This window comes from Rhodoferax ferrireducens (assembly GCF_003347515.1).
Lineage (GTDB): Bacteria > Pseudomonadota > Gammaproteobacteria > Burkholderiales > Burkholderiaceae_C > Rhodoferax.
In genome coordinates this window covers 1-52,957 of record NZ_QEII01000283.1, presented here as the reverse complement: position 1 = coordinate 52,957, position 52,957 = coordinate 1, and the positions used below count along the sequence as shown (strand labels likewise).

At 60.6% G+C, this 52,957-nt stretch carries 56 protein-coding genes and 1 pseudogene; 29 read left to right on the top strand and 28 right to left on the bottom strand.

Annotated features, from left to right (window positions below; translation table 11 throughout):
* Positions 1-572: 572 nt before the first annotated feature.
* The 6 genes from C5P05_RS16655 to C5P05_RS34040 all read right to left on the bottom strand — a co-directional run bounded on the left by C5P05_RS16655 (position 573) and on the right by C5P05_RS34040 (position 4,925).
* Positions 573-908 carry a DUF3223 domain-containing protein gene (locus C5P05_RS16655; RefSeq protein ID WP_198674754.1) on the bottom strand — a complete coding sequence of 112 codons (336 nt, stop codon included), beginning with the start codon at positions 906-908 and terminating at the stop codon, positions 573-575.
* A 13-nt stretch (positions 909-921) separates the two neighbouring features.
* A complete protein-coding gene (locus tag C5P05_RS16650) occupies positions 922-2,073 on the bottom strand; it encodes a beta family protein (RefSeq protein WP_157979359.1) in 1,152 nt (383 codons plus the stop codon).
* Position 2,074: 1 nt separating this feature from the next.
* On the bottom strand, positions 2,075-3,298 hold the full coding sequence (locus C5P05_RS16645; RefSeq protein WP_232834537.1) for an ImmA/IrrE family metallo-endopeptidase: 1,224 nt from the start codon (positions 3,296-3,298) through the stop codon (positions 2,075-2,077).
* Complete coding sequence (locus C5P05_RS16640) at positions 3,295-3,552, bottom strand: type II toxin-antitoxin system HigB family toxin (RefSeq protein ID WP_114970969.1); 258 nt, start codon at positions 3,550-3,552, stop codon at positions 3,295-3,297. The genes C5P05_RS16645 and C5P05_RS16640 overlap by 4 nt, the downstream gene beginning before the upstream one ends.
* A 642-nt stretch (positions 3,553-4,194) precedes the next feature.
* On the bottom strand, positions 4,195-4,671 hold the full coding sequence (locus tag C5P05_RS16635; protein WP_114970968.1) for a DUF2628 domain-containing protein: 477 nt from the start codon (positions 4,669-4,671) through the stop codon (positions 4,195-4,197).
* Positions 4,672-4,703: 32 nt separating this feature from the next.
* A complete protein-coding gene (locus C5P05_RS34040) occupies positions 4,704-4,925 on the bottom strand; it encodes a hypothetical protein (RefSeq protein WP_198674753.1) in 222 nt (73 codons plus the stop codon).
* A 471-nt stretch (positions 4,926-5,396) separates the two neighbouring features.
* On the opposite strand from C5P05_RS34040, the gene C5P05_RS16625 reads away from it, so the two are divergent.
* Positions 5,397-5,726: a helix-turn-helix domain-containing protein gene (locus C5P05_RS16625; protein WP_114970966.1), complete on the top strand. Its 330-nt coding sequence runs from the start codon at positions 5,397-5,399 to the stop codon at positions 5,724-5,726.
* Positions 5,727-5,876: 150 nt separating this feature from the next.
* Here the strand turns inward: C5P05_RS16625 and C5P05_RS16620 are convergent, their stop codons facing one another.
* The 7 genes from C5P05_RS16620 to C5P05_RS16590 form a co-directional block, all read right to left on the bottom strand.
* Positions 5,877-6,404, bottom strand: coding sequence for a hypothetical protein (locus C5P05_RS16620; RefSeq protein ID WP_114970965.1), 528 nt, complete (start codon positions 6,402-6,404; stop codon positions 5,877-5,879).
* A gap of 6 nt (positions 6,405-6,410) precedes the next feature.
* Positions 6,411-6,674: a hypothetical protein gene (locus C5P05_RS16615; RefSeq protein WP_114970964.1), complete on the bottom strand. Its 264-nt coding sequence runs from the start codon at positions 6,672-6,674 to the stop codon at positions 6,411-6,413.
* Positions 6,675-6,850: 176 nt separating this feature from the next.
* The gene (locus C5P05_RS33730; protein WP_157979358.1) at positions 6,851-7,024 is read right to left on the bottom strand and encodes a hypothetical protein; all 174 of its coding nucleotides are present in this window, start codon (positions 7,022-7,024) and stop codon (positions 6,851-6,853) included.
* 18 nt (positions 7,025-7,042) lie between these two features.
* Positions 7,043-8,026 (bottom strand): hydrolase or metal-binding protein, encoded by a 984-nt coding sequence (locus C5P05_RS16605; protein ID WP_232834536.1) that lies wholly within the window; start codon positions 8,024-8,026, stop codon positions 7,043-7,045.
* Positions 8,027-8,133: 107 nt separating this feature from the next.
* Entirely contained in the window at positions 8,134-9,144 is a 1,011-nt protein-coding gene (locus C5P05_RS16600) for a YqaJ viral recombinase family protein (RefSeq protein WP_114970962.1), read from the bottom strand.
* Between the two features lie 122 nt (positions 9,145-9,266).
* Positions 9,267-10,235, bottom strand: coding sequence for a DUF932 domain-containing protein (locus C5P05_RS16595; RefSeq protein ID WP_114970961.1), 969 nt, complete (start codon positions 10,233-10,235; stop codon positions 9,267-9,269).
* Positions 10,236-10,472: 237 nt separating this feature from the next.
* A complete protein-coding gene (locus C5P05_RS16590) occupies positions 10,473-10,754 on the bottom strand; it encodes a hypothetical protein (RefSeq protein ID WP_232834535.1) in 282 nt (93 codons plus the stop codon).
* 415 nt (positions 10,755-11,169) lie between these two features.
* Here C5P05_RS16590 and C5P05_RS16585 point away from each other — a divergent pair, with 415 nt between their 5' ends.
* Complete coding sequence (locus C5P05_RS16585; protein WP_114970959.1) at positions 11,170-11,988, top strand: hypothetical protein; 819 nt, start codon at positions 11,170-11,172, stop codon at positions 11,986-11,988.
* Positions 11,989-12,415: 427 nt separating this feature from the next.
* Here the strand turns inward: C5P05_RS16585 and rsmI are convergent, their stop codons facing one another.
* Positions 12,416-13,327 (bottom strand): 16S rRNA (cytidine(1402)-2'-O)-methyltransferase, encoded by a 912-nt coding sequence (gene rsmI / locus C5P05_RS16575; RefSeq protein WP_114970957.1) that lies wholly within the window; start codon positions 13,325-13,327, stop codon positions 12,416-12,418.
* On the opposite strand from rsmI, the gene C5P05_RS16570 reads away from it, so the two are divergent.
* From C5P05_RS16570 to C5P05_RS16560, 3 genes are all read left to right on the top strand, one after another.
* The gene (locus C5P05_RS16570) at positions 13,327-13,713 is read left to right on the top strand and encodes a YraN family protein (RefSeq protein ID WP_114970956.1); all 387 of its coding nucleotides are present in this window, start codon (positions 13,327-13,329) and stop codon (positions 13,711-13,713) included. The two genes, rsmI and C5P05_RS16570, sit on opposite strands and share 1 nt — an antisense overlap.
* 94 nt (positions 13,714-13,807) lie before the next feature.
* Entirely contained in the window at positions 13,808-14,401 is a 594-nt protein-coding gene (locus C5P05_RS16565) for a phosphoheptose isomerase (protein ID WP_114970973.1), read from the top strand.
* Positions 14,402-15,037, top strand: a complete 636-nt coding sequence (locus C5P05_RS16560; protein ID WP_114970955.1) for a BON domain-containing protein — start codon at positions 14,402-14,404, stop codon at positions 15,035-15,037.
* 99 nt (positions 15,038-15,136) lie between these two features.
* Here the strand turns inward: C5P05_RS16560 and C5P05_RS16555 are convergent, their stop codons facing one another.
* The 4 genes from C5P05_RS16555 to C5P05_RS16540 are packed head-to-tail and all read right to left on the bottom strand — an operon-like array spanning position 15,137 to position 18,980.
* Entirely contained in the window at positions 15,137-16,081 is a 945-nt protein-coding gene (locus C5P05_RS16555; protein WP_232834534.1) for an NAD(P)-dependent oxidoreductase, read from the bottom strand.
* A gap of 26 nt (positions 16,082-16,107) precedes the next feature.
* A complete protein-coding gene (locus tag C5P05_RS16550; protein ID WP_114970953.1) occupies positions 16,108-17,244 on the bottom strand; it encodes a PilT/PilU family type 4a pilus ATPase in 1,137 nt (378 codons plus the stop codon).
* A 21-nt stretch (positions 17,245-17,265) separates the two neighbouring features.
* Positions 17,266-17,895 carry a Crp/Fnr family transcriptional regulator gene (locus tag C5P05_RS16545; protein ID WP_114970952.1) on the bottom strand — a complete coding sequence of 210 codons (630 nt, stop codon included), beginning with the start codon at positions 17,893-17,895 and terminating at the stop codon, positions 17,266-17,268.
* A gap of 41 nt (positions 17,896-17,936) precedes the next feature.
* On the bottom strand, positions 17,937-18,980 hold the full coding sequence (locus tag C5P05_RS16540; protein WP_114970951.1) for a type IV pilus twitching motility protein PilT: 1,044 nt from the start codon (positions 18,978-18,980) through the stop codon (positions 17,937-17,939).
* 35 nt (positions 18,981-19,015) lie between these two features.
* Here C5P05_RS16540 and C5P05_RS16535 point away from each other — a divergent pair, with 35 nt between their 5' ends.
* Positions 19,016-19,708: a YggS family pyridoxal phosphate-dependent enzyme gene (locus C5P05_RS16535; protein ID WP_114970950.1), complete on the top strand. Its 693-nt coding sequence runs from the start codon at positions 19,016-19,018 to the stop codon at positions 19,706-19,708.
* A 10-nt stretch (positions 19,709-19,718) separates the two neighbouring features.
* Here the strand turns inward: C5P05_RS16535 and C5P05_RS16530 are convergent, their stop codons facing one another.
* On the bottom strand, positions 19,719-20,708 hold the full coding sequence (locus tag C5P05_RS16530; protein ID WP_114970972.1) for a LacI family DNA-binding transcriptional regulator: 990 nt from the start codon (positions 20,706-20,708) through the stop codon (positions 19,719-19,721).
* 209 nt (positions 20,709-20,917) lie between these two features.
* On the opposite strand from C5P05_RS16530, the gene C5P05_RS16525 reads away from it, so the two are divergent.
* The 8 genes from C5P05_RS16525 (at position 20,918) to C5P05_RS16490 (ending at position 29,245) form a co-directional block, all read left to right on the top strand.
* Complete coding sequence (locus tag C5P05_RS16525) at positions 20,918-22,186, top strand: ABC transporter substrate-binding protein (RefSeq protein ID WP_114970949.1); 1,269 nt, start codon at positions 20,918-20,920, stop codon at positions 22,184-22,186.
* Between the two features lie 16 nt (positions 22,187-22,202).
* Positions 22,203-23,093: a carbohydrate ABC transporter permease gene (locus C5P05_RS16520; RefSeq protein WP_232834533.1), complete on the top strand. Its 891-nt coding sequence runs from the start codon at positions 22,203-22,205 to the stop codon at positions 23,091-23,093.
* Positions 23,086-23,949, top strand: a complete 864-nt coding sequence (locus C5P05_RS16515; RefSeq protein ID WP_114970948.1) for a carbohydrate ABC transporter permease — start codon at positions 23,086-23,088, stop codon at positions 23,947-23,949. Before C5P05_RS16520 ends, C5P05_RS16515 begins: the two co-directional genes overlap by 8 nt.
* 5 nt (positions 23,950-23,954) lie before the next feature.
* Entirely contained in the window at positions 23,955-25,049 is a 1,095-nt protein-coding gene (locus tag C5P05_RS16510) for an ABC transporter ATP-binding protein (RefSeq protein ID WP_114970947.1), read from the top strand.
* Positions 25,050-25,115: 66 nt separating this feature from the next.
* A complete protein-coding gene (locus C5P05_RS16505) occupies positions 25,116-25,883 on the top strand; it encodes a sugar phosphate isomerase/epimerase family protein (RefSeq protein ID WP_114970946.1) in 768 nt (255 codons plus the stop codon).
* A 12-nt stretch (positions 25,884-25,895) separates the two neighbouring features.
* The gene (locus C5P05_RS16500; protein WP_114970945.1) at positions 25,896-27,029 is read left to right on the top strand and encodes a Gfo/Idh/MocA family protein; all 1,134 of its coding nucleotides are present in this window, start codon (positions 25,896-25,898) and stop codon (positions 27,027-27,029) included.
* Positions 27,026-28,084, top strand: a complete 1,059-nt coding sequence (locus C5P05_RS16495) for a sugar phosphate isomerase/epimerase family protein (RefSeq protein ID WP_114970944.1) — start codon at positions 27,026-27,028, stop codon at positions 28,082-28,084. Before C5P05_RS16500 ends, C5P05_RS16495 begins: the two co-directional genes overlap by 4 nt.
* Positions 28,085-28,105: 21 nt before the next feature.
* On the top strand, positions 28,106-29,245 hold the full coding sequence (locus C5P05_RS16490; protein WP_114970943.1) for a Gfo/Idh/MocA family protein: 1,140 nt from the start codon (positions 28,106-28,108) through the stop codon (positions 29,243-29,245).
* A gap of 11 nt (positions 29,246-29,256) precedes the next feature.
* On the opposite strand, the gene C5P05_RS16485 is transcribed toward C5P05_RS16490, so the two are convergent.
* The 3 genes from C5P05_RS16485 to C5P05_RS16475 are packed head-to-tail and all read right to left on the bottom strand — an operon-like array spanning position 29,257 to position 30,769.
* Complete coding sequence (locus tag C5P05_RS16485; protein WP_114970942.1) at positions 29,257-29,811, bottom strand: DUF3617 domain-containing protein; 555 nt, start codon at positions 29,809-29,811, stop codon at positions 29,257-29,259.
* Between the two features lie 59 nt (positions 29,812-29,870).
* Positions 29,871-30,347 (bottom strand): Lrp/AsnC ligand binding domain-containing protein, encoded by a 477-nt coding sequence (locus C5P05_RS16480; protein ID WP_114970941.1) that lies wholly within the window; start codon positions 30,345-30,347, stop codon positions 29,871-29,873.
* A complete protein-coding gene (locus C5P05_RS16475; RefSeq protein WP_114970940.1) occupies positions 30,344-30,769 on the bottom strand; it encodes an Lrp/AsnC family transcriptional regulator in 426 nt (141 codons plus the stop codon). The genes C5P05_RS16480 and C5P05_RS16475 overlap by 4 nt, the downstream gene beginning before the upstream one ends.
* Before the next feature lie 133 nt (positions 30,770-30,902).
* Between C5P05_RS16475 and C5P05_RS16470 the strand changes: the two genes are divergently transcribed.
* The 5 genes from C5P05_RS16470 (at position 30,903) to C5P05_RS16450 (ending at position 35,367) form a co-directional block, all read left to right on the top strand.
* Entirely contained in the window at positions 30,903-32,009 is a 1,107-nt protein-coding gene (locus tag C5P05_RS16470; RefSeq protein WP_114970939.1) for an ornithine cyclodeaminase, read from the top strand.
* Positions 32,006-32,956 carry an arginase gene (gene rocF, locus C5P05_RS16465; protein ID WP_114970938.1) on the top strand — a complete coding sequence of 317 codons (951 nt, stop codon included), beginning with the start codon at positions 32,006-32,008 and terminating at the stop codon, positions 32,954-32,956. Before C5P05_RS16470 ends, rocF begins: the two co-directional genes overlap by 4 nt.
* A gap of 84 nt (positions 32,957-33,040) precedes the next feature.
* Complete coding sequence (locus C5P05_RS16460; protein WP_114970937.1) at positions 33,041-33,805, top strand: ABC transporter substrate-binding protein; 765 nt, start codon at positions 33,041-33,043, stop codon at positions 33,803-33,805.
* Positions 33,806-33,841: 36 nt separating this feature from the next.
* Positions 33,842-34,630: an amino acid ABC transporter permease gene (locus C5P05_RS16455; RefSeq protein ID WP_114970936.1), complete on the top strand. Its 789-nt coding sequence runs from the start codon at positions 33,842-33,844 to the stop codon at positions 34,628-34,630.
* A complete protein-coding gene (locus C5P05_RS16450) occupies positions 34,627-35,367 on the top strand; it encodes an amino acid ABC transporter ATP-binding protein (RefSeq protein WP_114970935.1) in 741 nt (246 codons plus the stop codon). The genes C5P05_RS16455 and C5P05_RS16450 overlap by 4 nt, the downstream gene beginning before the upstream one ends.
* On the opposite strand, the gene C5P05_RS16445 is transcribed toward C5P05_RS16450, so the two are convergent.
* A complete protein-coding gene (locus C5P05_RS16445; protein ID WP_114970934.1) occupies positions 35,354-37,894 on the bottom strand; it encodes an EAL domain-containing protein in 2,541 nt (846 codons plus the stop codon). The genes C5P05_RS16450 and C5P05_RS16445 overlap by 14 nt on opposite strands.
* Before the next feature lie 274 nt (positions 37,895-38,168).
* Between C5P05_RS16445 and C5P05_RS16440 the strand changes: the two genes are divergently transcribed.
* Positions 38,169-41,156, top strand: a complete 2,988-nt coding sequence (locus C5P05_RS16440; RefSeq protein ID WP_114970933.1) for an L-glutamate gamma-semialdehyde dehydrogenase — start codon at positions 38,169-38,171, stop codon at positions 41,154-41,156.
* Between the two features lie 97 nt (positions 41,157-41,253).
* Here C5P05_RS16440 and C5P05_RS16435 read toward each other — a convergent pair whose 3' ends face one another.
* On the bottom strand, positions 41,254-41,562 hold the full coding sequence (locus C5P05_RS16435; RefSeq protein WP_114970932.1) for a DUF4148 domain-containing protein: 309 nt from the start codon (positions 41,560-41,562) through the stop codon (positions 41,254-41,256).
* 200 nt (positions 41,563-41,762) lie between these two features.
* Between C5P05_RS16435 and C5P05_RS16430 the strand changes: the two genes are divergently transcribed.
* The 3 genes and pseudogenes from C5P05_RS16430 to C5P05_RS16420 all read left to right on the top strand — a co-directional run bounded on the left by C5P05_RS16430 (position 41,763) and on the right by C5P05_RS16420 (position 43,361).
* Positions 41,763-42,650 carry a LysR family transcriptional regulator gene (locus C5P05_RS16430; RefSeq protein WP_114970931.1) on the top strand — a complete coding sequence of 296 codons (888 nt, stop codon included), beginning with the start codon at positions 41,763-41,765 and terminating at the stop codon, positions 42,648-42,650.
* A gap of 10 nt (positions 42,651-42,660) precedes the next feature.
* A pseudogene (locus C5P05_RS16425) lies at positions 42,661-42,870 on the top strand (aldehyde dehydrogenase family protein); the annotation flags it as partial.
* A 107-nt stretch (positions 42,871-42,977) separates the two neighbouring features.
* Positions 42,978-43,361, top strand: coding sequence for a hypothetical protein (locus tag C5P05_RS16420; RefSeq protein ID WP_114970930.1), 384 nt, complete (start codon positions 42,978-42,980; stop codon positions 43,359-43,361).
* 106 nt (positions 43,362-43,467) lie between these two features.
* On the opposite strand, the gene C5P05_RS16415 is transcribed toward C5P05_RS16420, so the two are convergent.
* A complete protein-coding gene (locus C5P05_RS16415) occupies positions 43,468-44,295 on the bottom strand; it encodes a class I SAM-dependent methyltransferase (RefSeq protein ID WP_114970929.1) in 828 nt (275 codons plus the stop codon).
* Positions 44,296-44,348: 53 nt separating this feature from the next.
* The gene (locus tag C5P05_RS16410) at positions 44,349-44,711 is read right to left on the bottom strand and encodes a group I truncated hemoglobin (RefSeq protein WP_114970928.1); all 363 of its coding nucleotides are present in this window, start codon (positions 44,709-44,711) and stop codon (positions 44,349-44,351) included.
* 155 nt (positions 44,712-44,866) lie between these two features.
* On the opposite strand from C5P05_RS16410, the gene C5P05_RS16405 reads away from it, so the two are divergent.
* The 6 genes from C5P05_RS16405 to C5P05_RS16380 all read left to right on the top strand — a co-directional run bounded on the left by C5P05_RS16405 (position 44,867) and on the right by C5P05_RS16380 (position 51,025).
* Positions 44,867-47,914 (top strand): AAA family ATPase, encoded by a 3,048-nt coding sequence (locus C5P05_RS16405; RefSeq protein ID WP_114970927.1) that lies wholly within the window; start codon positions 44,867-44,869, stop codon positions 47,912-47,914.
* Positions 47,915-48,142: 228 nt separating this feature from the next.
* The gene (locus tag C5P05_RS16400) at positions 48,143-48,694 is read left to right on the top strand and encodes an acyloxyacyl hydrolase (protein WP_114970926.1); all 552 of its coding nucleotides are present in this window, start codon (positions 48,143-48,145) and stop codon (positions 48,692-48,694) included.
* A 117-nt stretch (positions 48,695-48,811) separates the two neighbouring features.
* Positions 48,812-49,384 (top strand): DUF2242 domain-containing protein, encoded by a 573-nt coding sequence (locus tag C5P05_RS16395; RefSeq protein WP_114970925.1) that lies wholly within the window; start codon positions 48,812-48,814, stop codon positions 49,382-49,384.
* Entirely contained in the window at positions 49,317-49,568 is a 252-nt protein-coding gene (locus tag C5P05_RS16390) for an outer membrane protein (protein WP_114970924.1), read from the top strand. The genes C5P05_RS16395 and C5P05_RS16390 overlap by 68 nt, the downstream gene beginning before the upstream one ends.
* 165 nt (positions 49,569-49,733) lie before the next feature.
* Positions 49,734-50,345, top strand: coding sequence for an outer membrane beta-barrel protein (locus C5P05_RS16385; RefSeq protein WP_114970923.1), 612 nt, complete (start codon positions 49,734-49,736; stop codon positions 50,343-50,345).
* A 134-nt stretch (positions 50,346-50,479) separates the two neighbouring features.
* Positions 50,480-51,025, top strand: coding sequence for a bactofilin family protein (locus tag C5P05_RS16380; RefSeq protein WP_114970922.1), 546 nt, complete (start codon positions 50,480-50,482; stop codon positions 51,023-51,025).
* Between the two features lie 15 nt (positions 51,026-51,040).
* Here C5P05_RS16380 and C5P05_RS16375 read toward each other — a convergent pair whose 3' ends face one another.
* The gene (locus tag C5P05_RS16375; RefSeq protein ID WP_114970921.1) at positions 51,041-52,210 is read right to left on the bottom strand and encodes a sensor domain-containing diguanylate cyclase; all 1,170 of its coding nucleotides are present in this window, start codon (positions 52,208-52,210) and stop codon (positions 51,041-51,043) included.
* A 37-nt stretch (positions 52,211-52,247) separates the two neighbouring features.
* The coding region (locus tag C5P05_RS16370) for a putative bifunctional diguanylate cyclase/phosphodiesterase (RefSeq protein ID WP_157979357.1) at positions 52,248-52,957 on the bottom strand (710 nt) is incomplete at its 5' end.

The window sequence follows — 52,957 nt, the reverse complement described above, 5'->3', positions numbered from 1 at the left end:
CTGCCGACCCAACGCGCCAGTCAGGTGGGCGACTTGCTGCCCCATCGCTGGCAACCTCAAACCATTCGTTGACGACTAATGCATTGACGCGCTCATCGCGTCAATGTGTGTTCCCCAGTTGCTTACCCCTTATCTTCCGAAAGCCAAGCTCAGTCGCGTTTACCATCGGTGTCATTTATGAAGCTTTCTCGGAGTCCAAATCGACAACCTCCGGAACTTTGATATAGTCACATGGAGCAATGCAAATTTTGAATTGTGCGATGGCCGCACGATGATGAGGCGTTCCTAACGCACAACTACAGCCTGACCCATTGCGCAGGCCGTTAAAAGGGCAACTCCCTGGACCCCTCACCGGGGGCGAGGTGCTGTCGGGGACGGGAACTTCGGTTTTTGTCCCCTACTCAGGGTCCACGAGCGCCGAGACCTAATCCAATTAGCCATGTAAACGTTTACCGGCAAGCTATCGCCTAAAGTTTGGCTCAAACGTCTCTAGACTACGTTTTCGCTTACGCTGAATGTCTGCTTCTGACTCGATGCTAAGACGTCGAATCACGAACTGCTCTACCAATCACTCACGCCGGCACAGGACGGTCTAAGTTGACTGCAGCAATATAGCTGAAATCATCTGAAGTACCATCAGTGCGGTGAACGTGAAAGCCAACCGTACTCCAGCCTTCGCCAGTGTTCCGTTGCTTTGAAAAATGGTCAATACCAGATCCAATTTTAGAAGTTCCATCAAGCGTGGTCGAGTCGTACCGCACTAAAAGGGAACATAGGTCGTCATGGTCAGCCACAACCGAGATAGGATCCCCTTCAGAGTAGCTGCTCAACATTGCCTTGAAGTGAGCCAGGGCGTCCTTTTTAGCTCGCCATGTTCGACCATTAGAAAGACTCACAGGCTTAGCCATAAAAACTCCAAAGTCAAGCGATCTTGCCGCTGGTTTTAACTGAGACAGGTGCTGGCACTGCGACAGACAAGTCAAATTGTTCAACCTCGGCAAGGGCATAGGCCAGATGATGACTCGTGTCGTTGCTGATCCATTGAGCGTGATGACCTTTGATTTTCTTTTGGCTGCAATCAAGTATTTGTTGATCCCCCCAACTGAAGTTTGCACCCAAATAGTGGGGCGACGCCACAACCTTTTGGGCAAGTCCCCACATTTGCTCGCCCTTACCCGGTAGCATCATTGAATGCCCACGCACAACTAAAAAGTGCTTGTCAATGGTGTGACGAATCTTGCCATTGCCGTGTGGGTTAGGGATGCCCTCATTGCTACTCGGGCCTCGAATACCGTAGTCTCCGTAGACAAGAGCCGAATCTGGATACTGCTGACGTGCGGCTTGCCATAGCAACATCTCTTTACGAACGACCTTTCCCACGGTATCCGGTTTCTTTACTGCCAGGTCGATCGACTTTGGAAGTGAGCAGCCGGCGCTTGCAAAATATCTGAAGCCAAGTGGCATAAGCAGGTTCAAAATTGCGTCTGAGTCGCCCACCATTTTCTCAACAGAGCGTCCAGTTACATCACCAAAATCGATCAGAACTGAGCATGCTCCTGGCTCCAGTTCAAATCGGGCAAGCATAGCCTCAATATTCTCCAGAAAGAAGTCCGGCTCGGCAGCATCTTCAAGGGCTTGCGCGTCGAGACGTAGGCAATAGTACGGCGTGCCGGGGAGTTCAAGTCCTTGCATTGCCAGACTGTACGTAGGATTTTCCCATCGGTCGTACCCTATCACTGGCACTACATCAACCCCCAGAGCCTGTAAGCGGGTGAACAGGTATGGGAGGACATGCTCGCCGCTTTCCACTGTTGCATCTGCAGGCCATTGGTAAGCATCTACCATCGCTGTTCGACCGGACCAAACTTTCGCGATTCTGTTTGTCACTTCATCCAAGTAGGCAGTCGTAGGAGTAGGGCAGCCTACAAAACGTTTCGCTTCCAATATGTTCGGCCCGATGCGCGGGACTTCAAAGAGCGGCAGCATCTTTTTAGCATGAACTGGATCGATGTTGGCGAGGGCGATCGACTCGCTATTCATAGCCTTGAGCAACGGAATGTATTTGGGGAGCATGTTATGCCTCGCTGTCGTTGGAAGTCGTAAAACAATTTTTAACTTGGCCATGTCCCAACATATCCGTGAAAAGGCCGTAATTTCCGGACTCTTTACGTAGTCTGCCAGCAATTATGGCGGGATGAATTCTCAGTTCCTTTGCAAGCTTCTCTATGCTCGCCTTGCTTGGGGAGATAAATGCGTCACTTCGCCGCCATAGTATTCGCGGAATGAAGGCCTCTCCTGCAAGCCGGTTTGCCTCAGCCTCTCTTCTGTCTTCGGATGATGCGTCTAGATCATCAAGGAATGCCTCTTGGTCGTCCACATGTTTCCAAAGATGAGCAACCTCATGGAGAAGGGTGAACCAGAAGTTATCCAGTCGGTCATACCTCAAAGTCAAACCAACAATAGGGGTGCCATCAGAATCTCTAAGTGCTGCCCCATCCACAAGAGTCCCTTTAAGGTGAGGCTCAATAACGACGGCAATTCCGTGCTTCTCAAGGTATTCCACCGCAAGGGTGGGCCCGCTTTCCGACCAACTGAGCTGAGCCAATTCCCGCAAAAAACTGGCTGAAAGCACGGTGGGATCAAATGCACCTAAACCTGACTTTCGTTTTCTGGCTGTCTGAATGACTCGTGCCAGCCACGCATACAGGGCGTACTTCGTGGTTGGCGATTGTGCTTCCCCCGCGAGAGTCCGCCGAAACGCGGCGGTGCCGAAATGCAATCCTGCATCCATGATGAAGTTTTTCACCACGTCTTCCACTGCCGTGCTCGCTCTGCTGGTTTGAGTTCTCAGCCATCCACGCTGCATCATTTCATTGATAGGGAATTTGGACCAATCAACGTCGCTCTTCTTGGGCGCAACTTCGGGAGCAGAAAGACCGATCAAAGTTTCAGCTGACAATCCGAGTCCAATTGCGAGCGCACGGATCATTTGCACCGTCAACGGACGCTTTCGGCTCAAAACCTCGGATACTCGGCTACTCGTGCCAAAGTACGGAACGAGGTCCGCCTGCTTCAGGCCTTTCTCACTCATCCGAAAAAGGATTGCGTCAACTGGATCAGGGCTTTCAACTGGATACTTTGTGTTTTCGTATGCCTCCAGAAGCACAGTCAGCAGTTCAAGCCTGTCGCTCTCCGTGCTGTTTAGCGCATGTCCCTTGGCCATAAGAGCTTGGATTTCGTCCAGGTAAGCGTCATATTGCGCTGCCGTCCGAATAACCTTCGCTTCCATCAATTTCATTGTTCAACCTTCAAGTCTGTAATCAAGGCGATTCCTTGGGGAAAAGCAATAAGTAGGTCCACAGTGGCGGCGCCGTTGTCAATAGGGAAGCGGAAGTTGCACTCGCCCTTGTGAATAGCTTTGGGGAACTGATGGCGAACGTCCAGCGGTTGTTTCCAGTTCGCGGCGATTACCTCAGCTATCCAACTGGAAAGCCAAGCTTGAGCGCCCGTGCCGTACAAGCCGATGAGTCGTTCCCTGCCAATTAATCTCATATCGTATTTCCCATTTTGGGAGATTGTATTGTATTAATGTTTTATATGTTCATCCCATTTTGGGAGTTTTTCAAAATGTGGGAGTTTTTTCAACAATGTGAGGTCATTGCAGTAGCGCATTGAGGCTCCCATCGCCCCTGGCCCGTCCAGGACGATGAAAATCGTGCGCCCACTTTCGATCATTCCACGCAAGTAACTGCCGGTTTTTGAATGTCGGCTTTACGGCAACCAATTCCTACATGCATACAACGGCAATAGGTCGAGAAGCTTCTGTCGGGACAATGCCCAAGGAGTCACTGGCGAAAGTGAAGAGCTGATATTCGCGAAGACGATCTGGGAAACCGAAACACCCACTCATACTGCGGGATCGTTTTTTTCAACTGGCCGTCAACACAGCGAAGCAAAGCCCCACATAGCAGCCTTTCCCGTCTTTCAAACAAAATATTACTTAACTTCTTGGCCGAAATTGCCGTACACCAGACTTCAAAGAATTTCTCTTCGCCTGAACAGGGCGCGCTGTTCATTTCTGCATCCGTATCCGTTTTTACGGCAAAAAAAAATGATCTCCGTTGTGTTGCACCCTGCCTCGGTGCAACACAACGGAATCATGCCGCTTGTCGCTGTCTGATCAGCTCCACTGTCTTACCACCAGCCGTTATCTCCGAGCACCATCTTCTTGTAGTAATCGGTGGCGGAGCGCCTGGAAAAAACGCCCGCTGCAAAGAAGGCGGCCGCGTCCGGAGAGATTCCGATCGCCTCCAAAATGATCGCCAGGATGATCACCGCCACCGCGCACACACCGAGCAGCGTGAGTCCTTTCTTCCACATCCCGTTGGCCGCGTAATAGAACGGTCCGAACAAAAATGCCCAGATATTGAAGATCAGTTGAAAGCGTTCAGCGAATGACAGTTCCTTCATTTTTGGAAGTTTGGGGCCACCTGCTTTTTCTATCAAAGCAAACCTTCGCATCCAGGCGTCCGACAGCCCGGTGGATGCCGCCGCCGATACGGTCTGAGCCCGCTGCGCAGACTTGGCCTGCAAAGCTTGAGGGGCACCGCATTGAGGGCACGTCGGTGCTGTTTCGTGAATCTGTTTGCCGCATCCGTGACAGTTAATCATGATTTTTTTCCTTTTAAATTGAATTGAACGGGTTAAAACGAGCCGAGCAGGACCAGCAGCGAAAGCGACAACAGGACAACGCCTGCGATCGCCATGCCCTTGCCTGCTTTTTTGTTGCCCAGGCTGGTGACACCCAGCGCTAAGCCGGCGGAAAGAATGATCCCCATGCCGATCAACTCTTCCTTACCGTGTTTCGAGTCCTCCGCGAGCGCCAGAATGCCAAGGACGCCAAGCACCAGCGATGCAATCGCCATCCAGAGTGACCCGCTTTCGCTGGTCGTAGCCGGTACCGGCGATTTCAAGACGCCGCCGCACTGCGGGCAGCTTGACGCTTGCTCGTGAATGTCCTTGCAGCAATATCGACAGGGAACCATTGAAGTTGTCCTTTCCTTTGGGTGAAGTCGAAAAGTTGGCCGGCCACGCCAGCTGAATAGAAAGGCCGCCCACGCGCTGGCAGGGCTGCTTGGTGTTGAACGGCCGCGGAACAGTCCGCAGGCGGCGCCAGCGGCCATGGCCGGATCTGCGCGCTGCGGTGTGCAGTTATGTTTTTTCTAATGATGCTTTTGAATCCCCTTTAAGTTTAAAAAAATGCACGCCCAGATCCACCGGCTCCTGCCGGAATCCGGTGTGCCTGTGCGCACCCCTCCCTCGACCGTGCATGTGCCTATCTTAATGGGCTTCAAACACCGTGGATTTAAACACCTCTTGATTACAGCATTGGAGGCATGCCACGATCCGCCGCCACCCCAGCACTACCCCTTCGATTGACTTTTGCCAGAAACATCCGTCTGGTGCGGATTCACGCGGGCATCTCGCAGGAACGTATGGCCGCTGAGGCGGGTCTGGACCGGGCCTTCGTCGGCACGCTGGAGCGCGGACAGCGCAACATTTCCATTGACAACATCGAGCTGATCGCCAGGGCCATCGGCGTACCCGCACATGAGTTGATGAATCCTGACCTGCCGCAGTTGCGCGGACTCGATATCACGCTGACGCGCGCACCCCGCACCGCAAGGCCCTACCCGGTGGCACGGCAAGCCAAAGCCAGGTTGTAGCCCGCTGGCACGCCTTCAGACTCGCGGCCGGTCTTCCTGGCTTCCATCACAACGCTGTCAACGCGCCCAGAGCCGGGTTGAGTTTCGCCGCCCTTTGAATCAGCTGGTCCGTCAAACCGATCTTGATCTCTTTTGCCTGGAATGCACCCGTCAAGCAACACGGCATGGTTTCATGCGATCCAGACGCTCCTTGATGCTGTCACCGATGCGCTGGATGGCGAGGCCGACTGGCTCATAGGTTTCACGCTTGTCGATGCCGTGGTGAACGAGCGCTCGCTTGATGCCCAAAGCGTCCAGGGCCTTGGTGAGTTGGACCTGCACATTAGTGCGGCGCTGAAAGCTGTTGAACGGATAAGCTTTCCCTCTGGCATGAAGGCGTTTGAGCAACTTGATGCGCTGCATGCCTTCATACAGGCTGACGGAGCCCACCTCATGCAGTCGCACGTCGATACTGACCGTGCCGACCAGATCAAGCCAGACATACAGGCCGATGTCGCAGATGGCGCGGCTATCGTCATTCACGCAACTGTTGTCGCCCGGTACGACACGCCGCAGTGAAAGCCAGAACGAAGTGGACTGCTTGTCACGACTGCCATCATCAATGTCGCCCCAGTAGCCTGGACCCGTACGGTCCGCCCACGTGGGGATAACGATCTCGGTTTGGCTTGATTTTTTCATACTTACTCACTTTTTTGAAAGTCTGTTCTCCAGGATTTCAGCCTCCTCTTGCGCAAGGCCGGCGTTGGTTCGGGGGTGGTAGTTGCCATAGTCTCCGAGTTGAATCGCATAGCCCTTGGTGAATTCGACGATCTTGTAATGGGCAATGCCGACAGAAAACCGACTGGCTTCGAAGGGCGGCAAGGTATTCACAACGGACTGCGCTTGTTCTCGGGTGGCGTAATAGATGGGGGCAAAACTCTTCGGATCACAGTTGAGAGATTTCTTCATGGTCGATTGCTTTCAAGTTGAGGGTTAACTCGGGTTTGGTTTGTTTGAGGGGCCTGTTTCCAACTTTGTGTACGTGACCGAGGAAACAGGAAAATCGCCACGGCCTGATGGCCAGGCTCCTTGCTTTTGACCGCGCACAAAAAAGCCCCGAACTGCGGGGCTTTGAGGTGTACGTGTCAGAAACGCCGGAATTGCGCACGGTCAAACCGCCGCCGATCCCAGCCAAGTTGATGCAGCAGCCGGGCTCTGGCCTGGACGGGGTCGTCGGCAAAGCCACGGTAGGTTTCACAATGGCTGGTGTACTGGTATTCCCAGCCACCGCTGATGCGCTGGTACAAGATGATGTCCATGCGACTTCTCTGTCCTAGTCAGTCCCTACCCTGCATGGGTTGCGGCGTAGCCTGGTTGACTGCCCCTCTTGGCCCGTTGCCAGATCGGCTGCCATTGCCGTTCATCAGCGCGGCTTTGTGATTGAGCTTGTCGGCCAGGCCAGGTTTTGGCCCTGCGAGTGATGCATTACCAGCTGGATTGCTGCTGAAGCCGCTGTCAAACTCATCTGGAAAGAACTCCTCCACGACCGCCGCGCCATCTTCTTCAGATTCCTCAAATGCCCCGGCGGCGAAACCGTCTCGGGCTGCTTCGTCCAGCGCAGCTTGGTCATAACCCGAAGCCTTGCGAATTTCACAGGCCGATTTGGCACTGACGATGGCATCGGCCATCGTCATGCCTGGCTGGATCGTCAAGTCCACGTAGTAAATCGGTGCCCGGTGCGACTGCGTGGTCGATTTGCCGCGCAGGCGCAGTTCCAGCGGCAAGGTGGACAGCAGCCCGCCGGAAACCGCATGGAAGTATTTCAGCCTTGCCGACAAAGTGCGGATGCTGTTGAAGCCCGTGGTCCTGAAGACGAAGCTGCCGAGCTCGTCGTCGTCGCCGATGCGCACGTTTAAACGGCCATAGGGCTTGCAATGCCCTCCACTGGCCAGTTCGCAGGAATCCGGTGAAGGACATGGCAAGGTCTGCACGCCCGCCGCCAAGGAACGGCGACAGGTCTCGCCATTGCCGACACACAGGGGCCGACCCGTTTGACGGTCAAACAGGCTGTAATTGGCGCGCAGGTTGAGGTCCGGGTCATCGAACAACAGCCGGACCGGAATGTTGCGCAGCTTGGTCGTGGGCGTTTTGCGCAGGGTCTCGTCCACGGGATGGTTGACCCAGCCGTCCTTGGTTTGCACCTGGCTGGTGATGGTGAATTCGTCGTCCTTTTCCGGTAGCCGCTTGCCGTTCTTTTCCACGACTTTGCCGATCGAAATCCGGCCAATGACCGGGGGCGTTAACGCCAAACCTTTGAGCATGATGATTCCTTTTTGAGTGAGAAGAGCCTGCTTCATCCATCTGAATAAAGGCAGGCACATTGATTGATACGCATGACACACAACACCCCCAAGCGGGGCGCGCCGGTTTAGACATTCACGAGAAAGCGCCTGGAGCCAGGCTTGACCAGGGCGTAGCGCTGCAGCAGTTCCGGCTGGTCCTTCAGCAGATTGACCACGTCCAGCCCGCTCCCGTCCTTGCTGCGTTTCCAGGTCACGTCTCCGGTTTCGAACACCACTTTGGTGGCGTCCCCCATGCGTTGCTGGATGCGCTGCTTGAGCTGCGCTTCCAGCAGCACGTTGCTGGTCAGCATTTCCCGAACGGCCAGTAGGTCGGAAAACGCCGCCGACATGGCCAGGTCCTGCGACAGGTCGAGGACGGAGCCGCTGTCCTGCGGGTACAGGCAGCGCAGCGCGACATCCGCCGAATCCGAGCCGTCCGCCGGTGGCGCTGTATTCGTTTCCACGTAGCGCCAGAACTGCCGTTCCAGCTCCATCAGGCGGGCGATCATGGTGTCGTCGCGCTCGATGCGGTGGATCTGCAGATCCTGGCCGCCGATCAGCACCGCCACGTCCGCCGTCTGTTTGCCGGTGACCGCGAGCTGGTGCATGACCTGCAACTGGATATATTCCGGCACGCCCTCCTTCCAGAGCCGCGCGCCGTTGATGCCCGCCGTCTTGCACTCCAGGATCTGCACCTCGGGTGTGCCGATGACTTCGCGGTCCAGGTTCGCCAGCATCCACGGTTCGGTCGGGTGCTGCAACACGGCATTGATGCGCCGGACCTTGTGGCCTGTGCGCATGGTGTAGTGCGCCGCCACGATGGATTCGAGCAAGGTGCCCCAGTACATGGGACTGGTCTGATCCTTGGGATCGACTTTGGGCAGGCCGGCGTCCCGCCCGGTTTTATTCAGCCAGAGTTCCAGCTGTGAACAATAGGGATTGAGTCCGACGGCGGACGCGGCATCCGAACTGCCGATGCCGCCTTTTCTGACGCTCAGCCATTGCTCGCGATTGAGGTCCTGCGTTTTGACCAGCTTCAGGGCTGGCTTGGACCGGGTGGGCTTGTCTGCCTTGGGTGCTATGTGTGCATTGGCCATGGTGCTTCCTTCAATAAGCTATTTCTGTTTCACAAATGAAAAAACCCCGGTCCATGCAAGATGGAGCGGGGCTGTATGCCGTCGTGTGCTTTGACGGTTGGTGCGAGGAAGTTACTTGCTGTTCATGCCGCCAGTTGCAGCGCATAGTCCAGGGCACGCTGCTTGAGATTGGCGCCTTGCCCGAACCAGGCCGAATCGAGACGGTATTCCTGGCTGCGGGCGCGTCTCTCGTGGTCGACAAACTCGGTGACGGCATTGAGCAGGCCCCAGGCCGTGCCCGAAGCCGAGGCCAGCTCCGCGCCGTGGCCCTGCCCGTCAAACAGGGCTTGCACTTTCTTCAAGGCGCGCTCGTTCATCAGGCCCTGCGCCGGATCGACATGACTGTCGGTCTGGCACAGGACTTTGAGGAAGTAGTTCATGCTTTCATGCGATTTCACTTTGCGCTCTGACAGCGTTTTCATGCGGTACATGAAACTGTCCCACTGCGACACCGCAATCCCCAATTGCTTCTTCACCGCCTGGGCATCGAAGCTGGTGCTGTGCGGCACCTTGATCGCGCTGCTGGCACCATTCAGGGCAATGGCGAGGGTGTTGTTGCAGACGACCCGGACGGTGGTCGGCGTGGCGGTGGTCGCCAGAGTGCCGTCGCAGGAGGTGGCCAGCAGGATGTAGCCTTTCACGACATCGTTGCCTTTGAGAGTGGCTTCTTTGCCTGTTTTAGCCAGCGCCCAGAACTTCTTGCCTTCCTTCAGGACACCAGCGGTTTCCAGCTCGAAGCCCGATATCTCGGTCAGGTCCCGGTAAAACTCCAGCACCGCTTTGGGCTGCACCACCTGATAGCGGCCGCTGACCACGGACAGCGCCGCTTTGGTGTCGCTGCGGTACAGCACTTTCTGTTCGTTGAACGACATGATGGCGCCGAGCGAGCCGATCTGCTCGGTCAGGTAACGCACCGGGGTTTCGCAGATGTTCCAGTCCATCCCGGCTTCCTTGGCCCAGACGTCGATGGATTGTTTGGCGGGCAATGGGTTGCCCAGTTGATGCCAGGGGGTTTCGCCGGTATAGGTCATGGATTGAATAAGGTGTGCCATTGAGGACTTCTTTCGTTTGTGACGCACGTGACAAAGCCGCTGGGTTGATACAGCAAAGTGCAAGTCGGTGCCTGGGGTTGATTAAAGGGAACTAAGGGAAAACGACGCGAGGGGTGCCGACGCTTGTTGATATGTCGGCAAGGCGATTGGCGTCAGGCAGAACTGGACGATGACGCCCTGCGTGACCAGCTCCCTGCGGCTGAGCCCGCGATTGCATAAGGCAGTGAATGAAATGGATCAGATCCGTTTCAGACTGAACGTGTGACCGCAATCCAGGCAGTGACAGTTGTCCAGGACATTGTCATCCACCACCTCGCCCAGTCGCGCGCCCATGGCGCCGCCGGCAGCGCCACCGAACAGTCCGCCAATGATGGCACCGGCCAGGCCGCCGAAGATGGCGCCGACCGGGCCGGCAACCAATCCGGCGCTGGCGCCCAGTTCAGCGCCACCCATGGCGCCGGCTGCGCCAGTGGCCGCGCCTGCCACAGCACCGAGAGTGCCGCCGGTTTTCTTTGCCAAGTTTTTTGTGCCAATTCGATCTGATTGGCAATGGGGACAAGTTAAGGTCATTTTTAGAGCTCCTGATTGAGGTTTGAGAGAAGAAAACCAGTCTCTCGTCTGGGTGAAAACTGCGACGTCGGCATAAATGCCCACTCAAGGGCATGGCGTGTTGAATCCAGTCAGCTGTTTGCGGCGGAAGACATGGGTGAAAGTTTTTCCTTATGGTCTGAGAACGGTGTTCGCGAATTCATCAAAAACGTACTGGACGCGACGGCCACCCAAAAGCGGCCAACGATGAGAAGTACCGTTCTTGCGCCTTGCTGATCGAGCCCGGGCAATGACGGTCCCCAGGACAAAAGCCTGGAGGCAGCCGTTGCGACCGCAGGTTTACCAGCAAGAAAAATGATTGGTGAAATTTATTGGAGAGAACAAAATGGAATTTGCCCGATGCACGCAGAACGATTTGATTTACAACGCGCAGCAATTCGCGGGATTGCCAACAGATGATTTGTCGCAAAAGCGGCGTTACCTGGTCTGTCCTGAATGTGGGGGTCATGCTTTTTTCCGCATCGAGACCCGAAATGACCGCGAGGCCTGTTTTGGTGCGCGACCCCATGCCGACGGGTGCCACTTTCGCGGAGCGCAGGCTGCTGCCAATGCCAGAGACTATGCGGATGCCCATGGCCATCCTGCTCACCGCCTGGTTGTGGATTTTGACTATGGGGCTCCGGCGCAATGGAGTCGACCTATCCACCCCGGCGATGTTGAAGACATCAGGACTCAGGATGAACTGGTTGCCGGGTCCGGCTCCAATAGCAACCATGTTCAGCACGTGCGGTTGCGACCACTGCTGCGTCTATTGACTGCCCCAACAGCCTTCAGGACCTCACCTCAAATTGTGGACGTGGCTGGTTTTGGCACATTCGCAGTGACAGATTTTTTTGTATCGTTTGAAGCAGCAGCTCCAATGCACAGCTTTAAATTGAATGGATTTTTTGGACAGCTTGTGTCAGCCCAATTCGATCATGCGAACACGCTGTGGTTGAACTCAGGTGGACACGCTAATCTGAGCATCTGTGTACCGGGGCAGCATGTTGCGGATCTGTTCAGTCGTTTTGGAATAAGCGACCAGGAACAGTTGACAGGAACCCGTGTGCTGATCTTTGGAGTCATGCAAATCTCACAGACAGGCAAAAGGTATGTCGTACTGGAAGACTTGAACCACATCACCATTGATTTTGGGCGTGACTAACAAGCGCCACAACCGAATCTGGAGGGCATTAGACGCTCAAGTGAACGAATGCTCTTCAACTCCATCATGGTGATATGTGGCTGAAAATTTTTAGAATAGTAGCTTTGCTAGTTGGCTCGGCCAGGGCACTCCAACTAACAGTCCGTTCTTCGCTGATGAAGTTCATACAGTGGCATACCAAGTCAAACCGTTTCATTTACAGGACACAAAAAGTTTTGACGGTACTTTTGACGGTACTTTTCGAAATCAAATTCAAAAAATATGTTATTTTCATTGGGGAAACGGTTTTAAATGTGATCCCCGCCAGCGCACCAGCACTAGCTTTCCCCGTGATTGAGTGCCAATTTAGTCGGATTTTGCATGAGTGAGCTTTTACTCATGCGCACCGATTACCTCCATGCAAACTGGTGAACATGTCGACGCCGGTTTAATCCTCTTTCAGACTCAAGGCCAGCTCGTAAAGCGCGTTGCGGGGTTCGCCGGTGATGTCGGCGGCCAGCTTGACGGCAGTTTTCAGCGGCAGCTGTGCCAGCAGCAGTTTCAGGACACGGGTATCCGGTCCCGCTTGTGTCTCGGCTTGGGCGGGGTGGAGCACCACAACGAACTCGCCACGCAGGCGGTTCCCGTCCTGGGCCAGCCAGGCCGGGAAGCTCTCCGCACTGACCGTGGCTATCTCTTCGAACTGCTTGGTCAGCTCGCGACCGATGGTGACCAGGCGCGCGCCCAGCGTCGCCAGTGCCGTCGCCAGTGCCTCAATGCGATGCGGTGCTTCCAGTATCACCACCGCACGCCCCTCAAGGCGCAGACTTTCGATGGCGGCGGCGCGTTCGGTCGATTTCGACGACAGGAACCCGACGAACACAAATCCACTCTGCTGCGCGCCCTCATCCGCGATGCCGGCCACGCTCAAGGCGGCGGTCACGCTGCTGGCGCCGGGCAGCGGCACCACGGCCAAATGCGCTTGGCGCACGGCGGCCACCAGCCGGGCGCCGGGGTCGCTGATGGCCGGGGTGCCTGCGTCGCTGGCGTAGGCCACCCGCTGCCCTTGGCGCAGGCGCTCGATCACCGTCTGCGCAGCCTGCGCCTCGTTGTGCTGGTGCACCGCCAGCAGTTGCGAAGCCGACTTGTCGATGCCATAGGCGCGCAGCAAGGCCTGGGTGTGACGCGTGTCCTCGCAGGCAATCGCGTCGACCAGACCGAGCACATGCAGCGCACGCAGCGTGATGTCGGCCAGGTTGCCGATGGGCGTGGCCACGACGTACAGCGCGCCGGGCGGATAATTCTGATCAGCAGCCGCATCGGACGCGGCACTTAAAGCGGAGGCATAAGTAGAAATCAATGGTGTTCCCTCAAATCAAGGCCGAGATCCGCACGACCAAGCAACTGGGCGATGCGGCCGAAGATGCTGCGCTGCGCTACTTGCAACAGTCCGGCCTGCGTCTCCTGGAGCGCAATTATCGGACCCCGGGGCGCGGCGGCGGAGAAATTGACCTGATCATGCGGACGTCCGATGGCACCACCGTGTTTGTAGAGGTGCGCCGGCGCAAGAGTGCCAGCCACGGCGGGGCGGCCGCCAGCATCAGCCCGCTCAAGCAGCGGCGCATTATTTTTGCCGCGCGTCATTACCTGATGCGTCTGCGTGAGCCGCCGCCCTGCCGATTTGACGTGGTGCTGCTGGAACAAGGCGGTATTGAGTGGTTGCAGGCGGCGTTTGATGCCTATTGAACCGGCCAACCCGCCGCCGCACCAAGAGCGGCGCGTTCATCTGCGCCCGGGCGATGTACAGTTTGATACATATGACGCAGGTATCATCGGGCCCATGCTTGAACAACGTATTCAACAACACTTTATTGACAGCGCCGACCTGAAGTACCAGTCCGCGCAATCCTTAAGCAAACCCATTGCGGCGGCCGTGCAGGCCATGCTGACTTGCGTGACCAGCGGGGGCAAAGTGCTGGCTTGCGGCAACGGCGGCTCGGCCGCTGACGCACAGCATTTCGCCGCCGAGTTCGTGGGGCGCTACGAGCGTGAGCGGCCCGAACTGGCGGCCATTTCGCTCACCACGGACAGCTCCATCATCACGGCGATTGCCAACGATTACGATTTCAACGTCATTTTTTCACGGCAGGTGCGCGCCTTGGGTCAGCCCGGCGACGTGTTGCTGGCCATTTCTACCAGCGGCAATTCCGCCAATGTGCTGGCCGCCATTGAGGCCGCGCATGAGCGCGAGATGGTGGTGGTGGGCCTGACCGGGCGCGGGGGGGGCAAGATGGCCCAGGCGCTGCGAGATACCGACGTGCACATCTGTGTGCCCAATGAACGCACGGCCCGCATTCAGGAGGTCCATATTCTGGCCCTGCACTGCATTTGTGACGCGGTGGATGCCCAGTTACTCGGAGATCAGGAAATCTAAATGAAATTTGCAACTCAAAAACTCGTGACGATGCTGGCATTGAGCGCCTGTGTGGGCGTTGGCCTCGGCGCTTGTGCGCCCATCATGGTGGGTGGCGCCGTGATGAGTTCGTTGGTGGCAACCGATCGCCGTACTGCGGGCACCCAGCTCGAAGACGAGGGGATTGAACTGCGCGCGGCCAGTGGCGTGCGCGCCAATCTGGGTGACCGCGCTCGTGTCAACTTCACCAGCTACAACCGCCAGGTGCTGTTGACCGGGGAGGTGGCCAATGCACAGGACAAGCAACTGGTGGAGCAGGTCGTGTCCCGGGTTGAGAATGTGCGTGCCGTTGTCAATGAGCTCGGCATTCAGGACAGCCCTTCATTCACCCAGCGCTCGTCGGATGCGCTGGTGACCGGCATGGTCAAGGCCAATATGGTGGACGCCAAGGATTTGTTTGCCAACAGCTTTAAAGTCACGACAGAGCGTGGCATCACGTATTTGATGGGGCGCGTGACCCAGCGCGAAGCCAACCGCGCCACCGACATCGCTCGTGGCACCAAGGGTGTCCAAAAAGTGGTTCGCGTGCTGGAAATCATCAGCGAAGAAGAGTTGCAGGGCATGCAGTCCAAGCCCGCCTCCGCCGAAGCCAAATAGTAGCCGTGGCACTGGGCAATTTTCCGACGGGCCGCCCCTAGGTTCTGAGCCGCTTGGCGGTCAGCCCCGCGAGGGAAAATTGGCCCCTCGGGGGGCGAATTACTTCAGCCGCTTGATCAGGCTGGAGGTGTCCCAGCGCTGACCGCCCATGTGCTGCACGTCGGCATAGAACTGGTCCACCAGGGCGGTGACCGGCAGGCGCGCACCGTTGCGCTTGGCTTCATCCAGCACCAGCCCCAAGTCCTTGCGCATCCAGTCCACGGCAAAGCCAAAATCGAACTTATTCGCCACCATGGTTTTGCCGCGGTTGTCGAGCTGCCAGCTCTGCGCGGCGCCCTTACCAATCACGTCAAGAACCTGGTTCATGTCCAGCCCGGCACATTGGCCAAAGGCAATGGCTTCGCTCAAACCCTGTACCAGGCCGGCAATACAGATCTGATTCACCATCTTGGCCAGCTGGCCCGCGCCGCTTGCACCCAGTAGCGTGAAGGCCCTGGAAAACGCCAGGGCCACCGGCTGCGCCGCGTCAAAAGCCGTTTGATCGCCGCCGCACATCACAGTCAGCAGGCCATTTTGTGCACCCGCCTGGCCCCCCGACACCGGAGCGTCGACAAAGTGGAGCCCGAGGTTCTTCGCGGCGGTGTACAACTCGCGCGCGACGCTGGCCGATGCGGTGGTGTGATCCACAAACGTGGCGCCCAGCGCCATGCCGGCAAAGGCGCCGTCCGCGCCGAGGGTGACGCTGCGCAGATCGTCGTCGTTGCCGACGCAGCAAAAAACGAGCTCCGCCTGCTGCGCGGCGAGGCGCGGTGTCAGTGCGTGGTTTGCAGCATGTTTTGAGCCGCTAGCCCCCGTAAATTCTGCGCACCAAGCTATTGATTTGGTAGCAGTCCGGTTGTACACGGTGACCTGGTGGCCGGCCCGCGCCAGGTGCCCGGCCATGGGGTAACCCATCACGCCCAGACCCAGAAAGGCAACGCGACGCGCGGGCGTGGGTTCGTAGGATTTCGGGCTGATGCTGCTGGTGGTGTTCATAGGGCTCATGGTGTTGGCGTGGACGCTGGTCTTGTTTAAACGATGGCGAAGTTTTCGGTGCCAGCGCTGAGGTCCTGGGTTCTGCCACGCTGGCTGTTGAGTTTGATCTGCAGGCGCAGGTCGTTGACCGAGTCCGCATTGCGCAGGGCGTCTTCGTAAGTGATCAGGTTAGTCTCATAGGCGTCAAACAAGGCTTGGTCAAAGGTCTGCATGCCCAGGTTGCGGCTCTTCTTCATGATCTCCTTGATCTCGGAGACTTCCCCCTTGAAGATCATGTCGGAAACCAGCGGCGTATTGAGCATGATCTCGACGACGGCGGTGCGGCCCTTGCCGTTCTGCATGGGGATCAGTCGCTGTGACACCATCGCTTTGAGGTTGAGCGACAAGTCCATCAGGAGTTGCGATCGCCGCTCTTCCGGAAAGAAATTGATGATGCGGTCCAGCGCCTGGTTGGCGCTGTTGGCATGCAGGGTGGCCAGGCACAGATGCCCGGTCTCGGAAAAAGCCACCGCGTGTTCCATGGTTTCGCGGTCGCGGATTTCGCCCATCAAGATCACGTCGGGGGCCTGGCGCAAGGTGTTTTTCAGGGCCGCGCCCCAGCTGTCGGTGTCGACGCCCACTTCGCGCTGCATCACCACGCAGTTCTTGTGTGCATGCACGAACTCAATCGGGTCTTCAATGGTGATGATGTGACCGAATGAATTGTCATTGCGCCAGTCCACCATCGCCGCCAGCGTCGTTGATTTGCCGGAACCGGTGGCGCCCACCAGAATGCACAGGCCGCGCTTGGCGGTCGCCACATCCTTGAGTACCTGGGGCACGCCCAAGCCATCGATGGTGGGCACGCTCAGCGGAATGACGCGCAACACCATGCCGACCTTGCCCTGCTGCATGAAGGCGTTGACGCGAAAGCGCCCGACGCCTGGCGGCGAGATGGCAAAGTTGCACTCCTTGGTGCGCTCAAACTCGGCCACCTGCTTGTCGTTCATGACCGCGCGCGTCAGCGCCAGCGTGTGGGCCGCGTTGAGCGGCTGCGGCGATACCTTGGTGACCTTGCCGTCAACCTTGACGGCGGGCGGGAAATCAGCCGTGATGAATAGATCGCTGCCGTTGCGGGCGACCATCAGTTTGAGCAGGTCGTTGACGAACTTGGTGGCTTGATCGCGTTCCATGGCGTGTGATGCTTTCTGAAATCATTTGTTGTCGCTGAGCCGGGCGCTGACGACGCGCAGGCGCAGCGACAGTTTTCGGGCCAGCAGGGCGATGAAGCTGGCTGCCAGCGCCGGGTTGGCGGTCAGCATCTCGTCCATCGCGTCTGCCCTGAGAATGGCGATGTCGCAAGGGCTCAGCGTGGTGCAGCTCGAAAACCGCATACCACTGTCAAGCAGCGACATCTCACCCAGAATTTCGCCGGGTGCGGCTTCGGCGAGGCGCAGGCGCTCACCCCAAGGCTGCACGCGATCAACCGCAATGCTGCCGCTTAGCAACACGATCATGAAGTTGCTGTATTCATCCTGGCGGATGATGTCGCGGTTGGCGGCCACCGTGGCGAATTCAAAGAACTGCTCCATGTGCCCGATAGCCGCTTGGTCCAACTGGTGCATGTACTTGTCCTTGGACCACAGACCCTGCAGCAGCTTGGTGCCACGGCCGGCGCTCAATTTGGCCGCCCCGACCTCCACCGCCCGTGCCTCCCAGGGGACCAATAGTCTGGCGTCCACGCCTAGTCCGGCAAAAGCCGTGGTGAACAGCAGGGAATCATGGGGCTCGTCATTCGGCACCGGCCTGAGCTTGTTGCGGAGAAGTCCGAGGATTCCTTTCATGGCGCGCTCCAATAAGTAGGCTGGGACAACTGGGCTCGGGGTCAGCCAGGAAAGTTTTCGGGAATCTTGGCTTTGGAGCGCGCCTCCGAGGGGCTGATGATGTTGCGCTTGACCAGATCGGTCAGGTTCTGGTCCAGCGTCTGCATGCCCACGCTGTTGCCGGTCTGGATGCTGGAGTACATCTGCGCCACCTTGGCCTCGCGGATCAAGTTGCGGATAGCGCTGGTGCCGAGCATGATTTCGTGCGCCGCCACCCGGCCCTGGCCGTCTTTGGTCTTGCACAGGGTCTGTGAGATCACGGCCTGCAGCGATTCGGACAACATGGCGCGGACCATCTCTTTTTCTTCCGCCGGGAACACGTCGATGATCCGGTCGATGGTCTTGGCGGCACTCGACGTGTGCAGCGTGCCGAACACCAGGTGGCCGGTTTCCGCAGCGGTCATGGCCAGGCGGATGGTTTCCAGGTCGCGCATTTCGCCCACCAGAATGGCATCCGGATCTTCCCGCAGCGCCGAGCGCAGGGCGGCGGCAAAGCTCAGCGTGTGCGGCCCGACCTCGCGCTGGTTGACCAGGCATTTCTTGGACTCGTGCACGAACTCGATCGGATCTTCCACCGTCAGAATGTGGCCGAACTCGGTCTCGTTGAGAAAGTTGACCATGGCGGCCAGCGTGGTGGACTTGCCCGAGCCGGTGGGGCCGGTCACCAGCACCATGCCGCGCGGCTTCAAGGCCAGGTCGGCAAAGATCTTGGGCGCGTTCAATTGCTCCAGCGTCAGGATCTTGCTGGGAATCGTCCGGAATACGGCGCCGGCGCCGCGCTGGTGGTTGAAGGCATTGACCCGAAAGCGCGCCAGCCCTTCGATCTCGAACGAAAAGTCGATCTCCAGAAACTCCTCATACATCTTGCGCTGCGTGTCATTCATGATGTCGTACACCATGGCATGCACCAGCTTGTGGTCCAGCGGCTCGACGTTGATGCGCCGTACATCGCCGTGGACACGAATCATGGGCGGCAAGCCGGCCGAGAGGTGCAAGTCAGACGCCTTGTTTTTGACGCTAAAGGCCAGCAGTTGGGTGATGTCCAAGAAGTTCCCGATCGTTTGTTACGCTTGCGGCAATTATGACCATGATTCAGACCAATCTAGAAACCGTTCGTGCCCGCGTGACCGCCGCCTGCCTGGCCGCCGGACGGACCCCCGGCGACGTCGCCCTGCTGGCGGTTTCCAAAACCTTCGACGCGCCGGCCGTGGAAGAAGCCCATGCCGCCGGTCAAACGGCTTTTGGCGAGAACTACATCCAGGAAGCCGTGCAAAAGATCAGCCAGTTGCGCCACTTGCCCTTGCAGTGGCACTGCATCGGCCCGATCCAGAGCAACAAGACGCGGCTCGTGGCCGAGAATTTTGACTGGGTGCACACGGTCGATCGCTTGAAAATAGCCCAGCGGCTGAGCGAGCAACGCCCACCGGGTTTGCCGCCGTTGCAAGTGTGCATCCAGGTCAACGTGGACGGCGGCGACACCAAATCCGGCGTGGAACCGCAGGAGGCGCTGGCGCTGGCACAACAGGTGGCGGCCTTGCCTCATCTGCGCTTGCGCGGCATCATGAGCATTCCCGAGCCTGCTCCTGATTTTGTAGCCTCTTGCGCAGTATTCATGAAGGCTAGAGCCCTATTTGATGCTTTAAATGCAGCCGGTCTGGCACTCGACACCCTGTCGATGGGCATGAGCGCCGATCTGGAGGCCGCCATCCATGCGGGCAGCACGATGGTGCGCGTGGGCAGTGCCATCTTTGGCGGGCGCCCCCGGCCCGCCTGACACTGGACGACTAGGCCGACTCCCGCAGGGCCAAGGTGTAGGGGAGGATGCGCGAAGCCGGCGTGCCGCCCGACAAGCGGCTCAGCAGGAGCTCGACCGCCACAGCGCCAAGGGCCTGCATGGGTTGGGCGATGGTTGTCAAGCCGGGCTCGAACACTTCGGCGATCGGAATGTCATCAAAGCCGACGACGGCAATGTCGTCAGGCACCCGCATGCCGGCACGTCGAAAGGCCTTGATGGCACCAATGGCCAGCATGTCGGACACGGCGAACACCGCCGTCGGGGGCTGTGCCGTCGCCAGCAGGGCGGCGGCGGCCTGACTGCCCCCCAGGTAGCTCGTGACACCCGCCATACGGACAAGTTCCGGGCGCAATTCCAGGCCAGCCCGGTGCAAGGCCAGCTCGTAGCCCTCGCGTCGCTGACGCGCATAAAGAAAGCGCTCGTCACTGTTGATGAGTGCAATGCGGCTGTGGCCCCGGTTAATGAGGTATTGCACGGCATCGCACGCCGCCTGCCGATGGTCAATGCTGACGTAGGGCACATCGGACCCCGGCAGGAATTCCGAACAGTTGACCCAGGGTTTTCGTCGCGCCGTGTCGACCATCGTGCTCTCGTTGGTGATCGGCACCATGTTGATGACGCCGTCGGTCAGGCTGTACAGCGCCTCCAGGGAGCCGTCATCGTGACGCCATGACTCCTCCAGATCAACCGGTAGCAGCGTGTAGCCGCTCTGCCTGGCCACCGTGGCAGCACCGCTGACGATCTCGGCATAGTAGGGATTCGCAAAATCGGGCACCAGCACGAGCAGCAGGCGGCTCTGTCCCGTACTCAGGCTGCGACCAAAGGCATTGGCCCGGTAACCCAGGCGCTTGATGCTGTCTTCGACACGCCTGCGGGTTTCGGGTGAAACCGGCTTGGTGCCGTTGATCACGCGCGACACCGTCGCCGCAGATACGCCGGCCAGTTTGGCGACCGCGTCAATAGAGGGGAGATCGTTCATGAATAGGCAATCAATGTTCGCTTTGCTGAAGGATGCCGGCTGCAAGTCCATGCGACTTGTTTCATTTTAAGGCCTTGGGAAATGGCTTTCCCATATTTTGTAACTTTTCTCGATACATAGGGTAATTGCTAGGTACTAATAACGGGAAAGCGCTTACATTTCTATTGGCATTAGAACTTCAACACACCGCATACCCTGAAGGAGACAAGATGGCTACCTCTTTGAACCGCGTCTTTTCGCGCAACGTACTCAGCACCGCTGTCATGACTGCGGCAAGCTGTTGGGCCCTGGTGTCGCCGGCTTTGGCGGCCGAGTCGGTCGAGGTCATTCACTGGTGGACCAGTGGTGGCGAGACGGCCGCGGTGGGCAAGTTCAAGGAAGCCTTTACGGCCAAGGGCTTTGAATGGAAGGATCTGGCGGTCGGGGGTGCTGATAACCAGCGCATGTTGCTCAAGGCGCGGGTCGGCAAGGGCAGTTCGCCCGACGCGGCACAAATCAATTCGGATGTGCGGGCTTACGCCGCTGACCGCTCCAATCTGGCCAATCTGGATGCGCTGGCGGCCAAAGAGGGCTGGGACAGCGTTTTGCCAGCCCCCGTTTTGCGCTACGCCAAGATGGGCGGCTCCACTTACGTCGCCGTTCCGATCAATGTGCATCGGCAAAACGTCATGTGGATCAATGCGGCAGCCTTGAAAAAAATCGGTGCGAGTGCGCCGCCCGCGACTTGGGAAGAGTTTTTTGCCATGGCCGACAAGGCCAAGGCGGCCGGCATGATTCCCCTGGCGATGGGGGAAGACACATGGGTCAACTTCTTCTTCTACACGGTGGCGTACAGCACGATGCCGCCGGACGGTTTTCGCAAGGCGTTTTACGACGCGGACGAGACAGCTCTGAAGAGCCCCGGCATGTTGCGCGCCTTTGAAATCTTCCGCAAATCCCGCTCGTATGTGGACCGCAGCGCGTCCACCCGCAAGTGGAACGAGGCCACGCAAATGGTGATCCAGGGCAAGGCGTTCGCGCAGGTCATGGGGGACTGGGCCAAGGGTGAATTTGTCCAGGCCGGCAAGAAGCCCAACGAAGACTACCTGTGCGCGTCCGTACCCGGCACGGCCAATGGCCACCTGTTCAATTCAGACGCATTTATGTTCTTCAAGCACGGCAAAGAGTCCGCAGCGCAATTGGCGCTGGCGCAAACTCTCATGAACAAGGAGGCCCAGCAGGCGTTCAGTTTGCTCAAGGGCTCGGTGCCGGTGCGCACGGATGCGGATGTCTCCAAATTTGACGAATGCTCCAAGAAGTCCTATGCCGACTTCGTATCGGCGGGCAAAAGCGGCACCTTGGCTGCGGCGCCCAACATGATCCAGAGCCCGGCCAGAATTGCCGCCTGGCGCGACGTTTTCCTGGCCTTCTGGAATGACGAGGGTATGACGGCCCAGCAAGGGGCTGACAAACTGGTTGCCGCGGCCAAAGCGAACTAGCCTGCATCCGGCCTGTATGAACCTGTCCAAGTTCGCGATGCGCTCCGAGAGTTGGTTGCCCAAGCTCTTGATCTCGCCGGCCTTTGTGGTCAGCGTGCTGTTTTTTTACGGCCTGACGGCTTGGGTGGTGATGGTCTCCTTTACCGGCTCGGAAGGGCTGTTCCAGATGTCCTGGGTGGGGTTCAAGCAGTATCAACGCCTTTGGGCAGACGACAACTGGTTCCGCTCGCTGTGGAACTTGTTGATGTACGCGCCCGTGGTGGTGGCCGTGCCCATGGCCCTGGGTTGCTTTCTGGCGATCCTGCTGGACCAGAAGATCCGTTTTGAGGGCGGCTTTCGCACCCTCTATCTGTACCCGCTGGCACTTTCCTGGGTGGTGGCGGGCACGATCTGGCGCTGGCTGCTGTCGCCGGAGTTCGGCATCGAGGCGTGGTTGCACGGCCTGGGCTTTGTCGATGCCCGCTTTGACTGGATTGTGCAGCCCAATCGGTCCATTTTTGCCCTGGCCCTGGTGGCGGTCTGGCACTCCACCGGCTTTGTGATGGCTATGTTCATTGCCGGCCTGCGGGGTGTGGACGACTCGGTGTTCCGGGCGGCCATGATTGACGGCGCCAGCCTGCCCCGGATTTACTGGAGCATCGTCTTGCCCACCCTGCGTCCCACGGTGTTCAGCGCGGCGCTGATTCTCTTGCCGGCGGCCTTGAAGACCTTTGACCTGGTGGTGGTCATCACCCAGGGTGGCCCTGGCCAATCGAGCGTGTTGCCGGCCTTTTACATGTTTGACCGCTTCTTCCGACGCGACCAAATGGCGCTGGGTGCCGCGTCCGGCTCCATCATTTTGATGATGTGCGTCGCCATTGCCTTGCCCTACATCCTGGGTGAAATGAAAAGGCAACGTCATGATTGACCGCAAATTCTGGACCTGGTCGCGTCTGGCCATCTATGCGACCTTGCTGCTGGCGCTGGTGTTCTTTGCCCTGCCGGCCTGGTTTGCCTTGATCAACTCGTTCAAGCCCCTGCAGGAAATCCAGGCCGGCAATGTGCTGGGCCTGCCCAGCCGCGTCACTTTTGCGCCCTGGATCGAAGCCTGGGCGACCGCTTGCACCGGCGGCTCCACATGCGCCGGCATGTCGCGCTATTTCCTCAACTCATTGATCGTGGTGATTCCCGCGACCCTGATCTCTACCGGCTGGGGTTGTTTCAATGGCTATCTGCTCGCCAAGTGGCGCTTTCGCGGTAGCGACGCGGTGTTGGTGTTGCTGATGTTCGGCACCTTTGTTCCCGCCGGTCTCTTTTTGCTGCCGCTGTCGATCATTTTCGACCGCGTCGGTCTGTCGCACTCCTTGCTGGGGCTGGTGGTGGTGCACACGATTTACAGCGTGCCGATTGCCCTCTTTTTCCGCAACTATTTCGTCGGTTTTCCGGGCGAGCTCATCAAAGCGGCGCGCATTGACGGCGCCGGACTGCTGGTGATTTTCTGGCGCGTCGTGCTGCCCACGGCAAAACCCATTCTGGTGGTGGTGTCCATCATGCAGTTCACCGCCGTCTGGAATGACTTCCTGTTTGCCCTGGTGCTGGCCCCATCCGACCAGCAATTGGTCACCGTGGGGCTGAACAATTTGACCAATGTGCAGGAAGACGTGCCGCACCACAACACCTACATGGCCGCCGCCCTCATCGCTGCCATTCCCACGGTGTTGATCTACATCGTGGCCGGCAAATATTTCGTACGGGGCTTGATATCCGGCGCCGTCAAAGGTTGAACAACATGGCAAAACTCAGCATACGCAACGTCCACAAGCACTTTCTGGTGGTGCCCGTTCTCAAAGGCATCAACATCGATATTGAAGACGGTGAATTCCTGATTCTGGTCGGGCCCTCCGGCTGCGGCAAATCCACCCTGCTCAACATGATTGCCGGGCTGGACAGCACGACCGAAGGCGAGATCGTGATCGGCGACCGGGTCGTGAACGACGTCAGCCCCAAGGACCGCGACATTGCGATGGTGTTCCAGTCCTATGCGCTGTACCCGAGCATGACGGTGCGCGAGAACATCGAGTTCTCCATGAAGATGCGCAAGGTGCCCAAGGCGCAGCGCGACGAGGTGGTGGCGCGGGTGGCCAAGACGCTGCAGATGGACCAATTGCTCGATAGGCGGCCGGCCCAGCTCTCCGGCGGCCAGCGCCAGCGCGTGGCCATGGGGCGGGCGCTGGCGCGCAATCCGGCAGTGTTCCTGTTTGACGAGCCGCTGTCCAATCTGGATGCCAAGCTGCGCGTCGAAATGCGCGCCGAGATCAAGGCCTTGCATCAGCGTCTGAAAACCACGGTGGTCTACGTCACGCACGACCAGGTGGAGGCCATGACCCTGGGTGACCGGATTGCCGTGATGAAGGATGGCATGGTGCAGCAGTTCGGCACGCCCGAAGACATTTATGAGCGACCCAGCAACCTCTACGTGGCGAGCTTCATGGGCTCGCCCAGTATGAGTTTGTTGCGGGTTCACCTGAAAAGCCGCAATGGCAACCATGCTGTTTCGTTCCAGACCTCCGAAGGGGAGGTCACGGTGGATCTGGGTGTGGCCCACAACCGGGCCTGGGACGGTCGCGAGGTCATCATGGGCGTGCGCGCCGAGCACTTCAAGCCGGCGCAGGCCGACGACGCGGGTGCGTTTCAGATCCGGGTCGACCTGGCCGAGCCCACCGGCGCCGACACCTTTGTCTACACGCAGATCAACGGGAATCGGGTCGCACTGCGCTTGCCGCCCAAGCCCCTGCGCCCGGTGGGAAGCACCTGCTGGGTCACGCTCGACACGACGGTGGTCAATCTGTTTGATAGCACGACGGAGCAGCGCCTGACGGTGTGAAGCGGCCGGTGTCGAAAGCCTTTCTTTCCTACTTCCTTCTGTTTCTTTTTCTTTTGGAGAACGTCCATGAACACGACTAAACCCTTGCCCATTTCGATCCAGCTCTACAGTCTGCGCAATATCGAAGGCCTGGACCAGCAGCTGGATGTGGTGCAGGCCGCGGGCTATCGCCATGTCGAGCTGATCGGCTCGCATCTGGACGACGCCGCCAGCACGAAAGCCAAACTCGATGCCCGCGGCCTGACGCCCTCGTCCAGCCATGTCGGCATGGCGGCCCTGCGGGACAAGCCCGAGGCGATTGCCGCGGCCTGCCAGTTGCTCGGCATCCACCAGCTGTTCATGCCCTCGGTACCGCCAGCCGAGCGAGACAGCCCGGCCGAGTACTGGGCGGCCCTGGGGCGCGAACTGGGGCAGCTGGCGCTGAGCTTCAAGGCGCAGGGCATTGACCTGGGCTACCACAACCACCATTGGGAATTGCAGCGCAAGGCCGATGGCCGCACCGCGCTGGAGTGGCTGTTTGAAGGCGCGCAAGACACGCCCTTGACCTGGCAGGCCGACGTCGCCTGGCTGGTGCGCGGCGGCGTGGGCCCGGCGGAGTGGTTGCACCGCTACCGGGATCGCGTGGTGTCGGCCCATGCCAAGGACCTGGCGCCCAACGGCGAGAAACTCGATGAGGACGGCTGGGCCGATGTCGGCAGCGGCGTGCTGGACTGGCAGGTGCTGGCCCAGGTTTGCCGTGAGGCCGGCGCGCGGTGGCTGGTGGCCGAGCACGACAAGCCCAATGACCCGGTGCGCTTCACGCGTGCCAGCTACAACTTCCTGAGCTCGCTGTAAGGAGTCCCCCACATGAACCCCATTTCCATCGGCGTCATCGGCTGCGGCAACATCAGCGATGCCTACTTCGGCGGCGCGGCCCGCTCCAAGCTCGTGCGCGTCAAGGCCTGCGCTGACCTGAACCACGCGGCGGCCCAAGCCAAGGCCGCGCAATATGGCGTCGCTGCGGTCTCGGTCGAGCAACTGCTGGCCGATCCCGAGATCAGCATCGTCATCAACCTCACTATCCCGCAGGCCCATGCACCGGTGGCCTTGCAGGTCCTTGACGCCGGCAAGCACGTCTATCTGGAAAAGCCGCTGGCCGCCACGCTGAAAGAGGCGCGCACGGTGATGGCGCGTGCCGAGGCCCAGGGGCTGCGCGTCGGCTGTGCGCCAGACACCTTCTTCGGTGCGGCGCACCAGGCCTGTCGCCGGGTGCTGGACCGCGGTCTGATCGGCAAGCCGGTTGGTGGCTCGGTCGCGGTGCTCTCGCATGGCATGGAGAGCTGGCACCCGAACCCGGAGTTCTTTTTCAAGCCGGGTGGCGGCCCGATTCTGGACATGGGGCCTTACTACATTGCCCAACTGGTGAATCTGCTCGGACCGGTGGCCCGCGTGGTGGCCTGCACCAGCATCGGCAATGCCACGCGCACCGTCACCAGCGAGCCGCTGAACGGCCAGCTGATTCAGGTCGAGGTGCCGACCACCATGAACGGCGTGCTGGAGTTCGTCAGCGGCGCGAATGTGGCCATGAGCGCCTCGTGGGACGTGTGGGCGCACAAGCGGTCGTTCATCGAGATTTATGGCACCGAGGGCAGTCTGCTGGGCGTGAATCCCAATTTCTTCGGTGGCGTGCCCATGGTCTGCAAGCCGAACGAAGACTGGCAGCCGGTGGATATTTCGGCCCATCCCTTCGGTCAGGACAACCGCGCCTTGCGCAGTGGCGCGCAGGTGGCGGACTACCGCATCGTCGGTTTGCTGGACATGGCGGCGGCCATCCGCCAGGGCCGGGCCCACCGCGCCAGCGGTGCGCTGGCGCTGCATGTGCTGGAGGTCCTGGAAGCCTTTGAGCGCTCCTCGATCACGGGTGCGCACATCACCATGGAAAGCAGCTGCGCGCAATCCGACGCCGTGCCCCTGGGGGCCGGGGAAGAGGTGTTCGCATGAAAACGATCCAAGGGCCGGGCATTTTCCTGGCGCAGTTCGCCGGGGATGCCGCGCCATTCAACAGTCTGCCGGCCATTGCCGAATGGGCGGCGTTACTCGGCTACCGCGCGGTGCAAATCCCAACCTGGGACGCGCGTCTGTTCAACCTGGCGCGGGCCGCCGAGAGCCAGACTTATTGCGATGAAATCCTTGGCGCCCTGGCCGCGCACGGCCTGGTGATCAGTGAGCTGTCCACGCACTTGCAGGGCCAACTGGTGGCGGTGCATCCGACCTACGACCCGCTGTTTGATGGCTTTGCCGCGCAACAGGTGCGCGGCGACCGCGCCGCCCGCAGTGCCTGGGCCGCCGGGCAGCTCAAGCTCGCGGCCAAGGCCTCGCAGCGCCTGGGCCTGCGTGCGCACGCCACCTTTTCGGGCGCGCTGGCCTGGCCCTACCTCTACCCCTGGCCGCAACGCCCGGCCGGTCTGGTGGAAGAGGCTTTTGCCGAGCTGGCGCGGCGCTGGCGCCCGCTGCTGGATGCCTTCGATGAGGCGGGGGTCGACGTCTGCTACGAATTGCATCCCGGGGAAGACCTGTTCGACGGCGTCACCTTCGAGCGCTTTCTGGCGGCGGTGGGTAACCATCCCCGCGCCAACATCCTGTACGACCCCAGCCATTTCGTGCTGCAGCAGCTCGATTACCTGCAGTTCATTGACATTTACCACCAGCGCATCAAGGCCTTTCACGTCAAGGATGGCGAGTTTCATGCCAGCGGACGTCAGGGTGTGTATGGCGGCTTCAATGACTGGGCCGATCGGGCCGGGCGCTTTCGTTCTCTGGGCGACGGGCAGGTGGACTTTGGCGGCATCTTCTCCAAGATGGCGCAATACGACTTTGAGGGCTGGGCCGTGCTGGAATGGGAGTGCTGCCTGAAACACCCGGAGGACGGGGCACGCGAAGGGGCCGAGTTCATCAAGCGCCACATCATCCGGGTGGCGGACCGTGCGTTCGACGATTTTGCCGGCGCCGGCATCGAACGCCAGGCCTTGCGCGGCCTGCTCGGTCTGGACAACTAGCAACATCGGAGAACGATCCTCATGCGACGTATTCGGCTCGGTATGGTGGGGGGCGGGCAGGGCGCTTTTATCGGCGGCGTGCACCGCATGGCGGCGCGCCTGGACGATCGCTTTGAGCTCGTCGCGGCGGCGCTATCGTCTGACCCGGCGCGCGCGCAGGCCAGTGGGCGTGAGTTGGGGCTGAACCCGGCACGCGTCTATGCCGACTTTCGCGCCATGGCGCTGGCTGAAGGCGCGCGGCCCGACGGCATTGAGGCGGTGGCGGTGGTCACGCCGAATCACCTGCATCACGCCGTGGCCTGTGCCTTCATCGATGCCGGCATTCATGTCATCTGCGACAAACCGCTCACCCGCACGCTGGACGAGGCGCTTGATCTGGTGGCGCGGGTCAAGCAATCCGGTGTGCTGCTGGGTGTGACCTACACCTATTCAGGCTACCCGATGGTGCGTCACGCGCGCGAACTGGTACAGAGCGGGGTCTTGGGCGATGTCCGGGTGGTGCAGGTCGAATATGCCCAGGATTGGCTGGCGCAAGACCTGGAGCAAAGCGGACAAAAACAGGCGCTATGGCGTACCGACCCGGCCCTGGCCGGCGAAGGCGGCTGCATTGGCGACATTGGCACCCATGCCTACCACCTGGCCTGCTTTGTTAGCGGGCTGGCGGTGAGCCAATTGGCGGCCGATCTGAGTACTTTTGTGGCCGGGCGTCAAGTGGATGACGATGCCCATGTCGGCCTGCGCTTTGACAATGGCGCGCGTGGTCACCTGTGGGCGAGTCAGGTGGCCGCCGGCTGCCAGAACGCCCTGTCTTTAAGAGTATTCGGCAGCCAAGGCAGCCTGAGTTTTCGCCAGGAAGCCCCGGACGAACTCTGGTTCACACCGCTGGGTGCGCCGACCCAGCGCCTGACTCGCGGTGGCCCCGGTCTGAGCCTCGCTGCGGCACAGGCGACGCGAATTCCCGGCGGTCATCCCGAGGGCTATCTGGAAGCGTTCGCCCAACTCTATCGCGAGATGGCAGACCAAATCCATGCCCGCCAGGCCGGGCAGACGAAGGTCCAGGCGCTGCCCGATGTGCAAGCGGGCGCGGACGGCATGCACTTTGTCGAGGCCGCGCTTCGCAGCCACGCCCAAGGTGGGACCTGGGTTGCGTTGAAGGCTTGAGCCCGACGGTCTTATTTCTTGGGCGGAGCGATCGGCTTGATGTTGCCGCATTCGGCCGACACGAATTTTCCGGTGGCGTCCATGTTCATCTTCTCGGGCTTGCCCATGGCGGTGCTGTTGAGCGTCATCTTCATGGTGTAAGCCTCGGGGCTCACAAACACAACCTGACCTTCGCCACTGGAGGGCGGCTGGGTGCAGACAAACGAGAACTTCATGGTGTTGCCGGTGCGGGGCGAGGCGGTCTGCTTGCAATCGCCTTGCTGCGTGGCCACTTCATTGCGCTCCACCATCTCTTGGGTCATGCAAAGCCGCACCGCAGTGCTGCCGGGACTTTTGCCCATGCCCACGCCTTGCTTGGCCATCATGTCTTCCATCATCTTGCGCTGATCCGGCGGCATGCTGGCGAGCTGCTTTTGCGCCTCGGCCATGGCTTTTTCCATCTCGCCCGAGCTGCTGCTCATCTTGTTGTTGATTTCCCATAGACCGGGTTTCATGGTTTGCGCCGCAGCGCCCCAAGTGGCGCCGGCCAGCGCGACGATGACCAGGACATGATGCAATTTCGTCATATGAGTTCCCACAAAAGTAAGTGCGCATTGTCACCAAAGCGGCGCCAAAGAACAAGATTTCAACGCAGTGGCAGATGCGTTGAGTTTTTCACCTCTTCCATCACCGCGTAGGTCCGCGTTTCGCGCACGCCGGGCAGTTGCCACAGCACGGTGCCGGCGAATTCGCGGTAGGCGGTCATGTCGGCCATGCGGGTCTTCAACAGGTAGTCAAAGCCGCCGGCCACCATGTGGCACTCCATAATTTCTGCACGCACCTGCACCGCCGCTTTAAAGGCCTCGAACACATTCGGGGTGGTGCGATCCAGCAGCACCTCCACAAACACCATCAGGCCCGCGCCCAGTTTGAGCGGGTTCAGCCGGGCCTCATAACCCAGGATGTAGCCCTCGCGGGTCAGGCGCTGCACCCGCGCCAGCACGGCGGTGGGCGAGAGGGTGACCGCCTCGGCCAGCTTGAGGTTGGAGATGCGGCCATCCTCCTGCAGTGCCTTCAGGATTTTGAGGTCGATGCGGTCGAGGTCGGGCGGGGTGTCGCTCATGACAGGCGGTAGGTTTCGAGGTGAATGCTGGTCTCGGTATTGCTGATGCCGCGGATCAGCCGTATGCGCTCCAGCACCTGGGACAACTCGGACAAATTGGCCGCGCGCAGTTCGGCCAACAAGTCCCAACGGCCGTTGGTGTCGTGCAGGGTGGCCACGCCGGGCTCGCCCAACAGGCTGGCGATGACCGAACGGGTCTCGTTGCCTTCCACGGCGATGCTCATCCAGGCGCTGATTTCGGAGGGTTGCGCGTCGGGGCGCAGGCGCACGGTGTAGCCGACGATGACGCCGGCGTCCTCCAGCTTGGTGACCCGGTTGCTCACCGTGCCGCGCGACACCCCCAGCTTCAGGGCCAGTGTGGCCACGCTGGTGCGGGCGTCTTTGCGCAAGAGCGACAGCAATTGTTGATCGGTGGCATCCATATTGTCATTGTGGCATTCATTGTTGTCTAAATGGTAGAAATTTATCGAAAAGCAAGCAATGTTGACGATTTACATTGCCGTGCCAACTTGGGACACTGCTCGCTACCTATTCGAGACCACCAGGAGCAGCCTCATGAAAACCCACGCACTCGCCCAAACCCAGTTTCTCAGCGCCCAGGATGTGGCCACTCTCGTGGCCAAAATGGGCCTGGCTGCGGCCCTGGACCGCATGGCGGACTACATTTACGCGGACTTTTTGCGCTGGACCGACTTTGACAAATGTGCCCGTGTCGCCAGCCACTCGGCGGAGGGGGTGATTGAGCTCATGCCGGTGGCCGATGCCAAAACCTACGCCTTCAAATACGTCAACGGCCATCCCAAGAACCATCTGGTCGGTCTGCCCACCGTCATGGCCTTTGGCGTGCTGGCGGATGTGGACACCGGTGTGCCGGAGTTGCTCAGCGAATTGACCCTGACCACGGCCCTGCGCACTGCCGCCATGTCGGCGGTGGCCGCCCGGACGCTGGCCCGCCCCAGCAGCAAGCGCATGGCGCTGATTGGCAATGGCGCGCAAAGCGAATTCCAGGCGCTGGCCTTTCACTACCTGCTGGGCATAGAAGAAATTCGCCTGTTCGATACCGACCGCGCCGCCACCGACAAGCTCATCGCCAACCTGCAGCACACGACGCTGCGCCTGATCCCCTGCGCCAGCATCGCCGAGGCCGTGCGCGGTGCCGACATCGTGACCACCGTGACCGCCGACAAAACCAATGCCGCCATCCTGACGCCCGAGCTGATCGAGCCCGGCATGCACATCAACGGCGTGGGTGGTGATTGCCCCGGCAAGACCGAGCTACACCCCGGCGTCTTGCTGGGTGCCAGCGTGTTCGTGGAGTACGAGCCGCAAACCCGCATCGAGGGCGATTTGCAGCACTTGCCGGCCGATTTCGCGGTGACCGAGCTGTGGCAAGTCTTGCGCGGCAAAGCGCCAGGCCGCACGACCGAGAGCCAGGTCACGGTGTTTGACTCCGTCGGTTTTGCGCTGGAAGACTACTCGGCCTTGCGTTTTGTGCGCGACGTCGCCAAGGAGCTGGGCCTGGGGCAATTGCTGTCCCTGATCCCCGCGCTGCCGAACCCGAAAGACCTGTTCAGCCTGGTCCGGCCGGCGCTGTCTGCAGCGTCACCACGCCAGGCGAACGCGGACGCAGTGCCCCTTGAAGAACTGGTGCACGCAGCATGAGCCCCCTGCCTGTGGCCCCTTTTGTTGCCAGCGGCGTCAGCCTGATCGGCGTCCCCACCGACATTGGCGCGGGTACCCTGGGCGCCCGCATGGGACCCGAAGCCCTGCGCGTCGCGGGCATCGCGCAGGCGATCGCCCAGTTCGGCCTGGAGGTCAAAGACCGCGGCAATCTCGCCGGCCCGGCCAACCCCTGGCAGGCCGCCGTCAACGGCTTTCGCCATCTGCCCGAAGTCGTGCAGTGGAACCAGTTGCTGCACGACGCCATGTACGCCGAACTCCAGGCCGGGCGCCTGCCCATCATGCTCGGCGGCGACCATTGTCTGGGCATTGGCTCCATCAGCGCGGTGGCGCGCCACTGCCGCGAAACCGGCAAAAAGTTGCGCGTGCTGTGGTTTGACGCCCACGCTGATTTCAACACCGCCACGCTCACGCCGAGCGGCAACATCCACGGCATGCCGGTCGCCTGCCTGTGCGGCCATGGCCCGCAGGCGCTGATCGAAATTGGCGGCCAGGTGCCCGCGCTCGATTCCAGAGACCTGCGCCAGATCGGCATCCGCAGCGTGGACGAAGGTGAAAAACGCCTGGTGCACGACATGGGCATCGAGGTGTTCGACATGCGCTTTATCGACGAGATGGGCATGCGCCACGCGATGGAGCAGGCCTTGCAGGGGGTGGACGCCAACACCCATGTGCACGTCAGCCTGGACGTTGATTTTCTCGACCCCGACATCGCGCCCGGCGTCGGCACCACGGTGCGCGGCGGCCCGACCTACCGCGAAGCCCAGCTGTGCATGGAAATGATTGCCGACACCGGACGCCTGGCGTCGCTGGATGTGGTGGAACTCAACCCAGCGCTCGATGTGCGCAACCAGACCGCCGAGCTGGCCGTCGATCTGATCGAAAGCCTGTTTGGCAAAAGCACGCTGATGCGCAAAGCCAACGCCTGAGCGCACGCCCCCCCGGATCAGGTGCCAACGGCCAAGGGGCCGGGGCCTGGTATTCACTCAATCAACCACAAGACGGAGACAAAGATGAAACGAATCAAGAAATGGGCCCTGCTGGGCTTGCTCATGGCCAGTGCTCTGGCGGCGCAGGCCCGCAGCCTGGACGCGGTCAGAAAGGATGGCAAGATCGTCATTGCCACCGAAGGCCAGTTCGCCCCGTTCAATTTCTTCCAGGGCGCCAAGCTCAGCGGCTTTGAAATAGAGCTCGCCGAACTGGTGGCGAAAAAGATGGGCGTGGGCATCGAATGGAAGGCCTTGAGTTTTGATGCGCTGTTTGCCGGTTTGGGCCAGGACCGCTGGGACCTGGTCATTGCCTCGCACGGCATTACCGACGAACGCGCCAAAGCCGTGACCTTCGCCGATCCGCACTACTGCTCGGGCGGCGTCATCGTGTCGCTGGACCCGGCCATCCACCGGGTGCCGGACCTCAAGGGCAAAGTCATCGCGGTGCAAACCGGCAGCGCCTACTTGGACAACATCAAGAAGCTCTCGGGCGTGAAAGACGTGAAGAATTTTCCGCAAGACACCGACGCGCGGGGCGCCTTGATCAACCACCGCGTGGACGCCTGGGTGACCGACAAGTTTGTGGTCGTGGCCGCCATGGCCGCCAGTCCGAATGCCGGCCTGAAGCTGGGGGACTTTCTGTTCGTCGAGCGCATCGCCGCGGCCGTGGCCAAAGGCAATGCCTCGCTGGCCAAAGGCTATAACGACGGTCTGGCAGCCGTCATGGCCGACGGCAGTTATGCCAGCTTGTCGAAAAAGTACTTCCATGAAGACGTGCGCTGCCACTAAGCGGTGGGCGAACACTCGATAAGCGGGACAAACAACATGAAGACAATTCTTCCTGAATGGCCGCGGCACTGGAGTCGCCAGCAGCGCTCCAGCGCCACGATTGCCGTCACCAGTGTGCTTCTGATAGTGTTGCTTTGGCTGATGGCCATGCCCTTGGCCCTGGCCCCCGATCCGATCGGCAACAACGCTCAGTACTTTGCCGAGGGCACGCGCATCACCGTCGAGCTCACGCTGATGGCGGGCCTGGCTGGCACCGTCATTGGTGTGCTGGCTGCGGTCGGGCGAACCTCGCGCCTGTCGCTGCTGCGCTGGATCGCGTCCGGCTACATCTGGGTCGTGCGCGGCACGCCGTTGCTGGTGCAGATCCTGTTCGTGTACCTGGCGCTGCCGAGCCTGGTGCCCGCCCTGCGGCTGGACGATTTCGCCTCGGCCTGCGTCGCCCTGGCCTTCAACGTCGGCGCCTACAACGCCGAGGCGATTCGCAGCGGCCTGCTGGCGGTGCCCAAGGGGCAGGTCGAGGCCTCGCGCTCGCTGGGCTTGTCGGGTTGGCACACCTTCATGGACGTGACCTTTCCGCAGGCCTTCAAGGTGGCGCTGCCGCCGCTGGTCAACAACACCGTGGCCCTGCTCAAGGACTCTTCCCTGGCCTATGCCATTGGGGTGGTGGAGCTGACCAACATCGGCAACCGCATCCAGGCCGCCACCTTCCAGCCCTTGCCGACGCTGATCACCACGGCCCTGATTTACCTGATGCTCACCACCGTGCTGACCCAGATATCGGGCGCGGTGGAGCGACGCTATGACGTGGAGGGCCGCCAGCCATGAACGCCAACCTGATCACCGTTGACCGGGTCAACAAACATTTTGGGCCGCACCATGTGCTGCGCGACGTCAGCACGCACTTCAAGGCGGGCCAGGTGAGCGCCATCCTGGGCGCCTCCGGCTCCGGCAAGAGCACGCTGCTGCGCACGCTCAACCGGCTGGAGCGGCACGACTCGGGGCGCATCGTGGTGGACGGCATCGAGGTGGATGACGACCTCAAGCACCTGGACGCCTTGCGCCGCGAGCTGGGCATGGTGTTCCAGCAGTTCAACCTGTTTCCACACCTGTCGGTGCTGGACAACGTGTCGCTGGCGCCGCGGCGGGTGCGCAAGACACCGCGCAGCGAGGCCAACGAGCGCGCCATGGAGTTGCTCAAGCGCGTCGGCATGGAAGCCCACGCCCACAAGTACCCGTTCGCGCTCTCCGGCGGGCAGCAGCAGCGGGTGGCCATTGCGCGTGCGCTGGCGATGAACCCGAAGGTCATGCTCTTTGACGAGCCGACCTCGGCGCTGGACCCGGAAATGGTCAAGGAAGTGCTGGACGTGATGAAGAAGCTGGCCCAGTCGGGCATGACCATGATCATCGTCACGCACGAGATGGGCTTTGCCCGCGAGGTGGCCGACCGCATCCTGTTCATCGACCAGGGTCAGGTCGCGCAGGATGCGCCGCCCGAGGTCTTTTTCGGCGCCCAGGAGAGTGCGCGCGTGCGGGCCTTCTTGGGCCAGGTCAGCCCTCAGTGAGGGAAGGGTGTCCGACGCCAACCGGCGCTGGGTCAGCAGGGGCGGGGCGGCCGAACAGGTAGCCCTGAAATTTCTGGCAGCCCAGCGCCATCAGCGCATCGCGCTGGGCAACTGTTTCCACCCCTTCAGCAATCACCTGCAACTCCAGGCTGGCGCCCAGGGTCACAATGGCCTTGATGATGCTGGCGTCCTGGGGGTCGGTCAGCACGTCGCGCACAAAGGACTGGTCAATCTTGAGTTGGTCCAGCGGCAGGCGCTTGAGCATGCTCAGTGACGAATAGCCGGTGCCAAAGTCATCGAGCGAGAAGCGCACCCCCATGGCCTTGAGGGCCGTCATTTTGACGACCACACCGTCCACATCATCCAGCAACTGACTCTCGGTCAGCTCCAGTGCCAGGCGTTGCGGGTTGGCGCCGCTGGCTCGCAGCGCCTGCTGCACGTCCTGAACAAAATCAGCCTGGTGAAACTGGCGCGCGCTGACATTGACCGCAATGCTCAAGTGCGATTTGCCGTCCAGTGCTGACCATGCCACCAGCTGGCGGCAGGCGGTTGCCAGAATCCAGCGCCCCAGCGGCAGGATCAGGCCGGACGATTCAGCGATCGGGATGAACTCCAGCGGTGGAATCAGACCACGCTGCGGATGTTGCCAGCGCAGCAGCGCCTCCACGCCCAGCCATTGCCCGTCACAGTTCACTTGCGGCTGGTAATGCAGCAGGAACTCGGACGCGGCCATGGCCTGGTGCAGGTCAGCCTCCAGCGCCGTGCGTGCCGTCACTTGGGCCTGCATGTCCGGGTTGAAAAAGCGCAGGGTGTTGCGTCCGTCGGTCTTCGCCTGGTACATCGCCAGATCGGCTTGCTTGAGCAATTCGTCCCGGCTGGAGTGCTGGTCGGAAAACATGGCAATGCCGATGCTGACGGAGGTTTGATGAAGTTGCGTCCCCAGCTGATAGGGCGCTTCGATCGTTTTCAGGATTTTCATCGCCGCCTGGCGGGCCTGTTGCGCGGCCTCGTCGGGGAGGGGGCTCAAGGCTTGCAGCATCACCACAAACTCGTCCCCGCCCAGGCGGGCCAGGGTGTCCTGGGCGCGGGTGCAGGCGCGCAAGCGGCCGGCCACCTGGCACAGCAGCAGGTCACCCATGTCATGCCCCACTGTGTCGTTGAGGTCTTTGAAGTTATCCACATCAATGAACAGCATGGCCCCGCCTTGCTTGCCCCGTTCACTGGCGGCCAGGGTTTGCTGCACCCGTTCCATGAGGAAGCGGCGATTGGGCAGCTGCGTAAGGGGGTCGTAAAAAGCGAGCTGGTGAATGGCCGCCTCGGCCTTTTTGTGTTTGCTGATGTCGGTCGAGATGCCGCATAGGGCGTAAATGCGGCCATCGGCGTGCCGCAAGGGCAGTTTGACCGAGATGTAGGTGTGCGTCTGCAAACCGTCCCGACTTGGGAGGGTTTCCTCTTCCTCCACCCGTTCGCCTTGCAATAGCACCCGCATGTCATTGAGGCGCAGCCTGGCGACCGTGGCGCTGTCGAAGAACTCGCTGTCGGCCTTGCCCACGACCTCCTCCAGGGAGCGGCCAAACAGTTCGCAGACCTTGCGGTTGGCGTACTGGTAGCAAAGATCGGTGCCCTTGATGTAAATGTGGGCATCCACGCTGTTGAGGATGGTGGACAGCAGGTCTTCGCTGTCGCGCAAGTGGCGGGTTTTTACCGCAACTTCGCGCCGCAGCAAGGCGCCTGCGGCCAGCGCCAATGACAAAAGCGCCACCAAAGCCCCCAGCCCCCACCAGACATAGGTTGGGATGAAGGAGGGCGCAGGCGCCTCCATCCAACGTTTGAGCACCTTGAAATAAGGCGAGTCGGGCCGCGGTTGCCATTCGCCCAGCGAGCGGTCGATGGCCGTCAGCAGGTCCGCATTGCGTCCCTTGCCGGTGGCGTAAAAAAGCTGTGACGGCTGGAACATGATGGGCGTCGCGTTCAGTCCGTAAGTCGCGCCCTGCAGATCGCCAAAAAAGCGGTTCGCGGCGGCGGCATCGGCCGCGCGCGCCGCCACCATCTCAAACCCTTCGTTCAGGGACTGCACGGGCACCAGTTCAGCTTGCACGCCGAACCCCGCCAGCACATCCTTCAAGTAGTCTTGCTGCACCGAACCGGCCAGCACCGCCACGCGCTTGCCTTTCAGGTCCAGCATTGAGTTGATCTGGCCGCCGCCGTGTTTGTACAGCTGCGACCAGCTCAGCAGGGAAGGAATGCGGTGCAGATCAAATAGCCTCGTCCGCTGCTCGGTGTAGGCCACGTCCGGCATCAGGTCGATGTTGCCGGCCTGCAAGGCATTCAGGCACGCCTGCCACTCGCATGCCACGGCACGCAGGGTCCAGCCCTCGCGTTTCCCGATCTCGACCAGCAAGTCACCCAGGATGCCGGTGGGCTGATCCTGGGGGCTCATGAAAATCTTGGGTTCGTTCTGGTACACGCCTACGCGCACTTCGCGGGGCTCCGCCAGGGCCGGTGTCGCGAGAAGAAAAGAGCCCATGAGCGCTAGCCAGTACGAGGCGGCGCGCGGTCGGCGGAAATGTTGTGCCGCAGTGGGGAGATGCATGGCGGGAGTATCGAAGGTTGGTTGCTGCGCAGTATTCAGTATTGTTACCCATGCCATGCCGCTTTCTTTGTATGTAAAACCCGCACCCGAAGCCGACGCGCTGTCTTGGGGTGCAGATTTATTCGCTAAGCATTCATAAAAAAATAGTGAGAAATTAATCGTTAAAAGCAAGAACATGGCGTATTCGTTAATATTTCTGGAGTTCTTCATGCCGCTCGCCCAACGCCTGCCCTTTCCCTACCGGCCTGAGGCGCAAGTGCTCGCCCAGCGCTTGCTGTCCCTGAAAAACGCCCTGGACTGGGCCGCCGCGGCCAAGGTCGCCACGCCCTGGGTGCACGCCGTGCGCCAGAACCCGCCGCCGTTCTGGGCGATGGAAAGCCTGCTCAAGGAATACCCGATCTCCAGCGCCGAAGGCCTGGCCTTGATGCGCCTGGCCGAGGCGTTGTTGCGCGTGCCCGACGCCGAGACCGCTGTTGCCCTCACCGCCGACCAGCTGGGCCGGGCGGATTTCGAGGCCTCGGGCGATAAAACCCTGGCGCGCCTGTCCAGCACGGCGATTGCCATGAGCAAGAAGTTTCTGCCCGACAGCGAGGCGCCCAGCGGCATCTTCGCCAAGCTCGGCGCGCGCTCGGTGGTGGCGGCCACGCTGCGCGCCGTGCAGTTGCTGGGCCGGCAGTTTGTGCTGGGCCAGACGATTGGCGAGGCCATGGACGAGGCCAGTTCCGCCAAGCGCAAGATCAAGAATCTGCGTTACAGCTACGACATGCTGGGCGAAGGGGCCCGCACCGATGCGGATGCCTTGGAATACCTCGCCAGCTACAAGAGTGCTATTGAATCAATAGCTACTACCGCTCATTCCACGGTGGCTTGCGAGGTAAATGATGGTATTTCCATCAAACTCAGCGCGCTGCACCCGCGTTACGAGGACGCGCAAAAAGCCCGTATCATGACCGAGCTGATGCCGCGCGTGTGGGGCCTGTGCGAACAGGCGGCACGCGCCAACCTCAACCTGACCATCGACGCCGAAGAGGTGGACCGGCTGGAGTTGTCGCTCGACGTGTTCGAGGCGCTGGCCGCCAAGGTGGCGCAGCAGTTCCCGCAGTGGAGCGGTTTTGGCCTGGCCCTGCAGGCCTACCAGACGCGGGCACTGGAGTTGATTGAACACGTCACCGAGATCGCTCGCAAATACCAGATCCGCCTGATGTGCCGCCTGGTCAAAGGCGCGTACTGGGACGCCGAAATCAAGCGCGCGCAGGAGCAGGGGCTGCCCGCCTACCCGGTGTTCACCCACAAGCACCACACCGACGTGTCCTACCTGGCCTGCGCCAAGGCGCTGCTGGATGCACCCGACGCCATCTACCCGCAGTTCGCCACCCACAATGCCGCCACCATCGCCGCCATCCTGCAGATGGGCGCCAAGAGCGGCGCGCCGTTCGAGTTGCAGCGCCTGCACGGCATGGGCGAGGGCGTCTACCGCGAGGTCTTGAAGAACCCGCTGATCGCCTGCCGCGTCTACGCCCCGGTCGGCGCGCACAAGGATTTGCTGGCCTACCTGGTGCGCCGCCTGCTGGAGAACGGCGCCAACTCCTCGTTTGTGCACCAGCTCGCCGACGAGTCGGTCGGCATGCAGGAGCTGCTGATTTCGCCGCTGCGTCTGGAGCCTGAATCGTCTCTGCCCCTGCCGCTGGACCTTTTCGGCACGGCGCGCCAGAACAGCGTCGGGCTCGATTTGACGGTGCAAGCCATGCGCCAACCCTTGCTGGCGGCATATGAGAGCGTGGACGTGCCCGTGGTGCCTATTTTTGATGCAGAATCGGCCTCCAGCCCTCTGGGAATAAGCGCAGATAGCTATAAAAAGTGGAGCAAAACAAGCGTCACCGAGCGCGCCGCCATCCTGCGCCGCGCGGCAGACGCGCTGGAGCAGCAGACGCCCAAATTCTGTGCGCTGCTGGTCAAGGAAGCCTTCAAGACCTGGGGCGACGCGGTCAGCGAAGTGCGCGAGGCGGTGGACTTCATGCGCTACTACGCCAATGAGGCCGAGCGCATCATGGCGCCCATCGCCATGCCCGGACCGACCGGCGAAACCAACGAGCTGCGCCTGATCGCGCGCGGCCCCTGGGTCTGCATCAGCCCGTGGAACTTTCCGCTGGCCATCTTTGCCGGCCAGGTCGCCGCCGCGCTGGCCACCGGCAACACCGTGCTGGCCAAACCGGCCGAGCAAACCCCGGGCGTGGCACTGGAAGCCGTGCGTTTGCTACATGCCGCCGGCGTGCCCGAAGGCGCGCTGCAGCTGCTGCACGGCCCGGGTGACACCGTGGGCGCGGCGCTGGTCGCGGCCCCCGGCGTGGCCGGTGTCGTCTTCACCGGCTCGACCCAGGTCGCCAAGATCATCAACCGCGCCTTGGCTGCCAAAGACGGCCCCATCGTCCCGCTGATCGCTGAGACCGGCGGCATCAACGCCATGCTGGTGGACAGCACGGCCTTGCCCGAGCAGGTCAGCGATGCCGTCATGCAGTCGGCCTTCAGAAGCGCCGGCCAGCGTTGCTCGGCGCTGCGCCTGCTGTGCGTGCACGAGCAAATTGCCGATCATGTGATCGAGATGATTCAGGGCGCAGCGCAAGAGCTGGTCAGCGGCGATCCGTCCGACCTGGCCACCGACGTCGGCCCGGTGATTGACGCGGAAGCCTTTGACGGCATCCAGCAGCACATCCGGCGCTTGACTGCAGAGGCCAAACCCCTGCTGGAATCCTCCGTATCGTCATTGCGAGCGCAGCGCGGCAATCCACAAGCCGCACCGGCCAACCTGATCTCACCCCAGGCCTTTGAAGTCAAAGCCATCGCCGACATGCGGCAGGAGATCTTCGGCCCGGTGCTGCACATCGTGCGCTGGAGCGGCGATCCGGTGCATGTGATCGAGCAGATCAACGCCCTGGGCTACGGCCTGACCATTGGCATCCAGACCCGCATCGATTCACGCGCCCAAGCCCTGGCCCGCGCGGCGCATGTCGGTAACGTCTACATCAACCGCAACCAGATCGGCGCGGTGGTCGGCGTGCAACCGTTTGGTGGCGAAGGGCTGAGCGGCACCGGTCCCAAGGCGGGTGGCCCGCACTACCTGTACCGCTTCTGCGCCGAGCAGACGATCACGGTGAACACCACGGCGGCGGGGGGGAATGCGGCCTTGCTGGCCGGGTAGCGGGCACTGCGAGACGCTAGAACGGATGCGCTCTAGCGGGAGCGCAGGGGACGGTGGCTGTGTCGCCAAGCCCCTGCCTTGCTCCTTCACATCGGGCTTAGCTGCGGAAGTCGCCGCGTAAATCCAGCGTGCGGTCCTTCATGGCGGCAGCGGTTTCAGCGCGCACTTCTTCACGGGTCTTGGGTGTGCCGGTCGCATGGATCACGGGATAGTCGTGGTCATTGATCGTCAGGCTGCCCTCTTTTCGGGCTTGAATCAGTTCAGCGTGGACTTCGGCCCGGGTCAAGGTGCTGGTGCTGGGCGCCACAGCCACTACGGGGTCGTCACGGTCGGCGGCAAAAGCGCTGCCGGCAGCCACGCAGGACAGGGCGATCAGCGTGGAGGCCAAAATTTTGGACGTTTTCATATTAATTTCCTTCAAAGTTAGTAATAGTTCTACACAACCAGGAACCCTTGGCGGGATAAGCCACTCAAGTAAAGCTTGCCGCGCCGGATTCGCGATTCACAGGGTTTATGACCTTGCATTTCCTGTGAATAGCAGATAGGCGTTAAGTTGCCGCTTTAAATAGCTTGAAGCAGAACCAGTCTGTTTCGACCCTGGAAACAATGGACACACTCGAACTCATACGTACCTTCCGCGAAGTGGCCGCCCGCGGCGGTTTTTCGCGCGCCGCCAAAACACTGGATGTGTCCAAAGCCAATGTCAGCAAGTACGTGGCCGCGCTGGAAGCCAAGCTCGGCACCCGTTTGCTGAACCGCAGCACCCGCACCATCAGCCTGACCGACGCCGGCAGCTTACTGCTGGCGCGCAGCACGCCGCTGCTGGAGATGATTGAGCTGACCCGCGATGAGCTGAAGCACCACGCGCGCCAGCCCAGCGGCCGCCTGCGTGTGACGGCGCCGGTGGGCCTGGGCAGTTCTGATCTGCCGCACTTCATGGCCGACTTCATGCAGCGCTACCCCGAGGTGCATATCAGCCTGGACTTGAGCAACCGGGTCATCGACATGGTGGACGAAGGCGTGGACATCGCCTTGCGCATCGGCCGCATCACCGACGCCAACCTGATCGTGCGCAAGCTCCGCAGCATAGACATGGTGGTCTGTGCCTCGCCCGTGTTCTGGCAGCAGCACGGCCTGCCGAACCACCCGGACGACCTGGGCGACTACGACGCCCTGACCTATTCGCTGATCGGCAGCAACCCGGAATGGCGTTTTCTGGTGGATGGAGAAGTCCACACCGTGTCCGTGCGCAGCCGCATGGACGCCACCGACAGCTCGCCGCTTGTCCACCTGGCGCTGCAGCACATGGGCGTGGTGTGGTTGCCGCGGCTGCTGGTGCAAAAGCATTTGGACAGCGGCACGCTGCAGGCGGTGTTGCCCGAATACGGGCCGAACGATTTGTGGCTGTATGCGGCCTATACCCAGCGCCGGCACAACAGCGCGGCCCTGAAGGCGCTACTGGCTTTTTTGGAAGAGCGCTGGAGGATTGATTGAACACCCCAGGCTGACCCGCGCAGCGCATGCCGGCAACGTCTATATCAACCGCAACCAGATCGGCGCGGTGGTCGGCGTGCAACCGTTTGGCGGGGAAGGCCTGAGTGATACCGGTCCCAAGGCCGGCGGGCCGCATTATCTGTACCGGTTTTGCGCGGAGCAGACGACCACGGTGAATACGACGGCGGCGGGGGGGGATGCGGCCTTGTTGGCGGGGTGAATACGCCAAGCGGCAAAAATATTTCACACGCAGGGAATTAACCGGGGTAGGTGGGTGTTTATGCAGTTGCAAATGCTTATTTGCGTTTTCCAACTCAGGAGTTCACTATGAAATTCACCACTCGCACGGGCATCGCCGCATCCCTCACTCTGGCTGTACTGGGTGCCTTTGCATCGTTGGCCTCGGCCCAGGTTATGACATCCGAGGGCATGCTGGTGGGCCCCAACAAGATGACGCTCTATACCTTTGACAATGACGTCGCCGGCAGCGGCAAGTCCGTCTGCAATGGCGCTTGCGCGACCAACTGGCCCCCCTTGATGGCCACGGACGCGGACAAAGCGGCAGGGGACTTCAGCATCATCACGCGTGACGATGGCAAAAAGCAATGGACCGTCAAGGGCAAGCCGGTTTATTACTGGTCCAAAGACAGCAAACCCGGCGACAAGACGGGCGACGGCGTGAACAAGGTCTGGCACGTCGCCACGCCCTGATTATTGCCAGCCGACCCTGACCTCGATCGCCAGGCTGTCGCCTTCCACCCGCACGCCCGGGCGGTATTTTGAGACACCGGGCAAGTCGGCAAAGATGGTCACGCCGTCATCGTGTCTTGATCACGACTTCCAGGTACTCGCTTGGCACAATCACCGCGCCGTCGTCTGCGCGGTTGAACTCCTGCAGCAGCCGGAGCAGGTCGGCGGCCAGGGATTCTTGTTGGTCGGTGCCCACGGCGCCGAACGCTTTTTGCATCGGACCGTAGTAGGTGCGAAACGTGTCGAGCCAGTGCTGCGGCGTGCGATAGCGAAACACGAAGTGCTTGCGTGTGGTGTCGAGTGTGGCAATGCGCTCGCCGAACAGCTCGCGCAGGCGCTCTTCCGTGCCCCACAACGACGCGGACCTGACACCGGCGGGCGGGGGAAGGTAGCGAGCCATCAGCTTGAACAACTCGCCGATGAAACCGGGTGGCGTCCAGTTCGCCAGGCCGATCTGGCCACCTGGCTTGCACACGCGGGCCAGTTCACGCGCGGCCCGTTCCTGGTCCGGTGTGAACATCACGCCGAAGGTGGACAGCACCACGTCAAACGAGGCATCCGCGAAGGGCAGGTTCTCGGCATCGGCTTCCTTGAACTGCACGGCCAGGCCCTCGGCGCTCGCCCGCGCCTGACCCCGTTCGAGCAAGGCGCCCACATAGTCGGTCGAGACCACGTCGCACCAGCGCCGCGCTGCGGCGAGCGTGGCGTTGCCATTGCCGGCGGCGACATCCAGCACATGCGCGCCGGCCCGCAGATCCAACGCTTCGCACAACGTCTCACCGACGATCTGCAGGGTGGTGCCAATGACGGCGTAGTCGCCAGCTGACCAGGCTGCCTGTTGCTTGAGTTTGACGGCGGTCAAATCGGCGGCAGGGGGAGTAGAAATGGTGTCCATGAATGTTCTCCTGAATCAAGGTTTTAGGTTGGTTTGATTGGTTCTGGTTCTGGCTATACGCGGATGATCTGGCCCTTGAGCGAGTAAAGGATGGCGATGACCTCCTTCTTGGCATCCTCCTCTATGCCGTTCTTGTTCATCGCCCCAACGATGTCATCGGTGACAGCCAGGTACTCCTGTTCACTGATGTTCATGCCTTTGTGCGCCGTGAGCATGTCCTTGCCCGTGTAGGTCACGGAGCCGCCGGCGCCGGCGCTGAAAAACTCGCGTGCCATTTGCTTGAGATGGTTCAAATCCTTGACGTTCTCGAAGCGGGTTTTCACGAGGGGGTTGGCCAGGTGCGCGGCAATGACATCATCCACGAGGCGGGCCATGCCCTCAGTCCCGCCCAGTCGTTCGAAAAGTGTCGTAGTCATGGAAAACTCCTTTTGAGATTGAGGTTTCCATTGCACACCAGCCGCGTCGATGCAGGGTCACCCGGACATGGACAAACAGGGGGACAAAAAGGGGGACAGGCGAAGACCACCGGCACATAATCCGCCCACAGGGGAAACAAGGAGAGGGCTTGAAGATGAACGAGCAGAGCAACTCTTTTGGATACTGGTTGCGCCGGCGGCGCAAGGCGCTTGATCTGACGCAAGACGCGCTGGCGCAAAAGGTCAGCTGTTCGACGGCTGCCATCAAGAAGATCGAAGCCGAGGAACGCCGGCCATCCAGGGGCTTGGCCCAACGCCTGGCAGAGCACCTGGCCATTCCCGCGCCGGAGCGAGAGGCGTTTCTGCAGGCCGCGCGCACGTTGCTGGCGTCCGACCGCTTTCCGCTGGACGCATTGCCGATCGAGACCAAGAGAGCCGCAGCGGTCGACGATGCGCCCGTGCAGGTGGGAGATACGCTCGCGGCTGTGGTCGATCAAAAGTCCCCCTTTGTCGGGCGCAACAACGAGTACGGGCAGTTTCTCGGTCTGCTCGCCCGGCTCACGGCGGGCACCGGTCAGGTCGTTCTCATCGAAGGCGAGGCCGGCATCGGCAAGAGCCGGCTCATGATGGAGGTGGCGCGTTATGCGCAGCAGCGGGCGTTGCCGACGCTGGTCACGAACTGCTACGAGATCGAGCGCGCGATAGCGTATCAACCGGTCATCGATCTCGCCACGCAGGCCTCAATGACCGCACCCGAGGCCCGGCTGCACCGGATCACGCCGATCTTGCTGGCCGAAATCGCCACGCTGGTGCCGGCCATGGCCACCCGCCTCGGTGACCCGCAGCCGCTGTCGGCGGATTTCCCCGAGGCGCGCCAGGCGCGCCTGTTTCATGCGCTGTTGCAACTCTTCGATGCGTTGGCGCAAGACCGGCAGCTGATTGTCATGATCGACGACATCCAGTGGGCCGACGACGCCAGCCTGCAATTTCTACATTTTTTCGGGCGCCAGATCGCGAGCCGACCGGTACTCCTCGCCTGTGCCTATCGGGACGAGGAACTTGGCAACAACGAACGTCTCGCCAGCGTGCTGGAGAGCCTGCGCCGTGAACCGCATACACGGCACATGGCGCTCGCGCGGCTCGGGCCGAGCGATACCGCATCGCTGCTCGAACGGCTGAACGAGCCGAAACTGCGTGTGCCCGATCTCGCCGCCTGGCTGCACCGCGAAACCGACGGGAATCCGTTCTTCCTCTGGTCCATCCTGCACTCGCTGAGCGAAGGCGAAGGCGCGGTCAGCGACGCGGCAAGCCTGCCCCTGCCGGACGCCTTGCGTGACTCGGTGCGTGTGCGCCTCGCCCGCGTGCCGCATGAGGATCGCCCGCTGCTCGACGTGGCGGCGGTGCTGGGCCGTCGCTTCGACTTCGAGACGCTGCTCGCGCTGACCCGGGCACCCGAGGAACGTTTTTTGAACACCATCGAGTCGCTGGTCAAACGCCGGCTGTTGCGGGAGGATCAGGACGGCGGTTTCTATGATTTCAGTCATGACAAGGTGCGAGAGGTGGTGTACCGGGATATCGGCCTGGCCCGGCGCGTGCTGCTGCATAGAGCGGTGGCCGAGATGCTGGAGCAGCAGCCAACCAGCAACGTTCACGAGCGCGATGCCCGCCTCGCCGAACACTATGAGCGTGGCAACGTGTGGCCCAAAGCGCTGCACTACCTGGGTCTGGCCGCCGAGCACGCGCAACAGCTGTTTGCCATGCGCGAATCGCTGCAATGGTTCGATCGCGCCGTGGCCTTGCTGCAAGCGCATCCCGATGCGGCCACGCCGGCGCAGCAACTCGCCCTGTACGAGCGGCGTGGTGTGGCGCGTGCCCAGGCCGGCCAGACCGAGGGCGCGGTGGCCGACTTTCAGCGTGTGATCGAGGCGGCGCGCGCGCTGGGCGAGCATGGCCACGCGCGCGATGTCCTGATTCAACTCGGCATGGCCCATCGCCGTGCGGACGCTTACGAGCAGGCCGTCATCTGTCTGGACGAGGCGCTCAAGGCGTCGCGCGCCATGGGCGATGAACGCCATGCCGCCGATACCTTGTATCACCTGGGGACCGTGGCCTGGAGCAATGGCCGCAACGATCTCGCCATCAGGGATCACCAGCAAGCGGTGGATATCTGCGAGCGCTTGGCGCTGGTGGACCTGATCGCCGTGCAGGCGTTTCACGGCCGGGGGGAGGCGTATTTCGCCAACGCCGAACCGGCCCGCGCCATCGTCTCTTTTTCGCGCTCCCTCGACCTGGCGCGCGGCATCGGCGATAAAAGCTATGAGTCGGAAAACCTGATGATGATCGGCTGGGCCTGCACCGGTCACATGGGGCTGGCTGACTACCGGCGCGCCTTGTCGCATTTCGACGGCGCGCTGGCCATCGCGCGCGCCGCCGATTTGCAGTGGCATCTGGGCCCGACCCTGATCGGCCGCGCCCATGTGCAACTGGCGCTGGGCCAGTTCGGCGCGGCTTGGGCGGATTTGAACGAGGCGCTCCCCCGCCTGGAAACACTGCGCCTGGTTCGATACCAGATCATGGCGCACGACGGGCTAGGCTGCCTGTTTCTCGATTTGAATCGGCCCGAACGGGCCTTGCAGCACTTTGAACGTGGCTTGTGTCTGGCGCGCGACGCCGGCATCATGTTCTGGCGGCCCCGGCTGCAAGCCAATCTGGCGATCGCACAGCTGAGACTTGGCAGGCCGTGCGATAGAGCGGCATTGGAAGCGGCGCAGCAGTACGCGCACGATCACAGCGAAGTCTGGCTGACGCTGCGCTGCCTGGAGGCGCTCGCCGAGTTGGGGCTGGCGAGTGGCGATGCTAACGGCTGCATCGTGCATGCGGACGCGTTGCTCGCGCTGGCATCTCGCGGCGACCTGCGGGAGTTGATGGGCCACGCCCACCATTTGCGCGGACTGGCATGGCTCGCCGCCGGCGCCTATGACTCCGCCCACAAAGAGTTGACGCTGGCCGTGACGCTGGCGGAACAGATCGGGCGCATCCGGCTCGCGTGGGCATGCCACGGCGCGCTCGCCGACGTCGCCGCTGCGCTCGGGGACGACAGCGGCAACAACAGCAGCGCAGCGTGCGCCCGCGCGCTGGCTGAGAAAATGGCCGGGAACCTGACTGGATCAGGTTTGGTGGCCAAGTGGGCCGCGGATCAGTGAGACGACTTGATCCTTGCCGCTTGCATAACATTGGTCATCCCCGCTGCAGTCCAGGGTATTCGCGTCACCACGGTCGATCGCGAGACACCTGACGGTGACAACGGCGCCTCTAGCGGGACGTGCACCAGTGGCCTGAGCAATGCTCGACAAAACGCAAGCATCGGACTGGGCCTGCAGCGTATTCTCTACAGTGTTTCTTTTCAAATACAGAATAAATAGAGAAGTCTTATGTGTACTTTGAAGCCACCGCTGCGCCCGCTTCTTCTTGTCGCCGTCATGACGGCGGGTCTATCCGCCCACAGCCACGCGGCCGATTCCGCGTCCCTGGAATGGGCCAGCGGCAATCAAACACAAATGCTGCGTCTCGGAGCGCAGTGGCTATGGCATGAGCCCTTGTGGCAAGGCAATGGCTCGCATATTGGCGGGTATTGGGATTTGACCCTGGCGCATTGGCGCGAACAGCGTTACAAAGGCCGCGCGGACGCGCAGTATGACGTGGTCAGTGTCGGTATCACGCCTGTGCTGCGCTTTCAACAAGACAGTCGGGTTGGCTTTTATGCGGAAGCAGGGATTGGCCTCCATTGGCTTTCCGAAGCCTATGACAACAATGGCCATATCTTGTCAGGCAATATGCAATTCGGCGATCACATTGGCATCGGATATGTGTTCAATAACCATGTTGATCTCAGTTTTAAAATCCAGCATTTTTCGAACGGTGGTACCCAAAAACCGAATGACGGTACTAATTTTGTGGTTATCAAGCTTGGCCACACCTTCTAGCGCCACCTGTTTGAAGACCGCCTGTATGCGCAGGTACTGGATTGAATGGAGTCCATCGCACTGGCGGGGGCGCGATCATCGGTGCGCCAAACCTGCGCAGGGTGCGATACTTGACCGATGCGATTGATTTTGAAGAGTTCCTGGAAATCTCAACATGCCGCCTGGGGGCTTGCCCTAGGCGTGCTGGGTCTGTTGCCGGGTTGCGCGGCACCGATGAAGCGTGTGCCGCCACAAGAGGCGTTCAGTTCCACCTCAACCTACTCCCGTATGTTCGATGCATCACCGGTCAAGACCTGCGAGGCGGCCCGGCGCGCCTTGCTGAGTCAGGGTTACGTCATCATCACGGCCAACGATGATTCGGTGCGTGGACAGAAAAGCTTTCAGCCCGAACCCGAATCCCACCTGCAGATGGACATCAGAGTGGTCTGTGCGCCCGAGAGCAAAGACCGCCAAATTACACTCGGATTCGTCACCGCATTGCAGGACCGTTATGCACTGAAGAAGAGCAACACCTCGGCCAGCCTGGGTGTCGGGGCACTGGGTTCGGTCTCGCTGCCGTTCAGTTCTAGCGAAGACTCTCTGGTCAAGGTCGGCAGTGAAACGATCACGTCAGAAACGTTTTATGACAGTTTCTTTGCCCTGGTACACCGCTACCTGGTGGCGGACGGCCCCCTCGACGAGGCGCGCTGATCTGGCGAGCCAACAGCGGCTCGATCAAACATGCCTTACGTGGTCTTATGGCGTGGGTGCTGAATACAAGTTCACACCGCAGTGGTCGGCCGTCCTCCAATACGATGAACATGATCTGAAATTTGCGGGTGATAACCGTGACCGCATCAGCGTCGTGTCGCTGGGTGCGCGTTACCGCTTCTAGGCGGCTTACAAGGTGTTACAGCGTCGGCCAGTCCTGTCCTACATGAATTGCGGGTGATGGCCTACATCAATGCTGGGCTGTAGAGGCTAAATTTGTGGCTTCTTCAACATTTTGGAGAAGTCCGGTTTGACTGGACTATCCATAAGCCCATCAAAGGATATCTCTGTGAGAAACACACACCGCCTCATTTCCAGCCTGATCGTTACCGTCGCTTCGCTGGTCGCAGTCACCGGCGCCCAGGCGCAAAGCAGCACGTCTGGTTCCGGCAGCGGCTTCTCGGTAGGCGCCCCGGGTAACAGTTATATCGGCTTGGGCGTCGGGAAGTCGGATTTCTCGCTTGGCAACGGCATTGGCATCTTTGGCTCCGATCAGGGCGACACGTCTTACAGCATTCACGCCGGCAGCTACTTCAGCAACAATTTTGGTCTTGAAGTTGGCTACACCGATTTCGGTGGTATCAATCGCGCAGGCGGTCGCACCAAAGCGGATGGCGTCAACCTGAGCCTGATTGGCAAAATGCCGCTGAGCGAGTCGTTCAATCTTCTGGGCAAGGTCGGCACGACCTATGGCCGCACGCAGGTATCGTCAGCGCCCGGCTCCGGCATTACTGCTGGCGACGAAACGGGCTTTGGTTTGTCGTATGGCGTAGGTGCTGAGTATGTGATCACGCCCCAGTGGTCGGCTGCATTGCAGTACGACTCGCATGACCTGAAATTTGCTGGCGATAGCAAAGAACGGGTCGGCGTCACGACGCTGAGTGCGCGCTACCGCTTCTAGGCAAGTTACGGCGCTGCCTGCGATGGGCAGCGCATGTCTGCTGCGGCCAGAATTTCATTCTGTTACGGATTTTGCAAATTCGGTGGAGACTTTCAAAAGCATGGCCCGTACGATAATCTTTTTAAGGAAATCACATGGCCATATCCCCTCATTTCTTCAACAAGCGCGAACCTGAACCCACACCGGCACGCCATGTCGTTCCCACGCCGAGCGCCAGAAGTTATGGTGCATCGGGCACATCAAGCACCCAAACGGTCGCAACGCCTCCCGCGGACAGTCCAGTCAGTACGAGTCCACCGGTGGCCGAAGGCGGCAGCAAGCTGACAGTGGGGCCGAACATCAAACTCAAAGGCGTGGAAATCACCGATTGCGATACGCTGCTAGTTGAAGGCTTGGTAGAGGCAACCATGGATTCGCGTGTGATCCAGATTTCGGAGCGGGGCGCCTTTAAAGGATCGGCAGAGATTGATATTGCCGAGATTCATGGCCAGTTCGACGGTAATCTGACGGTGCGTCAGAAGCTGACAATCCACGCCACCGGCAAAGTCACCGGTACGGTGCGCTATGGCAAGCTGGTGATCGAAGAGGGCGGGCAGCTCACCGGCGATATCCAGTTTGGCGCCATGGCGGTTCCCAAATCCAGCAACCAAGAAAAGTCGGGTTTGTCACTGGCCGGGTAAGTGGCGAGTCGCCGTTCAGTGTGAGGGGGAGTGATAGAACAGCCTATCGCGTCCCGCTGCCTTGGCCAGATACATGCGCTGGTCGGCTAGTTCAACCAGTGCTTTCCAGCCGGTGGTCTGATCGGCGTTGCGTTCAGCGATGCCGATGCTGGCCGTCAGTGGCGTGTTGTCAGGGCGCATGCCAAAACCCATGTTGCGCATGCGTTGCAGCGCTGCCTGCGCCTGAGCCAGATCGGTGTTGGGCATGATCAACAGAAATTCCTCGCCACCCCATCGCGCCAGCAGATCACCACGACGCAGGTGGCTGTTGACGATGTCTGTCATGTCGAGCAATGCCTTGTCGCCGGCTTCATGACCGAAGCTGTCGTTGATTTTTTTGAAGTGATCCAGATCGATAAAGGCGACTGACAGTGCTGCATTGCTGCGATTGGCGATGGTGAACTGTAGCTCCAGCACTTCTTCGGCGCTGCCGCGCGAGAAACAACCTGTCAGTGGGTCGCGGATGGCCTGACGTACCAGCGCGATCATGAACGCCAGCTGGCTCATGCCGGCCAGCGTTGAAACGCCAGTGATCAGCACCAGCAGCCAGAAACCGCCGGCAAACGACGGCCAGTCCAGCGTGGCCCAGCGCATCGAACCCGCGATGCCTTGGGCCAGCAGGATCGGGCTGGCGATCACGATATTTTCCAGCAAGGTGAGCGGAAAGATGGCCAGTCCGGCCAACAGCACAAACGGCAAAAAAGCATAGCCGGCGCCGATGGCGGCCGACATGCCGGTTAGTTGGTAATGGCCGAGCAAGGTGTAGGAGGCGACATAAAAAACGGTCGGGATGGCAAACAGCAACGCCAATGCGCGATAGGCGTCGAATAGTTCACCACTGGGCCGGTAGTTCAGCACCAGACTGGCAAAGGCCGCCCCTGCCATGAGCCGCAGCAGGGCCAGGTTGAGCCACAACGGGAAGGGGAATACAACCAGATCGACCAAGCTCCACAGCGGTGTCAGAACCGCGAACAGGAAGGCGAACAGGCGAACCCGGTTGACGATCATGGTTGCACGGCGACGTGCCAGCAAGGACAGGTGCAGGTGGGGCGACGCCAGCAAGCCCAGTTCGGCCTGTTTCAGCTCGCCCTGCATCAGGTCGGTCAGGCGGTGCCAGATAAAGTCGGTAATGCGCTGCAGAATCATCTTGCCGATCTTAGTCTGCTTGCTTGCACGTAAATCTTTAACAAAGAGTGAGTGAGGTGCGCAGAAGATTCGTCAATTCTTCAGCCTTCATGGCCTTGGCGAACAGCCAACCTTGATAGACCTCGCAACCGTATTGGCGCAAGAAGGTCAGCTGGGCCTCGGTTTCCACACCCTCGGCCACCAGCGTTAGTCCCAGACTTTGCGCCAAGGCAATGATGGCCCGGGAAATGGCAACGTCATTGGCGTCATGCGGGATGCCGTCCATGAAGCTTTTGTCTATTTTGAGCTGGCTCACCGGCAATGCCTTGAGATAGGCGAGTGACGAATAGCCGGTACCAAAGTCATCCAGGGCGACACGACAGCCCAAGGCCACCAGCGCATCGAGCTGTTCACGCGCCTGCTCGGGCTGCGTCATCGCCGCTGTTTCGGTGATTTCAATGTCCAGCCATTGGGCCTGCGCACCGGTGTGCGCCAGCGCTGCGCGCACTTGCTCCGGCAGATCGCGCTGGCGAAACTGCTGAGCCGAAACATTGATGGCAACCCGCAAAGGCGAGCCAGCCTGCGCCCAGGCCGCAATCTGTGCGCAGGCTGTCTCCAGCACCCAGGCCGACAAAGGCAAGATCAAACCGGTGGCTTCAGCCACCGGTATGAACCTTGTTGGAGGTACGTGGCCCAGCACGGGGTCATGCCAGCGCAGCAAGGCTTCCGCCCCCACGATCGCACCAGTTGCCACGTCCACCTGCGGCT

Bases quoted from the DNA above. Each gene is read 5' to 3' on its own strand.
- C5P05_RS16655 (WP_198674754.1), bottom strand. From the start codon at position 908: ATGGCTAAGCCTGTGAGTCTTTCTAATGGTCGAACATGGCGAGCTAAA.
- C5P05_RS16650 (WP_157979359.1), bottom strand. From the start codon at position 2,073: ATGCTCCCCAAATACATTCCGTTGCTCAAGGCTATGAATAGCGAGTCG.
- C5P05_RS16645 (WP_232834537.1), bottom strand. From the start codon at position 3,298: ATGAAATTGATGGAAGCGAAGGTTATTCGGACGGCAGCGCAATATGAC.
- C5P05_RS16640 (WP_114970969.1), bottom strand. From the start codon at position 3,552: ATGAGATTAATTGGCAGGGAACGACTCATCGGCTTGTACGGCACGGGC.
- C5P05_RS16635 (WP_114970968.1), bottom strand. From the start codon at position 4,671: ATGATTAACTGTCACGGATGCGGCAAACAGATTCACGAAACAGCACCG.
- C5P05_RS34040 (WP_198674753.1), bottom strand. From the start codon at position 4,925: ATGGCGATTGCATCGCTGGTGCTTGGCGTCCTTGGCATTCTGGCGCTC.
- C5P05_RS16625 (WP_114970966.1), top strand. From the start codon at position 5,397: ATGCCACGATCCGCCGCCACCCCAGCACTACCCCTTCGATTGACTTTT.
- C5P05_RS16620 (WP_114970965.1), bottom strand. From the start codon at position 6,404: ATGAAAAAATCAAGCCAAACCGAGATCGTTATCCCCACGTGGGCGGAC.
- C5P05_RS16615 (WP_114970964.1), bottom strand. From the start codon at position 6,674: ATGAAGAAATCTCTCAACTGTGATCCGAAGAGTTTTGCCCCCATCTAT.
- C5P05_RS33730 (WP_157979358.1), bottom strand. From the start codon at position 7,024: ATGGACATCATCTTGTACCAGCGCATCAGCGGTGGCTGGGAATACCAG.
- C5P05_RS16605 (WP_232834536.1), bottom strand. From the start codon at position 8,026: ATGCTCAAAGGTTTGGCGTTAACGCCCCCGGTCATTGGCCGGATTTCG.
- C5P05_RS16600 (WP_114970962.1), bottom strand. From the start codon at position 9,144: ATGGCCAATGCACACATAGCACCCAAGGCAGACAAGCCCACCCGGTCC.
- C5P05_RS16595 (WP_114970961.1), bottom strand. From the start codon at position 10,235: ATGGCACACCTTATTCAATCCATGACCTATACCGGCGAAACCCCCTGG.
- C5P05_RS16585 (WP_114970959.1), top strand. From the start codon at position 11,170: ATGGAATTTGCCCGATGCACGCAGAACGATTTGATTTACAACGCGCAG.
- C5P05_RS16570 (WP_114970956.1), top strand. From the start codon at position 13,327: ATGGTGTTCCCTCAAATCAAGGCCGAGATCCGCACGACCAAGCAACTG.
- C5P05_RS16565 (WP_114970973.1), top strand. From the start codon at position 13,808: ATGCTTGAACAACGTATTCAACAACACTTTATTGACAGCGCCGACCTG.
- C5P05_RS16560 (WP_114970955.1), top strand. From the start codon at position 14,402: ATGAAATTTGCAACTCAAAAACTCGTGACGATGCTGGCATTGAGCGCC.
- C5P05_RS16555 (WP_232834534.1), bottom strand. From the start codon at position 16,081: ATGAGCCCTATGAACACCACCAGCAGCATCAGCCCGAAATCCTACGAA.
- C5P05_RS16550 (WP_114970953.1), bottom strand. From the start codon at position 17,244: ATGGAACGCGATCAAGCCACCAAGTTCGTCAACGACCTGCTCAAACTG.
- C5P05_RS16545 (WP_114970952.1), bottom strand. From the start codon at position 17,895: ATGAAAGGAATCCTCGGACTTCTCCGCAACAAGCTCAGGCCGGTGCCG.
- C5P05_RS16535 (WP_114970950.1), top strand. From the start codon at position 19,016: ATGACCATGATTCAGACCAATCTAGAAACCGTTCGTGCCCGCGTGACC.
- C5P05_RS16530 (WP_114970972.1), bottom strand. From the start codon at position 20,708: ATGAACGATCTCCCCTCTATTGACGCGGTCGCCAAACTGGCCGGCGTA.
- C5P05_RS16525 (WP_114970949.1), top strand. From the start codon at position 20,918: ATGGCTACCTCTTTGAACCGCGTCTTTTCGCGCAACGTACTCAGCACC.
- C5P05_RS16520 (WP_232834533.1), top strand. From the start codon at position 22,203: ATGAACCTGTCCAAGTTCGCGATGCGCTCCGAGAGTTGGTTGCCCAAG.
- C5P05_RS16515 (WP_114970948.1), top strand. From the start codon at position 23,086: ATGATTGACCGCAAATTCTGGACCTGGTCGCGTCTGGCCATCTATGCG.
- C5P05_RS16510 (WP_114970947.1), top strand. From the start codon at position 23,955: ATGGCAAAACTCAGCATACGCAACGTCCACAAGCACTTTCTGGTGGTG.
- C5P05_RS16505 (WP_114970946.1), top strand. From the start codon at position 25,116: ATGAACACGACTAAACCCTTGCCCATTTCGATCCAGCTCTACAGTCTG.
- C5P05_RS16500 (WP_114970945.1), top strand. From the start codon at position 25,896: ATGAACCCCATTTCCATCGGCGTCATCGGCTGCGGCAACATCAGCGAT.
- C5P05_RS16495 (WP_114970944.1), top strand. From the start codon at position 27,026: ATGAAAACGATCCAAGGGCCGGGCATTTTCCTGGCGCAGTTCGCCGGG.
- C5P05_RS16490 (WP_114970943.1), top strand. From the start codon at position 28,106: ATGCGACGTATTCGGCTCGGTATGGTGGGGGGCGGGCAGGGCGCTTTT.
- C5P05_RS16485 (WP_114970942.1), bottom strand. From the start codon at position 29,811: ATGACGAAATTGCATCATGTCCTGGTCATCGTCGCGCTGGCCGGCGCC.
- C5P05_RS16480 (WP_114970941.1), bottom strand. From the start codon at position 30,347: ATGAGCGACACCCCGCCCGACCTCGACCGCATCGACCTCAAAATCCTG.
- C5P05_RS16475 (WP_114970940.1), bottom strand. From the start codon at position 30,769: ATGGATGCCACCGATCAACAATTGCTGTCGCTCTTGCGCAAAGACGCC.
- C5P05_RS16470 (WP_114970939.1), top strand. From the start codon at position 30,903: ATGAAAACCCACGCACTCGCCCAAACCCAGTTTCTCAGCGCCCAGGAT.
- rocF (WP_114970938.1), top strand. From the start codon at position 32,006: ATGAGCCCCCTGCCTGTGGCCCCTTTTGTTGCCAGCGGCGTCAGCCTG.
- C5P05_RS16460 (WP_114970937.1), top strand. From the start codon at position 33,041: ATGAAACGAATCAAGAAATGGGCCCTGCTGGGCTTGCTCATGGCCAGT.
- C5P05_RS16455 (WP_114970936.1), top strand. From the start codon at position 33,842: ATGAAGACAATTCTTCCTGAATGGCCGCGGCACTGGAGTCGCCAGCAG.
- C5P05_RS16450 (WP_114970935.1), top strand. From the start codon at position 34,627: ATGAACGCCAACCTGATCACCGTTGACCGGGTCAACAAACATTTTGGG.
- C5P05_RS16445 (WP_114970934.1), bottom strand. From the start codon at position 37,894: ATGGGCTCTTTTCTTCTCGCGACACCGGCCCTGGCGGAGCCCCGCGAA.
- C5P05_RS16440 (WP_114970933.1), top strand. From the start codon at position 38,169: ATGCCGCTCGCCCAACGCCTGCCCTTTCCCTACCGGCCTGAGGCGCAA.
- C5P05_RS16435 (WP_114970932.1), bottom strand. From the start codon at position 41,562: ATGAAAACGTCCAAAATTTTGGCCTCCACGCTGATCGCCCTGTCCTGC.
- C5P05_RS16430 (WP_114970931.1), top strand. From the start codon at position 41,763: ATGGACACACTCGAACTCATACGTACCTTCCGCGAAGTGGCCGCCCGC.
- C5P05_RS16420 (WP_114970930.1), top strand. From the start codon at position 42,978: ATGAAATTCACCACTCGCACGGGCATCGCCGCATCCCTCACTCTGGCT.
- C5P05_RS16415 (WP_114970929.1), bottom strand. From the start codon at position 44,295: ATGGACACCATTTCTACTCCCCCTGCCGCCGATTTGACCGCCGTCAAA.
- C5P05_RS16410 (WP_114970928.1), bottom strand. From the start codon at position 44,711: ATGACTACGACACTTTTCGAACGACTGGGCGGGACTGAGGGCATGGCC.
- C5P05_RS16405 (WP_114970927.1), top strand. From the start codon at position 44,867: ATGAACGAGCAGAGCAACTCTTTTGGATACTGGTTGCGCCGGCGGCGC.
- C5P05_RS16400 (WP_114970926.1), top strand. From the start codon at position 48,143: ATGTGTACTTTGAAGCCACCGCTGCGCCCGCTTCTTCTTGTCGCCGTC.
- C5P05_RS16395 (WP_114970925.1), top strand. From the start codon at position 48,812: ATGCGATTGATTTTGAAGAGTTCCTGGAAATCTCAACATGCCGCCTGG.
- C5P05_RS16390 (WP_114970924.1), top strand. From the start codon at position 49,317: ATGACAGTTTCTTTGCCCTGGTACACCGCTACCTGGTGGCGGACGGCC.
- C5P05_RS16380 (WP_114970922.1), top strand. From the start codon at position 50,480: ATGGCCATATCCCCTCATTTCTTCAACAAGCGCGAACCTGAACCCACA.
- C5P05_RS16375 (WP_114970921.1), bottom strand. From the start codon at position 52,210: ATGATTCTGCAGCGCATTACCGACTTTATCTGGCACCGCCTGACCGAC.